This is a genomic window from Sulfitobacter sp. G21635-S1, assembly GCF_027213915.1.
Lineage (GTDB): Bacteria > Pseudomonadota > Alphaproteobacteria > Rhodobacterales > Rhodobacteraceae > Sulfitobacter.
This window is the reverse complement of sequence record NZ_JAPWGV010000018.1, coordinates 55,500-111,702: the sequence shown is the minus strand read 5'-3', so window position 1 is coordinate 111,702 and position 56,203 is coordinate 55,500. Positions and strand designations below refer to the sequence as shown.

Sequence of the window (56,203 nt, the reverse complement as noted above, 5' to 3'; positions counted from 1 at the left end):
CAATCAGCGGCGGCGGGCCTGCTTTGCCCTCCCCCGCGACCGGCGCCGGTCAGCTCGGAGACATGCCCCGCAGCCGCTCGGACCGGCGGCGCAGCAATTCCAGCGTCGTCAGCAGCATGACAGAGATCACAACCAGCAGTGTCGCGACCGCCAGAATGGTCGGGCTGATCTGTTCACGCAGCCCGATGAACATCTGCCAGGGCAGCGTCTTTTGACCCGCTGAGCCGACAAAGAGCACCACCACCACCTCATCGAACGATGTGATAAATGCAAACAGCCCGCCGGAGATCACGCCAGGCAGGATCAGCGGCATCTGCACCTTGAAGAAGGTCCGGATCGGCGAGGCCCCCATGTTGGCGGCGGCCCGCGTCAGCGAACGGTCAAAGCCCACCAGGGTCGCCGTCACGGTGATGATCACGAAGGGAATACCAAGCGCCGCATGGGCCAGTACCACACCGATGTAGGTGCCCTGCAGCCCGATGCGGCTGTAGAAGAAGTACATGCCCGCCGCCGAAATGATCAGCGGCACAATCATCGGAGAGATCAGGATCGCCATGATGGCCCGCCGGAACGGCACATGCGGCTGGCTCAGCCCGATGGCCGCCAGCGTGCCGAAGCCGACCGAAAGCAGCGTCGCGGCCGGTGCGATCATGACCGAGTTGCGCAGCGCGTTCTGCCAGTCGGAACTGTTGAAGAAGGCGCGGTAGTGCTTCAGCGAGTAGCCCGCCGGATCAAAGCGCAGCATCTCGGGCGTGAAGGTGAAAAAGTTCTCGGCATTGAAGCTCAGCGGCATGACGACGAGGATCGGCGTGATCAGGAACACCAGGATCGCCCCGCAGATCACCCGGAAGGCAAAGTGCCACAGCACCTGACCCGGTGTCAGATAGGGCGGCAATTTGCGCCGGTAGCGGCCTTCGTAGAGCCAGAAACTGAACCAGGCAAAGAACCAGCCAAACAGCGCACCAATGACCAGCGCCGGGATACCGCCCAGCAGGAAACCGATGACCGCCAGCAGCACGACACTGCCCCAGATCCCGGGTTTCTCGGCCTTGATGACCTGCGTCAACACGAAAGACAGCGCGCCCATGGCGATTGCGCCGATGATGATGCCCAGCAACCCACTGCCCTGTGCGGTGCCCACAAAGAGCCCGGCCAGGGCCCCCGCAGCAGCCACGACAGAGGCATAGAAGGACACCGGCGTGCGGCTGATCGGCGTGAGTGCAGTCATGGTCCTAGCCCCCCAGTTTCACGTTATCGATGCCGACGATCTTGTCGTAGGCCCAATAGAGCGCCAGCACGACTGCCAGCAGGATCGCCCCAAGTGCGGCAGCGAGGCCCCAGTTGAGCGAGCTGGAAATGTGATAGGCGATCCGGTTCGAGATAAACGTGCCTGTTGTACCGCCCACGATTTCGGGTGTGATGTAATACCCGATGGACAGGATGAAGACGAGGATCGAGCCCGCTCCGATGCCCGGCACCGACTGCGGGAAATAGACCCGCCAGAAGGCCGTCCAGTTGGTTGCGCCAAGGCTTTTGGCGGCGCGCAGAAAGGCGGGCGGAATCGTCGCCATCACCGAATAGAGCGGCAGGATCATGAAGGGCAGCAGGATATGCGTCATCGCGATGATCGTACCGGTCTGGTTGTTGATCAGCGCCAGACGGTTCGCATCGGACACGATCCCGAGCCAGACCAGCGTGTCGTTGATCACACCCTGTTGCTGCAACATCACCTTCCAGGCCGAGGTCCGCACCAGCAGCGAGGTCCAGAAGGGCAGCAGGACCAGGATCATCAGCAGGTTCGCGGTGCGCGCGGGCAGGTTCGCCAGCAGCCAGGCCACCGGATAGCCCAGCAGGATGCAACTGCCAGTGATCATCAGCGACATGAACAGCGTCCGCAGGAACAGCGTGCCATAGATACGCTGGTTTTCGGGGCGCAGTTCGGCGCCGTCCGGGCTCTTTTGCATATCGACCGCATTCAGGAAGTAGCCGTTGGTGAACGGGCCCGAATAGGTCTGGATTGTCTCCCAGATCGGGGTCTCGGCCCAATCCTTGTCGATCTCCGCAAAGGCGGCGGCGTAATCCACGGTTTCGAAACCTGCGGCGGCAGCCGCAGCCGCCTTGATCTGCGCGGCGGCGGGGCCGCCATATGCCGCGATCTGCGGCGCGGTGGGGCCGGTCAGGTCATCATAGAATGAGGAATAGATCAGCGCCCAGGGGTCTTCCTTGTACAGGTTGTCGCCATCCTCATATTGCACGAAGTCGGCAAAAATCTCGTATTTGGCAGCGGTCTGGGGGAACAGCTCTTCCATGCCGTCGCGCATTTCAAAGGCAGGCTGGTCATCGCCCGAGGCCTTGTCCCATGCCTGAATCTCGGCCAGCCATTCGTCGGAGCCGAGGAAGGCGTTCCAGTTCTCGCCCTTCTTCCAGAAATCGTCAAAATCCTCGAACTGGTCCTGATAGACCTCGCCCATGTCACCCACGCCGCGTCCGGATTTGCGGAACAGCGAGGATGCGCCGGTCAGTTCGTAATTGAGCCGCGAACCGAGACGGGTATGCAGCTTGCGCTCCTGCGCGATGAATATGTCTTCGTAGAGCGCCTTGTAGACCGGCGCGCCGGGGGCCTGCCCGGACCCGGCTTCCCAATCGGCCAGTGCTTCGGTCGTGCGCGGCAGGGTCTGTGCGACGATCTGGTTCTCGACCGAGCGGAACAGCATGTCCGCGATCGGGGCGATGAAGGTGACCAGGACAAAGATGAGCAGCGGGGCGATCAGGATCAAGGCGCGCAGCTTCTGACGCCGCAGGGCGCGGTTCAGGCTGCGTTTCAGCGACGTGCCGTCCGCGGCGCGAATCTTTCCGTCAGATTTTTTGCCCCCCTGTTCGGGAGAATCCTGGGGGATCGTCTCGGTCACATCGCTCATCGGGCTGTCCTTCGCGGGGAATTCGGGCAGGCCGGACCAGGGATCCGGCCTGCGAAGGGCGGGCCATCAGCGGCCCGCCCGGGTTCAGTTTATTGCGCGAGCCACGCCTGGAATTTCGCGTCGATGTCGTCGCGATAGTCAGCCCAGAACTCGTAGTTGTAGAGGAAGGTGTTGCCAGCGTTTGCCGGATCGGTCGGCATGTGCTGCTTCATGTCCTCGGGCACCAGCGGTGCGGACGACAGGCGTGCCGGACCATAGGAGATGTACTTGGCCTGATCAGCCAGACGCTGGGTGTCGGTGGCGAACTTGATGAAGTCCTTCACACGGTTCAGGCGCGCTTCGTCCAGGCCTTCGGGGATGATCCAGCCATCCAGGTCAAAGACCTGAGCGTCCCACATCATGCCGACGGGCTGGTTCTGCTCTTCGATGACAGAGAACAGGCGACCGTTGTAGGTGGAGCCCATGAAGACTTCGCCGTCTGCCAGAAGCTGGGGCGTATCCGCACCGGCCGACCACCAGATCACGTTGTCCTTGATGGTGTCGAGCTTGGCCAGCGCCTTCTCCTGACCTTCCGGTGTCGCCAGCACGTCATAGACTTCGTCCTTGGCAACGCCGTCACACAGCAGCGCCCATTCCATGTTGTTGATCGGACGCTTTTCCAGCGCACGCTTGCCGGGATAGGTTTCCAGGTCAAACACCGAGCAGATTTCGCTGGGTGCCGCAGCACCTTCGGGCACCATGTCTGTGCGGTAGCCGAATGTGGTCGAATAGACGATCTGCGGGATGTAGCAGTCGGAGACGATCAGGTCGCCGAAGTCATCTTCTGCGGATGTGCCATCGGCGCCTTCGGCCAGCAGCTCATTGGGTTCGTATTCCATCGCCAGACCTTCGTCGCAGAGGCGAATGGCGTCAGACGCCACCACGTCAACGAGATCCCAGGTGATGTTGCCCGCTTCGTTCATCGCGCGCAGCTTGGCCACGGCTTCATTGGAGCTTTCATCCCATACGACATTCACTTCGGGGTGCAGCGCCTGATAGGGCTCAACATAGGCCTTCAACTGGCTGTTCTGATAAGCCCCGCCCCAGGACACGATGGTCATGTCGTTGGACATTTCCTGTGCCAGGGCAACGCCTGCGACTGCGCTGAGCGCGGTCGAAGTTAGTAGGATTTTGGTGAATTTCATTTGGTATTCTCCCAATTTTCTTCCCGTTTTTTCAAGTAAGGCCAATAACAACGGGTTTAGTTACGGGCTTCGTGTTCATCGCGGGCTTGCGCCCGCGACATGACACGCGCGCCTATGCGTCCAGCGCGCGGCAATCTTCTGCCTGCCAGCCGATCTCGACGGTCTGGCCCGGCTCCAAGCGCACCTGGTCGGGCGCATTGCGTGTCTTGACGATGAAGGAATCGTTCCCCGCGACCCTGAGCCGGGTGCGGAAGATGTCCCCCATGTAGATGAATTCGAGCACCTCGGCCTGCAACGTGTGCGCGCCGGGGTTGAGACGCTCCATGTTGAACTCGACCCTTTCGGGCCGGATCGACAGCTGCGTGCGCTCGCCTGCCTTGTTCACGTTGACGGGCATCGCGTCGATCAGGCTGCCATCGTCCAGCTTGACGACCGCCAGCCCGTTCTTGATCTCCTTGACCTCGCCCTGCAACGTGTTGTTCTCGCCGATGAACTGCGCCACGAAACTGTTGCAGGGTTTCTCATAAAGCTCGTCCGGCGGGGCAAGCTGCTGAATGCGCCCGTCTTCAAAGACCGCAACGCGGTCCGACATGGTCAGCGCCTCGGTCTGGTCGTGGGTCACATAGACCACGGTAATCCCGAGGTTGTCGGCGATGTGCTTGATCTCGAACTGCATATGCTCGCGAAGCTGCTTGTCGAGCGCGCCCAATGGTTCGTCCATCAGCACCAGATCGGGTTCGAAAACCAGCGCCCGGGCCAGCGCCACGCGCTGCTGCTGACCACCGGAAAGCTGCGCGGGGCGACGGCCGCCGAAGCGTTCCATCTGCACCATGCCAAGGGCGCGCGCGACTTTTTCTTCGCGCTCGGACTTGCCCATCTTGCGCACTTCCAGCGGGAAGCTGAGGTTCTCTGCAATTGTCATATGCGGGAACAGCGCGTAGTTCTGGAACACCATGCCGATGCCGCGCTTGTGCGGCGAGATGTTGTTGATCGGCTTGCCATCCAGCAGGATGTCGCCATGGGTCGCCGTCTCGAACCCGGCCAGCATCATCAGGCATGTGGTCTTGCCGGAGCCCGATGGCCCGAGCATTGTCAGGAATTCGCCCTTGCCTATCGACAAGTTCAGGTCTTTGACCACAAGCGTTTCGCCATCGTAACTTTTCTGTACGTGATCGAACACGACGAAATCGCCGCCAGTGGCTTTCTCAGACAAATCGCACCTCCCCAGGTGTTATGTTTGTTCCCGCCAATTCAGCGAGTGTTTCCGCCGTTTCGGCAGGTTGGCTTTTAGACAACCACATGCCTCAGGCCTTTGCAACCGGGCAGGTGTGACAAGATACGCTCTGGGGAAAGTGCGATTATTCTTTATGCGACGCCTATGACCTCAACGACCGCTTGGGTTGTTTTTGCGACAATCTCGTCCGCTTCCGCTTCGGTCAGACAGAAGGGCGGCGCGAAACCGATGATGTCGCTTTGCGGCATCGCCCGCCCGATGACACCTTTTGACAGCAGCGCTGCCGCCACCTGTGGGCCGATTTTCCTGGCCGGATCATAGAACGCCCGGTCGCCCCGATTCTCGACCAGTTCCACGGCACAGAGCATCCCGGCACCCCGGACGTCGCCCACATGCGGGTGGTCGCCAAGCGCCTCCTGCATCTTGCGGTGCAGATAGGGCCCCACGGTGGCGGCATTCTCTACCAGTTTCTGATCCTCGATCACCTGCAGGTTCGCGACCCCGGCCGCCGCCCCGATGGGATGCGCGGAATAGGTCCAGCCGTGGCCGAGCGGGCCGTTTTCATCCGTGCCCTGCTCTAGCACCTTCCAGACCCGGTCGGACACGATGGAACCCGACAGCGGCGCATAGGCCGAGGTGAGGCCCTTCGCGATGGTGATGAAATCGGGTTTCAGCCCGTAATGATCGGAGCCGAACATGGTGCCCAGACGGCCAAAGCCCGTCACGACCTCATCGGCAATCAGCGCGATGTCGTGCTTTTGCAGCACCGCCTGGATGGCATCCCAATAGCCCTCCGGCGGCGGCACGATGCCCCCGGTGCCCAGAACCGGCTCCCCGATGAAAGCCGCGATGGTATCGGCCCCCTCCCGGTCGATGATCGCCTCCAGGTCGGCCACGCAATGGGCCACGAACTCCGCCTCGGTCTGGTCGAGGTTCTCGCGGCGGAAGAAGTCCGGCGCGACCGTATGCAGGACCCCCGCCATCGGCAGATCGAACTTGGCGTGGAACAGCCCCAGCCCGGTCAGCGAGCCGGTCATCAGGCCCGATCCGTGGTAACCGCGCCAGCGGCTGATGATCTTTTTCTTCTGCGGCCGGCCCAGGATGTTGTTGTAGTACCAGAGCAGCTTGATGTTGGTCTCGTTCGCGTCTGATCCGCCAAGCCCGAAATAGACCTTCGACATATGCGCAGGCGCGCGTTCCATCACCATCCGGGCCAGCGTGATCGAGGCTTCGGTCCCGTGGCCGGCGTAGGAATGGTAATAGCTCAGCTCATGTGCCTGAGCGGCGATGGCATCGGTGATCGCGCGCTGGCCATAGCCCGCGTTCACGCAATAGAGCCCGGCGAACCCGTCGAGGAGCCGGTTGCCGTCACGGTCGATGATGTGACTGCCCTCGGCCCCCTTGATGATCCGCGCCGGGCTTTCGCCGCGCGCATGCTGCGCCAGATGTGTGGACGGGTGAAAGAAATTCTCGCGGTCCCATTTGTCCAATACGTCGTTCGTCAGCATGTTGCGCGTCCTTCTATGCGTCGATGATGTTCGCTTCCGGGCCATAGGCGAATTTGGTGATATTCTCGACCCCGTTGCCGCCAACCACAAGGATGTCGTGTTCGCGGTAGCCACCTGCCCCGGCAATGCCCTGCGGCACCCAGATCATCGGCTCCATCGACACCACCATGCCCGGCTCCAGAACGGTATCAATATCCTCACGCAGTTCCAACCCCGCCTCCCGGCCATAGTAATGCGACAGGATGCCGAAGGAATGGCCGTAGCCGAAGGATCGGTATTGCAACAGACCCTGATCCGCGAAGAAGCGGTTGATCTCGTCACAGATCCCCGAACAGGTCGCACCGGGGCGGATCAGCGACAGGCCCAGTTCATGCGCCGCCACATTCGCCTCCCACATCCTGCGGCTGGCCTTGTCCGGTTCGCCCATAAACAAGGTGCGTTCCAAAGCGGTGTAATAGCCCGAGATCATCGGAAAGGTATTGAGGCTGAGGATATCGCCCCGCTCCAGTTTGCGCGTCGTGACCGGGTTATGCGCCCCGTCGGTGTTCAGCCCCGACTGGAACCACACCCAGCTGTCGCGCAATTCGCTGTCGGGATGGGCGCGGGCAATCTCAAGCTCCATCGCGTTGCGCCCGGCCATGGCCACGTCGATCTCCCGCGTGCCAGCCCTGATCGCGGCGCGGATCGCCTCTCCGCCATGGTCGGCAATGCGCGCGCCTTCGCGGATCAGGGCGATTTCCTCCTCGGACTTTATCATCCGCGCGGCCATGGTATCGCCCGCGATATCCACCAGTTCGGGCGCGCCCAGCATCTCGGCCAGCGTGTCGCGCGCGGCGAGGGTCAGGTGATCGGCCTCTATCCCCAATCGCCGCGCGCCACCGATCAACCCCGCCACCGCGCGCCAGTAATTGTTCCGCGCCCAGTCGGTGTAGATGACATTATCGCCATGCGACCGACGCCAGGGCTGTCCCGCGTCGATATTGGCGCTGACGGTGGTGCAGGTATCCTGCGTCACCACGCACCCGTAAGGCCGCCCGAAGCTGCAATAGAGAAACCCAGAGTAATAGGCGATGTTGTGCATCGACGTCAGCAGCACCGCGGGAATGTCCCGCGCCGCCATGATCTTGCGCAGCCCGGACAGCCGCCGGTCATATTCGGCCGCCGAAAAAGGCAGCGGTGCCTTGTCGCCGTTGTGGCTGGTGAAGGTCTGCGGGCGGTTGGAAAGATCAGGCATCGAAGTATCCTCAATTGGATCGGACGCGCAGGGCGCGGCCAGGTCAAAGAAAATATCCGGGCGTACAGGATGGGGAAAATGGCCGGAAACTGCGACGCCATCGCGGGCCATATACAAACTGGCTAATGTATTGTGTGCCGCCCTGTCAACGCGTAGCCTCCGCTGACAACTGCAGGAGGCCCCCTTGACCCTGACCGATCCAACGCCGTTTTCACCACAGGAATATGAGCGCCGCCTGAACCTGACCCGTGCCGCCATGGCGCGCGCAGGGATCGACGTGCTGATTGCCACCGATCCATCGAACCAGGCCTGGCTGACGGGCTATGACGGCTGGTCCTTCTACGTCCATCAGGCCGTGATCCTGCCCATTGACGGCACGCCCTTCTGGTGGGGCCGAAGGCAGGACAGCAACGGCGCCCTGCGCACGGTGAACCGGGCCGTCACGGATGTGGAATTCTACACCGATGATTTTGTGCAATCGACAGAGCGTCACCCGATGCAGGACCTCTCCGCCAAGCTTGCGGCGCGCGGGCTGGCACGGGGGCGGATCGGCGTCGAGATGGACAATTACTACTTCTCCGCCAAGGCCCATACGATACTTGTCACCTCCCTGCCCGACGCGACAATCGTTGATGCCACGGCCCTGGTGAACTGGCAACGCGCCGTCAAGTCGGAGGAAGAGCTGACTTTCATGCGCAGGGCCGCGACGATCACCGAAAAGATCATCCAGCTGGCCATCGACCGCGCCGCACCCGGCCTGCGCAAGAATGAACTCGCGGCAGAGATCATGGCATCGGGCATCACAGGCGTTGGCGAAACCTGGGGCGATTACCCCGCGATTGTGCCGCTGATGCCCTCCGGCACCGACGCCGCCGCCCCGCATCTGACCTGGAACGGCGATGTGATGAAGACGGGCGAGGTGACCTTCTTTGAACTCGCCGGCTGCTACCGCCGCTATCATGTGCCGCTGTCGCGCTCTGTCATGCTCGGCACCCCGCCCGACCACATCAAACGCGGCGAAGAAGCGCTGATCGAGGGGCTGGAGGCCGGGCTGGACAAGGCGCGCGCAGGCAACCGGACCCAGGATGTCGCCAACGCCCTTGGCGCCGCGATGGACAAGGCCGGTATCGAACGCGGCGCGCGCTGTGGCTATTCCATCGGCCTCAGCTATCCGCCCGACTGGGGCGAACGCACCATGTCGCTGCGCCCCGAGGACGAAAGCGTGCTGAAACCCGGCATGACCTTCCATTTCATGCCCGGCCTCTGGATGGACGACTGGGGGCTGGAGATCACGGAAAGCATCCTGATCACCGAGGACGGCCCGGCGCAGCCCTTCTGCGGCATCGAACGCAAGCTCTTCATCAAGGACTGACCATGCGACCTCTAGACTCCACCACGGCAATCCTGTCCGATCTCATCGGCTATCCCACCGTTTCCTCGGACAGCAACCTTGCGATCATCGACGATCTGGCCGCGCGTCTGGAAGACGCAGGCGCGCGGGTGGATGTGTATCACGACGACAGCGGGGCCAAGGCCAACCTATATGCCACCATGGGGCCGGAAGTGCCGGGGGGCATCCTGCTGGCCGGACATACGGATGTGGTGCCGATCACCGATCAGATCTGGGCGAGCAATCCCTTTGCCATGACCGAACGGGACGGCCGCCTGTACGGGCGCGGCACCTGCGACATGAAGGGCTTTATCGCCGCCACTGTCGCCCTTGCCCCCCTGTTTGCGGCGAAAGCCACCCGCCGCCCCGTTCACTTTGCATTCACCTATGACGAGGAAACCGGCTGCCTGGGTGCCAAGGCGCTGGCCGACCAACTGGCAACGCGTGGCGACCGCCCGTCGCTTGCCATCATCGGGGAACCCACCGAAATGCGGGTGATCGAAGGCCACAAGGGCTGCTGCGAATATTCCACGCATTTCACCGGGCGCGAGGGCCACGGCTCCCTGCCGCATCTTGGCGTGAACGCGGTGGAATACGCCGTGCGCTACATCACCCGGCTGATGGAGCTGAACGACGAATTGAAAGCCCGCGCGCCTGCGGGCAGCGCCTTTGACCCGCCGCACAGCACCATCAACGTCGGCTCGCTGCACGGGGGCGTGGCGCATAACGTGATACCGGGGTTTGCATCGGTGGAATGGGACATGCGCCCGGTCCAATCCGCCGATTTCCACCACATCAACAAGACAATGCAGGACTATGCCTCCAGGGTCCTGCTGCCGCGGATGCGCGCGGTCTGGCCAGACGCCGATATCGTCACCGAAGTCATCGGCGAAACCATCGGGCTTGAGGTCATGGCCGAGAACGCCGCCCGTGACCTGGTGATGGCGCTGACCGGCGCGAACGGGACCGATGTGGTGTCTTTCGGGACGGAGGCAGGCATTTTCCAGCAGCTTGGCATGGCCGCCGTTGTCTGCGGGCCGGGGTCCATCGAACAGGCCCACAAACCCGACGAATACGTCGCGATCAGCGAACTCGCGGCCTGCATCGACATGCTGGAAGGGCTGGCAGAGCGTTTGGGATAGTGCGGCATCGGCATCGCCCGACTGTCGGCACAGCGGCATCTTCACCCGTGCCAATGGGCGCATGCATACCACCCTTGCGCTTGTATTCCCGCCCCGGCAGGTTGTAAGTGGCCCGCAATTGCCTATTTCCCTGAGGGTCGCCGAAACGCGGGCCCAGCCACCGTGGCACAAAACAAACCCAATCATGTGTCAGGTGTCGCCTTGATCCATTTCCAGATTCACACCCCGGCCCGCCCCGACGCGGGACATGCGGGAACAGGCCGATGACACGCGTACTTGTCACCGGCACCGCCGGCTTCATCGGCTTTCACCTTGCCCGACGCCTGCTGGCCGAAGGGTTCGAGGTGCAGGGCTATGACGCGCTGACCGATTACTACGACGTCACGCTGAAGGAAAAGCGCCACGAGATGCTGCTGGAGAACCCCCGTTTCTCGGCCACGGTGGGCAAGCTGGAAGACGAGGAACTGCTGTGGTCCGTGGCGGAGGCGTTCCAGCCAGAGATCATCGTGCATCTCGCCGGACAGGCCGGCGTGCGTTATTCGCTGGAAAACCCGCGCGCCTATCTCGACAGCAATGTGATCGGCACGTTCAACGTGATGGAAGCGGCGCGCAAGCTGAAGGTCAAACATCTGCTGATGGCCTCGACCTCTTCGGTCTATGGCGCCAACGAAGAAATGCCCTTTGCCGAGATGGACCGGACCGAAACCCAGCTGACCATCTATGCCGCCACCAAGAAGGCGAATGAGAACATGGGCCATGCCTATGCCCATCTGCATGACCTGCCGACGACGATGTTCCGCTTTTTCACGGTTTACGGCACCTGGGGGCGACCTGACCTTGCGCTGTTCAAATTCGTGGATGCCATTCTGGATGGCCGGCCCATCGACATCTACAACCACGGCGACATGTTCCGCGACTTTACCTTTGTCGACGACCTGGTGCGCGGCATCATGCTGCTGATGGAGGCGGTGCCCCAGCGTCCCGCCAGCAAGGACGACATTCCCGAATGGGACAGCCTGTCGCCGGTGGCGCCTTTCCGGGTGGTGAACATCGGTAATTCGCAAAAGGTGCGCCTGCTGGATTTCATCGACGCGATCGAGGCCGAACTGGGCATCGAGGCCAAGCGCAACTACATGCCGATGCAGACCGGCGACGTGCCCGCGACCTGGGCCAATGCGGAGCTGCTGCGCAACCTCACCGGTTACCAGCCCCGGACAGATGTGCGTGACGGCATCGCGCAGTTCGTGGCATGGTTCCGCGACTATTACGGCAGGTAAGGTGGCCAGGATGGGTGCCGGGGCGGAAAAGATCGCGATCATCGGACTGGGCTATGTCGGCCTGCCGCTTGCCGTGGCCTTTGGCAGGCAGCGCCCCGTGGTCGGCTTTGACATCAGCGCCGAGAGGATCGCGGACCTGCGCGCGGGCCGTGACCGCACGCGCGAGACCTCGGCGGAGGAGCTGGCAGAGGCCCGGCACCTCGGCTTTGCAACCGATCCGGCAGAAATTGCCGATTGCACCATCTACATCGTCACCGTGCCCACCCCCATCGACGCCCACAAGCGCCCCGATCTGGGTCCCCTGCGCGGTGCCGCAGAGACCGTCAGCCGGGTGCTGAAACCCGGCGACCTCGTGATATTCGAAAGCACGGTCTATCCCGGTGCGACCGAAGAAGACTGCGTGCCGATCCTCGAACGTGGCTCCGGCCTGCGGTTCAACGTCGATTTCTTTTGCGGCTACAGCCCCGAGCGGATCAATCCCGGCGACAAGTTGCACCGCCTGCCCGACATCCGCAAGGTCACCGCCGGTTCGACGCCCGAGGCGGCGGACCGCGTTGACGCGCTTTATGCCCAGATCATCACCGCGGGCACCTACAAGGCCGAAAGCATCCGCGTGGCCGAAGCCGCGAAGGTGATCGAGAACACCCAGCGGGACCTGAACATCGCCCTGATGAATGAACTGGCGATCATCTTTGGCCGGATGGGCATCGACACCGACGCGGTATTGCGCGCCGCCGGGACCAAGTGGAATTTCCTGCCCTTCAAGCCCGGTCTGGTGGGCGGACATTGCATCGGGGTCGATCCCTACTACCTGACCCACAAGGCCGAGCAACTGGGCTATGATCCCCAGATCATCCTGGCGGGGCGGCGGCTGAACGACGGGATGGGCGCCTATATGGCGGGCCAGCTGGTCAAGGCAATGATCAAGCGTGACATCGCCATCGGTGGTGCGCGGGTGCTGGTGCTGGGGCTGACCTTCAAGGAAAACTGCCCCGACCTGCGCAATACCCGCGTGATCGACCTGATCCGCGAATTGCGCGACTATGGCGCGGAGGTCGATGTGCATGACCCCTGGGTCGATCCGGCAGAAGCCCAGCGCGAATTCGGCATCGACATGGTGCAAACCCCCGCCGAGGGTGCCTATGATGCGGTTGTCCTCGCCGTTGCCCATGCGGAGTTCAGTGAGGCCGGAGCCGCCGCCCTGCGCGCCCATGGCAAAGCCGCGCAGGTTTTCTACGACATCAAGAGCGTCTTTGGCCCCGGGGACAGCGACCTGCGGGTCTGAACCTGCCGCGCCCCCGCGGGACGCCCCGATATTTCGGATAGCCAATTGACAGATTTCGATTTGCTTAATCTGAAAACTGGACTCATAAGATTATCCGCAAAAACGCCGCGGCTGCATTGACGCGGCACATCCTCCAGATGCACAGATTAACTGCGACTTCTGGCAGGCACCGCCGGGACGCTCTCTGACAGATCGCCAGAGGGCAGCCCTTCCGGACATGCCGTTTTCTGAAAACTGCAAACAGGAATCCCCATGGCCCGTGAATACCTGAAGAGAGCCACGCTGACCGCAAAATCGGATGCCTCCGAAGTGCATGAGACGGTCAAGACGATCCTTGCCGATATAGAGACGGGCGGCGATGCCAAGGCGATGGAATACGCCGCCAGGTTCGACCGCTACGAAGGCAATGTTCTGATGACCCCGGAGGAGATCGAAGCCGCCTGCGCGCTGGTGCCGGAGAAACTGAAAGCAGATATCCGGTTTGCACATGACAACGTGAAACGCTTTGCCGAAAAGCAGAAAAGCACCATGTCGGACATGGAGATCGAGATCGTGCCCGGCCTGATCGCGGGGCAAAAGGCGATTCCGGTGGATGCGGCGGGCTGCTATGTGCCCGGCGGGCGCTACAGCCATATTGCCAGTGCGATCATGACGGTGACCACCGCCAAGGTCGCGGGTTGCCGTCACATCACCGCCTGTTCGCCGCCGCGCCCGGGTGTCGGCGTGGCCCCTGCCATCGTCTATGCCGCCCACATCAGCGGCGCGGACCGGATCATGGCAATGGGCGGTGTGCAGGGCGTGGCCGCGATGACCTTTGGCCTGTTCGGCCTTCCGCCTGCCAATATCCTTGTCGGTCCCGGCAACCAGTTCGTCGCCGAGGCCAAGCGCATCCTGTTTGGTCGCGTGGGCATCGACATGATCGCCGGCCCCACGGACAGCCTCATTCTGGCCGATGCGCAGGCCGATCCGATGGTGGTGGCGACCGACCTCGTGAGCCAGGCGGAACATGGCTACAACTCTCCGGTCTGGCTGGTCACCGATGACCGTGCGCTGGCGGAGAAGGTCATGGATCTGGTGCCGGGGCTGATCGAGGACCTGCCCGAGGTGAACCGCGAAAACGCCTTTGCCGCGTGGCGCGATTATGCAGAGGTGATCCTGTGTTCCGACCGCGCGGAAATGGCCGCCTGTTCCGATGGTTATGCGCCCGAGCACCTGACCGTCCAGGCGGATGATCTGGATTGGTGGCTGGCGCATCTGACCTGCTATGGCTCGTTGTTTCTGGGCGAGGAAACCACCGTGTCTTATGGCGACAAGGCAACCGGGACCAACCACGTGCTGCCGACCTCCGGTGCGGCCAGCTATACCGGCGGGCTTTCGGTCCACAAGTACATGAAAATCGTGACATGGCAGCGCGCCACGCGCGAAGGCTCCAAACCCGTGGCACTGGCCACCGCCCGCATTTCGCGGCTGGAGGGGATGGAGGGACACGCCCGCGCAGCAGACGTGCGTCTGGCGAAGTATTTCCCGGACGAAACCTTTGATCTGACCGCGGATGGCTGATCGCCGCAGCCGCCGCATGTTACAGTGCGTGCCAGACCTCTTCCCGTTAATCGCGCGTCCCGGCGCGCCCACCGAAAGGCAAGACAACCGATGAACATCGACAGGAAGATCGCGGATGATCTTGTTGCCAACGACATCTCCTTTGTCACCACCGTGCCCTGCAAGCAGCTGGCCGGCGTGATCGAGGAGATCGACGCGCGCGACGACATCTTCCACATCCCCGCCAACAAGGAGGACGAGGGCATGGGCCTCTGTGCCGGGGCCTTCATGGGCGGCAAGCGGCCTGCCATCATCATGCAGAACACCGCCATCGGGGTGACGATCAACACGCTCGCCACGCTGATCCAGTATTACCGGATGCCGCTGCCGATGATCATCTCCTACCGGGGCGAATTGCGCGAACCCGTGGCCTGTCAGGTGGAGATGGCGGTGCACACCAAGGCACTGCTGGCGCAGCTGAACATCCCCACCTACCACTTCCACTGGCAGAAGGATGTCGAGGAGTTCGACAACATCCTGAAATACACCTTCATGTGCAACAAACCCGTGGCGATCCTGACCGATGCCAATTTCTGGGGAGGCTATGGCGACCAATGATCCGTTCCGAAATCCTGAAAGAGATCGCACCGATCATCCGTGACCATCTGGTGGTCTGCAACATCGGCATCCCCAGCCAGGAGCTGCATGCCATCGACGACCAGCCCACCAATTTCTACATGCTGGGCACCATGGGGCTGGCCTCGTCCATCGGGCTGGGGCTGGCGCTAGCGCAACCCAAGCCGGTGATCGCCATCGACGGCGACGGTTCCGTCCTGACCAACCTCGGCACCCTGCCCACCATCGCCAATAACGTGGCAGACAATTACATCCTGATGATCATCGACAATGGCTCCTATGGGTCCACCGGGGATCAGCCGACCTATGCGGGCAAGAAGACCAGGCTTGAGAAAGTGGCCGAGGCCTGCGGCTGCGAAAACGTGGTGACCTGTCAGGGCGAAGATACCGGCAAGGTGCTTCAGGCGGCGCTGGCGTCGGGAAAGATGACCGTGATTGTCGTCAAATGCGACAGCGGCAATGCCAGGCATCCGGTGATCACGATGGACCCGGTGGTGATCCGTGACCGCTTCATGAAGGCCGTGCAGGCATAAGGCGCAGCCCTGGGGGACCTGTCAGGCGCATACCACCCTGGCCGCAAGGAGGACTTTCATGCAATTCCATCTGAACGGTTTCCGCCCCGGTGACCCGGCAGTCGCTGACCATACCGCCAGGCCCGCACCGGCCGATACATTGGACGTGCTGATCGTGGGCTGCGGCCCGGCCGGGCTGACGCTGGCCACACAATTGTCCGCCTTCCCAGAGATCACCACCCGCATCCTGGAACGCAAACCCGGCCCGCTGGAGGTTGGTCAGGCCGATGGCATCGCCTGCCGCTCGATGGAGATGTTCGAGGCATTCGGATTTGCCGAGAAGGTGCAAAGGGAAGCCTATTGGGTGAATGAGGTCGCCTTCTGGCGGCCCGGTCCCGATCGCAAGGAGATCACCCGCGCCGACCGCATCCTGGACACGGAGGAAGGCCTGTCGGAGTTCCCCCATACCATCCTCAATCAGGCACGGGTGCATGATTTCTACCTCGATGTCATGCGCAACAGCCCGACCCGACTGGCACCGGATTATAATCGGTCACTGGTGTCCCTGACCCGGACCGATGATGCCGATTACCCGGTCCGGGCCGTCTTTGACTGCCTTGACGCCCCCGGTACGCAGGAAACCCTGCGCGCCCGCTATGTGGTCGGATGCGACGGCGCGCGCAGCACGGTCAGGGCCGGGATGGGCCTTCACCTCAAGGGCGAAGCGACCCGGCAGCTATGGGGGGTGATGGACATACTGGCAGTCACCGATTTCCCCGACATCCGTCTGAAATGCGCCATCCAGTCCGCGGGTCAGGGCAGCATCCTGATCATCCCGCGCGAGGGCGGCTACATGGTGCGGATGTACATCGAAATGGACGTGCTGCATGGCGATGAGCGCGCCGCTGACAAGAACCTGACCGCAGAGGCGCTGATCGCCAGGGCGCAGGCCATCATGGCCCCCTATGCGCTTGACGTGAAACAGGTCGCCTGGTGGTCGGCCTATGAGATCGGGCAACGGGTCTGCGACAGTTTCGACGATGCAGCTGAAGGCGGGCAAGCCCCGCGCATCTTCATCGCGGGTGACGCCTGCCATACCCATAGTCCCAAGGCGGGACAGGGCATGAATGTCTCCATGGCCGATGCCTTCAACCTGGGTTGGAAGCTGGCCGCCGTCTTGCGTGGACAGGCGGATGCCGCGCTGTTGAATACCTATTCAGAAGAACGCCGCGCCAAGGCGAAGGAGCTGATCGACTTTGATCGCGACATGGCCCGGTTGTTCAGCGCCAAACCGGCCTCCCCCGCCGAGGCCGCGCAGTTCCAGCGCTATTTCCGTCAACATGGCCGCTATACGGCAGGGGTCGAGACCCGCTACGACCCGTCGGTCCTGACGGCGGACGGGACGCATCAAGCGCTGGCAACCGGCCTGCCCATCGGGATGCGGTTCCATTCCGCCCCGGTGATCCGGGTGGCCGATGCAAGGCCCATGCAGCTTGCCCACACGATCAAGGCCGATGGGCGCTGGCGGCTCATCGCCTTTTCGGGCCGGAACGATACCGGTGCGCCCGGCGGGCCGATGGCCCAGCTCTGCGCGGGGTTGGCGCTGCGGGTGCCCGACGGTGACCCGGACGCGGTTCTGGATGTCAGGGCCGTATTCCAGCACCCCCACCGCAGCCTGCAGATCGACCGGATGCCTGCCCTGCTCTTGCCCCGCAAGGGGCGGTTTGGTCTGATCGACTATGAGAAAATCTTTGCCGCCGATCCGGCGGCGGGCCGGGATATCTTCGACCTGCGCGGCATCGACCGTGACAGGGGCGCGATGGTGCTGGTGCGGCCCGACCAATATGTCGCGGCGATCCTGCCGCTGGGCGATCTGGCGGGGTTTGATACCTTCCTTGCAGGCACGCCTCTGCGCTGGGGTAGCCCTTAGAGTTCCCGCGCCCAGGGCGGGTTCGCGCCCGCGCGGGAGACGGTCACCGCCGCCACGCGCGCGCCAAAGGTCAGCGCATCAGTCACCGCCTGTGTCGTCAGCCCGCGCAGGGCATCTTTGCTGAGCAACCCCTGCTCGGTAAGGCTGGCCAGAACGCCCGCGTTGAAAGTATCGCCGGCCCCCACGGTATCGACCACCTCGGCCCGCAAGGCGGGCACGGTCACCTCGGTGCCATCGGCCAAATAGGCCGTCGCCCCTTCCCCGCCGCGCGTCACAATGACCAGCGCCGGCCCGTGACCCAGCAGCGCTCTGACCTTGTCCGGCACGGGCATCGGATCAGGGTGAAGCCAGGTCAGATCCTCGTCAGAGACCTTGACGATGTCCGCCTGCCGCAGCATCGCCCCCAGCCGGGTGCGAAAGCGGTTCGCATCGCGGACAAAACCGGGACGGATGTTCGGGTCGATCATCACCGCACGTCCCGCCCCCGCCTGCGCCAGCAGATCCGCATAGGTATCGGCACAGGGCTCGCAGGCCAGGCTGATTCCGCCAAAATAGAGCGCCGTCACATCATCGCCCACCTGCGGCAGTTCCTGCGGCGACAGCATCCGCCCGGCAGAATTCTCATCATAGAACATGTAGCTGGCCTGCCCGCCGTTCAGCTCGACAAAGGCCAGTGTCGTCGGGCGGTCGGCATGGACCACATGGGCGGTGTCCACCCCGTTTGCCGTCAGCGCCGCCGACAGCAGCTTGCCGAAGGAATCGGTCGAAATGCCCGTCAGCATCCCCGCAGGCACGCCAAGACGCCCCAGCGCGATGGCCGTGTTGAAGATCGCCCCGCCCACATGCGGCGCAAACCCGCTGTCGCCCGATGGGCCGGGGATTGGCAACATGTCAATCAGGGCCTCGCCCGCGCACAGGATCATGAACTTTCCCCCCGGAGTACCGCCGCGCCCGCGCGCGGCCTTGCCCCATAGTGGATGAAAGCCTGGCCTCCGGATGTCAAGAATAATAAATCAATCTAGTTTATTAATTCGGCAAATCAGGCAGCGCAGCACCGGTTTTCCGTTGAGGCCCATGGATGTCCGCTCTATTCGGATCAGGTGTGGTGCTGCATCGCGGCACAGGCCGGAACCCTTTCGTGCCGCCGGGTGTTCCCTGACCAGCGTGGTTACGCCGGCCTGCTCAACCGCCCCTTGCACGGGCCGCCAACTTGCTGTCCGATGCGGCCAGGCCAATTCCAGACCGAAGAACAGTTAGATTAAGACAAAAGGTAATTTCATGACGACACTCACCCAGGACTGCACCCCTTTCGAGGGGCAAAAACCCGGCACTTCGGGCCTGCGCAAGAAAACCCGCGTCTTCATGGAGCCGGGCTATGTGGAATGTTTTGTCCAATCCGTTTTCAACGCCATCGAAGGGGTCGAGGGCAAGACCCTTGTCATCGGGGGGGACGGAAGGTTCTTCAACGCCGAGGCGATCCAGACCATTCTGCGGATGGCTGCAGCCAACGGGGCAAAACGCGCCATTGTCGGCAAGGATGGGCTGCTCTCCACGCCGGCGGCATCGCACCTGATCCGCAAGCGCGGTGCCTCCGGCGGGCTGATCCTGTCGGCCAGCCACAATCCCGGCGGGATCGACGCGGATTTCGGCCTGAAATACAATGTCTCCAACGGCGGTCCGGCCCCCGAGAGCGTGACCGCCGCGATCTATGACGAAACCAGGTCCATCAGCAGCTACAAGACGCTGGACACCGACGACATCGACCTGGGCGATCCGGGCGAGACGACACTGGGCGGCATGACGGTCGAAATCGTCGACCCGGTTGCCGCCTATGCCGTGTTGATGGAAAAACTCTTTGACTTCGACGCCATCAAAGGGCTGTTTCAGGCCGGGTTCACCATGCGCTTCGATGCGATGCATGCCGTCACCGGCCCCTATGCCAGGGCGATTCTTGAGGAAAAGCTGGGCGCGCCCGAAGGCACCGTGCTGAACGGCGTGCCCTCTGTCGATTTCGGCAAGGGCCATCCGGACCCGAACCCGATCTGGGCAAAGCCGCTGGTCGACATGGTGATGGCCGAAGACGGCCCCGATTTCGCTGCCGCCTCGGATGGGGACGGGGACCGCAACATGATCCTCGGCCGCGGCGTTTACGTGACCCCCTCTGACAGCCTTGCCGTGCTGGCGGCGAATGCCCATCTGGCGCCGGGCTACAAGGAGGGGATTGCGGGCGTTGCGCGCTCGATGCCCACCAGCCGCGCCTGTGACCGCGTGGCAGAGGCCATGGGCATCGCCTGTTTCGAAACCCCCACGGGGTGGAAGTTCTTCGGCAACCTGCTGGACGCGGGCAAGGTGACGCTCTGCGGCGAGGAAAGCGCCGGCACCGGCAGCAGCCATGTGCGCGAAAAGGATGGGCTCTGGGCGGTGCTGCTCTGGCTCAACATCATCGCGGTGCGCGGCCAGTCGGTGCATCACATCCTCAAGGATCACTGGAAGGAATACGGCCGCAACTATTACTCGCGGCATGATTACGAGGCCGTCGACGCCACTGCCGCAGCCGGGCTGATGAGTGCGCTCGAAGCGGCACTGCCCGATCTGCCCGGCCAGCGCCCTGCCGGGCTGATGATCACGGAGGCTGACCAGTTTTCCTACCACGATCCGGTGGACGGTTCGGTGAGCGAGAACCAGGGCCTGCGGATCAATTTCGAAGGCGGCGCGCGCGGCGTGCTGCGCCTGTCCGGCACCGGGACCGAAGGGGCGACGCTGCGGGTCTATCTGGAACGCTATGAACCCTCCGGGGGCGATCTGGAAATCGAAACGCAAGCAGCCCTGGCCCAGGTCGCGGCGGCGGTGGCGGAACTCAGCGATCTGGAAAAACGCACCGGCAGGACGAAACCCGACGTGATGACCTGAGGGTGGCGGGTGGTGTGACCTGAGGCGTCGCACCCCACCCGTTCAGAACAGGTCTTTCAGCGCCGCGAACAATTCCGCCTGCGAGGAAATGTCGAGCTTTCGGTAGATGTTGCGCCGGTGCACCTTGACCGTTGCGCGCGTGATACCAAGGTCAAGCGCCGCCGACAGGTTCGAATGCCCCTGCAGGATCAGCGCAGCCAGTTGCGCCTCCCGCCGGGTCAGGACCGTGCCGGACAGAGCGGTGACGTGATCGCGGATGATCGTGTCCAGCGGGCTGTGGACCGGCGGCTGGACCCTTTCGCCCAACTGGTCCTGACGATACTCGCAGTACTGGCGCAGCAGCTCCAGCATGACAGGGCTGAAATGGCGCAGGCATTGCAACTCCTTGCGTTTGAAACGCCCCTGCCCGGCTTGCCTGCTCATCGACAGATGGCCCGTGGCACCGCCCTTGAGATCGACCAGCAGACCAACCTCGTCGCAGATTTCGGTCTTGCAGTAGTACTGAAGGTAATATTCCCCGGAAAAGAACCGGTCCGGCGCGATCTCGGACAGCCGGTACATTGCACCGGGCGAAGCCCGCTTGCGCATCTGGAAGAACGGATCAAGCCGATAGGATCCGTCGAGGTAATGGCGCGGATAGGAGGTTTTGAGCGAACAATCCGCCAGCCAGCTGTCCAGCGCCTGCGGCGTGCCGCTGTCGCTGAACCGCAGGATCAGGAAGGTATCAAAGCGCAGTCGCGCGCGCAGTAGCCTGCGAAAATGCTCAAAGAACGATTCGTCCTTGCAATGGGCAAATGCCCGCTGGAGGCGAAGCACATCACCCTCTCTGAGCATCTCTGTCATTTCTAACCCCCAAAAGACCAAACATTAGTCATTTAATACCCCCGTGGGGGTATTTTTTCGCCAGACTATTGCAGCAATCATTCGATTGCATGGTGTTTGCCCAAGTCTCGGGCGACGTTGAGAAGACCATAACAGGGGGAACGCTAAAAGTGGCGACAGCCATCAGTGTACGCAATCTGCGCAAGGTCTATCCGGGACAACCGCCCGTCGTTGCGTTGGCGGATGCCAGCATCGACATCAAGGACAACGAATTTTTCACCCTGCTGGGTCCGTCGGGCTGCGGCAAGACAACCTTGCTGCGGATGATCGCCGGGTTCGAGCACCCGACGGCAGGCAGTCTGACCATGCATGGTGAAAACCTGCTGGAGTTGCCGCCCTACAAGCGGCCGGTGAACACGGTATTCCAGAGCTATGCCCTGTTCCCGCATCTGACCGTGGCCCAGAACATCAGTTTCGGCCTTGAAATGCTGGGCAAACCCAAGGCGGAGATCGGCCGGACCGTCGACGAGATGATGGCGCTGGTCAAGATGACGGAGATGGCAGACCGCCAGACCGGCCAGATCTCCGGCGGCCAGCAGCAGCGCGTGGCACTGGCCCGTGCCCTGGCCCCCAAGCCGCGCGTGCTGTTGCTGGACGAGCCGCTCAGCGCGCTGGATTTCAAGCTGCGCAAGGACATGCAGCTGGAACTCAAACGCCTGCAGATGGAGACCGGGATCACCTTTGTCTTTGTCACCCACGATCAGGAAGAGGCGCTGACCATGTCGGACCGGATCGCGGTGATGAACGCGGGCGAAATCCGGCAGATCGGCAACCCCCGGCAGATCTACGACCAGCCCGCCGAGCGCTTTGTCGCGGATTTCATCGGGGATACCAATTTCCTGCCCGCAGAGCTGATCGAGACTGCCGGGCAAACCGCCACGATACGCCTGTCATCCGGCAAACAGATCGCGGCCCGCGCCGCCGAAAGCGGATCGCAAAAGGGCAAGGTCACGCTCGCCGTGCGGCCCGAACACGCCAGCATCGGCCCCGAGGCCGAGGGCCTGCTGGCCGGCACCCTGGGCGAAGTTGTCTATTTCGGGACCGACACGCATTACCATGTGGCGCTGGAGGACGGGACCGGCTTTGTGGTGCGTCAGCAGAACCGCCCGGATGCGACGTCGCAGTTTTCCTCCGGCGACCGGGTCGGCGTGCATTTTGCACCCGGCATCGGTCAGGTCCTGAAGGATTGACCTGATGGCCGATCTGTCCTCTGCCGCCGAGACTCAGGCCAGCCGCCGCCGCTGGCTGCTGCTGGCACCTGCCCTGTTCATCCTTGTCTTCGCCGCAGCCGGACCTTTGCTGATCACGCTGGTCTATTCCTTCCTGACCCCCGGCGATTACGGCGGTGTCGAATGGCAGGCTTCCTGGCAGGCCTGGTTCAACGTGGTCATGGAACGCGACATCTTCGACGATACGCTGGGCTGGTCCGACGCGCATCTGAGTATCTTCTGGCGCTCGGTGAAACTGTCGCTGATGACCACGGTGCTCTGCCTTTTCTTCGGCTTTCCCACCGCCTATTTCATCGCGACCCGCCCGAAAAAGCAGCGCGATCTGTGGATGCTGCTGATCATCATTCCGTTCTGGACCAACCTGCTGATCCGCACCTTCGCGGTGGTAGAGTTGATCCGGGCGGAAGGCACGGTCAACACGCTGCTGATCTGGCTGGGAATCATCGACACACCGATCCAGATGCTGTTCACCGAATTCTCGATCCTGCTCGGCATGGTCTATGTCTATCTGCCCCTGATGGTGCTGCCGCTCTATGCCTCGATGGAGCGGCTGGATTTCAGCCTGGTCGAGGCCGGATACGACCTTTACGCCACGCGCCTGAAAGTGCTGCGCCGGGTGATCCTGCCGCTGGTCAAACCGGGGGTCATCGCCGGGTCGATCCTGGTCTTCGTGCCTTCGCTGGGCGCCTACGTGACGCCCCGCGTCATGGGCGGCGGCAACCAGCTGATGATCGGCAACCTGATCGAGCTGCAGTTCGGCCAGGGCCGCAACTGGCCGCTGGGGGCGGCGCTGTCGATCACGCTGCTGGCCATCGTGATGGTGGCCCTGATGGCCTACGTCCGCGCCGCCGGGAACCAGGAGCCGCATCGTGTCTAAGGCATTCAACGTCAGCCGGCAAAACGGCTTCACCACCATTGCGATCACCTGTTTCGTACTGCTTTACCTGCCGATCATCCTGCTGGTGGTCTATTCCTTCAACTCCGGCACCTCCGTCGCGATCTGGGAGGGGTTCTCCTGGCGCTGGTATCAATCCGCATGGCAAAACGACCAGGTGCAGGAGGCCACCGTGCGCAGCCTGATCATCGCACTTTGGGCCTCTGCCATCTCGACCACCTGCGCGGTGCTGGCCGCCCTTGCCACAACCCGCACGCGCAAGTTCAAGGGACAGGCGGCGGTCTTTGCCATGATCAACCAGCCCCTGATGGTGCCCGAGATCGTGACCGCGGTGGCGCTGCTGATCTTCTTCGCGATGATAAAGGTCGCGACCGGCTATACCGGGCTGGCCTATCTGATCGTCGCGCATTCCGCCTTTTGCATCCCCTTTGCCTACCTGCCGATCCGGGCGCGGCTGCAAGGCATGGACCTGAGCCTGGAACAGGCCGCCGCCGACCTCTATGCCACCCCTTTCAAGGTGTTCCGCCGGGTCACCCTGCCCCAGCTCTGGCCGGGAATTCTGGCCGGGGCGATGCTGGCCTTCGTGATTTCGCTGGACGATGTGGTGATCACGGAGTTTGTTAAATCCGCAGGACAGGATACGCTGCCGACCTACATGCTCGGCCAGTTGCGGCGGGTGGTCACGCCAGAGGTCAATGCGATCTCGACCGTACTGTTTGGCATCTCGGTGACCTTCGTCATCGCGTTCACCGTGCTGGGCAAAATCAAAAACTAAGCCAACGGGAGTAAGACAATGAAAAAGACACTGACGGCCCTGACACTGGTGCTGGCCACACCTGCCTTTGCCGAAGGGCAGCTGAACATCTACAACTGGGGCAATTACACCAGCCCCGAGATGATCGAGAAGTTCGAGGCAGAAACCGGGATCAAGGTGACGATCACGGATTACGACAGCAATGATACCGCGCTGGCCAAGATCAAGGCTGGCGGTCACGGGTTTGATATCGTGGTCCCCTCGGGCACCTATGTGCCGATCTTCATCGGCGAGGGGCTGCTGATGGAAAGCAAGCCCAACGAGATGGAGAATTTCAAGAACATGGATCCGCAATGGGTCGATGTGGAATTCGACCCGGGCCGGAACTACACCGTGCCATGGCAATGGGGCACCGTGGGGGTGACCGTGAACACCTCGATTTATGACGGCGACATCAATACCGCTGCCATGGTCTTTGACCCGCCCGAAGAGCTCAAGGGCAAGATCAACGTGGTCCCTGAAATGAATGACGTGATGGGCATGGCGATCCATTATGTCGGTGGCGACCAATGCACCGCCGACAAGGAAGTCCTGAAAAAAGTGCGCGATACCCTTGTCGAGGCCAAGAAGAACTGGCTGTCGATGGACTATGGCATGATCGAGAAATTCGCCAAAGGCGATGTCTATGCCGGGGTGAACTGGAACGGCGCCTCCATGCGGTCGCGCAACCAGAACCCGGACATCGCTTTCGGCTATCCGCAGGAAGGCTATCCGGTCTGGATGGACAATGCCGCGATCCTCACAGATGCGCAGAACGTGGAAGAGGCCAAGACCTTCCTCAACTTCATCATGGACCCCGAAAACGCCGCGATGCTCTCGGCATTTGCCCGTTATGCAAACGGGATCGCAGGGTCCGAGGCCTTCATGCCCGACGACATGAAGACCGCGCCGGAAATCGTGGTCCCTGAAGAGCTGAAAGGGGCCGCCTATGTGGCCAAGACCTGCCCGCCGGAAGCAACCAAGATCTACACCGCGATCTGGACCGAACTGCAGAAGTAAACCGAGAGGCAGCCGCGATCCTGCATCGCGGCTGTCGCCTGTCCCGGAGTTTTCAAAAACTCCGGACCGATTTCTTCAAAGAAATCGCCCCCTCCACGGAGCTATTGAATGACCCCCGACATCATCATCCACAACGGCAAGCTGATGACCTTCGACCCCGATCAGCCCGAGGCGCAGGCGCTTGCGATCACGGGCGGGACGCTCACCGCCGTGGGCACCGATGCGGAGGTAACGGCGCTGGCCGGTGACACCACCCGCATGATCGACGCAAAGGGCGGCACCGTGCTGCCGGGCCTGATCGACAGCCATGTGCATCTCTTCGGGGGGTCGGTCGAACTGGAAAGCCTCAGCCTTTACGGCGTTGAAGGGCTGGAGGCGATGGCCGAGATGATCCGCCCCCATGCCGCGGCCAATCCCGGTGATGACCTCGTTTTCTGCGTCATGGCCGATTACGGCATCCTTGGCACCGGCCGGACCCCGACCCGCCATGACCTCGACACCATCCTGCCGGACCGCCCGCTGGCGATGTTTGCGCCGGATCACCACACCGTCTGGGCCAATACCGCCGCACTGGAGGCCGCGGGCCTGTTGCAGGGCGGCGCGGTCGATGCCGGATCGGAGATCGTGATGGGCGACGACGGGCTGGCCAGCGGTGAACTTCTGGAACCCGGCGCCTACAGCCCGGTTCTCGCCCTGACCCGTCACGCGGGGCGCGAGATGATGGGGCTGACCACGGGCAAGGACCCGGTCCCGGCCCCGACGCCCGCGCAACGCGAAATGGACAAGGACGTGATCGCCCGGGGCCTTGCACATTGCGCCGCACAGGGCATCACCGGGCTGCATCTGATGGACGGCAACCTCTACCAGCTGGAACTGCTGACCGAACTTGAGGCCGAGGGCCGCCTGCTCTGTCGCTGCATGGTGCCCTTCCACTTCAAGGGCACCGATCCGATTGACCGCATCGCCGCCGAAGGCGTGCCCATGCGCGACCGCTACCGGGGCGACAAGGTCTGGTGTGGGCATATGAAGATGTTCATCGACGGGGTGATCGAAAGCGGCACCGCGCTGATGCTGCAACCCTATCCCGGTGATCTGGGCAAGGACGGCAACATGGGTGATGAGGTCTTTACCCAAGCGCATTTCGTCGCCGCCGCGCAGGAGGCCGACCGCCACGGGATGCAGATTGCCGTCCATGCCATCGGCGACGCAGGCGTGCGCCGCACGATCGACGCCTATGCCGCCGCCCAGGCCGCCAATGGCAAGCGCGACAGCCGCCACCGGATCGAACACCTTGAGGTCATGCATGTGCAGGATATCCCGCGGCTGGCCGAACTGGGCATCGTCGCTTCGATCCAGCCGGGCCACGCCCCGCGCGGCCATATCTTCCCCCCCGGCGCGGTGGGACAATATCTGCATGCCGACCAGATCGCCGGGGCCTATGCCTGGCAGGACATCCGCAACACCGGCGCGCGGGTCGTGTTTTCCACCGACTGGCCGGTGATCCCGCTGGACGTCATGCCCAATATCAAGGCCGCGATTGCACCGCTGGATCTTGGCCCCGACTGGCGCGACCAGACCCAAAGCCTGCATGACACGCTGGCCAGCTATACCCGCGACAATGCCTGGGTGGAGTTCAACGAGGACCGCAAGGGGCAGATCAAGGCGGGCATGATGGCCGACATCGCAGTGATGAGCCATGATCTGAACACCCTGCCGCCGGCGGAGATCACCCGGGCGCAGGCGCAGGTGACAATCTGCGATGGCAAGGTGACCTTCGAACGGGGCTGACCCCAGGTGGAAACCTGCCTATAAGGTCGCGACGCAAGCCAATCAGACCAGCCGAGGGACCATGCCAGAGAACAGAGTTATCATCGCCGGGGCCGGTATCGGCGGTCTCGCCCTTGGGCTGACGCTGCACCAGATCGGGGTGCCCTTCACCATTTTCGAATCCGTCAGCGCGCTGCGCCCCCTTGGCGTGGGCATCAACCTGCAACCCAATGCGGTGCGCGAATTGTTCGAGATGGGCATCACGGCCGCGGAGCTGGACAAGGCCGGGGTGCCTGCGCGCGAATGGGCGCTGGTGGGCCAGCAAGGCCAGGAAATCTATGCCGAGCCGCGCGGGCTGGAGGCAGGATACAACTGGCCGCAATATGCGATGCACCGGGGGCAGTTGCAGATGCTACTGGCACAGGTCCTGATGGACCGGGCGGGTCAGGATGCGGTGCAACTGGGCTGCCGTGTGGCAGGATACGAAAAGACGCCCGGTGGCGGGGTCAACGCCATCGTGACCTCCGCCGACGGATCGGAACGGCGCGAGGCCGGCGCGCTGCTGATCGGCGCCGACGGCATTCACTCCAAGGTGCGCGCGCAGATGCACCCCGACCAGCCGCCGATCCATTGGGGCGGTGCCGTCATGTGGCGTGGCACCAGCATGGCCAGACCCGTGCGTACCGGATCATCCTTCATCGGGTTGGGCACCCATCGCCAGCGCATGGTGATCTACCCGATCTCGCCCGCCGATCCCGACACCGGTCTGGCACAGGTCAACTGGATCGCCGAAGTCACCATGGACGATCCCGGCGCACGCGATGACATCGGCTGGTTCCGGCAGGTGCAGATCGACGACTTTGCCCATCATTTCGACGATTGGGTTTATGACTGGCTCGATGTGCCTGCCCTGCTGCGCGGCGCGGATGTGGCCTATGAAAACCCGATGATCGACCGCGACCCGGTGGAGACATGGGTTGACGGGCCGGTGGCCCTGATGGGCGATGCCGCCCATGCGATGTATCCCACCGGGTCGAACGGGGCCAGCCAGGCCATCGTCGACGCCCGGGAACTGGGCGCGGCTTTCCTCGCCCATGGGGTGACACCTGCGGCGCTGGCGGCCTTCGATGCGAAACTCTGCGCGCCGATCTCCGCGCTGATCCTGCGCAACCGGGGTGCCGGTCCCTTCGGGCTGCTCAACATGGTGAACGACCGCTGCGGCGGCAGTTTCGACAATATCGACGAGGTGATCCCGGCCGCGGAACGGGCAGAGTTCATGGCAAAGTACAAGGCCGCCGCCGGTTTCGCCATCGAGGCACTGAACAGCGCCGCGCCCACCATCCCCGAAGGCGCGCAGGTGCATCAGCACGCCGCCGAATAGCGCTAATGCGCCCCGCCTTAAACTTGAATCTCCGATACCGGGTGTTTCAGGTTAAAGGCGGGACGCTGTGGCCAGCCAATGCCGCGTAGTCGCTGACCAGCAGGCGGCGGGGGGTCACGTCTTCTTCCACCTTTGAGAACCGGGCGATCGGTTCGCGAAAGACATTGTCAGTCTCATCGTCGTTCACCGTGCTGACCTCACCGATCAGCACATCGCCCCCCTCGCCCCAGAAGGCATGCCAGTCACCGGGCCGCAGGGTCACGCTTTGCCCCGGTGCCAGACGCAGCTTTTCTCCCGGCTGATAGGGGCGCAGCAGACCGTCGCACATGACCTGGCCGCCCCGGTCGGGGGCAAATGCCCCGGTCCCGTCCGAGCCGAAAAGCTCGACCACCAGTGTCGCACCGCCCCGGTTGATGATGTCTTCGGCCTTGATCACATGGGTGTGCATGGGCGACAATTGATCGCGCTTCGAGATCAGCAGTTTTTCGGCATAGCACATGCCGCGCCCCGCGGTGAGATCGCCCGGCAGACCATTGCGCAGGGTGAACAGCACCAGCCCCATCTCATCGAAACGCCCGGCACCGTAGTCGGTCACATCCCAGCCGCAACGCGCGGTGACGACATGGGGCGCGGCGGCGGCGCGTTCCGGGAATTCTTCCGGTGTCCAATCGGCAAAGGGCGGCAGCACAAAGCCGTGACGGCGGATCATTTCATCCGCCTCGGCCAGCAGTTCGTTGATGCGGGAGCGTTTCATCTAGGCTCTGGATCCATTAATTCTATATACTCAGCGGCGATTTCGCAAAATTTCAAAGGTTTGGGGCGTGCAGCCAATAGTGGTTCTATTTGCAAGCGACCCAAGACGTTGAAATGAAGCGAAATCGCCGCCCTTCGGGTTTGACGGATTTTCCCGCAGCCCATTGCCCGGCAGGGCATTGCGCAGCAATGTCCCGAGAGGAGGCGTCACATCTGCTCGAAATAGAACCACTATTCTTGCGCAGATGTTCCTGGCCTGCAAAAAAATCTGTCAAACTGAGCATATAGAATTAATGGGTCCAGAGCCTAGGGTGCCTTTGGTATCGGACGGTCAGTCCACGGAAAAGGAATGGGCCATCAGAAAATACTGGCTGAAGATTGGCGCGCAAGCCGCCCCGATGGCGCGGGCATCCCCGCCGATTCCCCCCGCCTCCAGGCGTGGCAGGATCAGGCCGCGGCTGTCCTCGGTCGCCATGCAGGCGCGGACCTGCTCCACAAGCCTGCTGCGGATGGTCTGGGGGAAGGCACCATCGATGACCACCGCCTCGAAATCAATCACCGCGCAGGCGGACAGGGCCGCGCGCGCGATTTCGGAGGCGATTTCCTCGATCCATTCCGCAACCAGCGGCTCGAAGTCGGACCAATCCTGTGGCTGCACCCATAACGCGCGGGGGTCGATCCCTGCCGCGCTCAGCTTGGTTTCCAGAAGATGAATGGATGCCACATCGACCAATTGCCGCGTGCGCCCGTCCTTGTCACCCACACGCAGCGACCCCAGGGCGCCTGCATTGCCGGAAGCCCCCTCATAGACCGAATGGTTCAGGACAATCCCGCCGCCAATGAAAGTGGAGACAAAGAAATAGGCGAAATCCCGGAACTCCTTGCCCCGGCCATAGACATATTCGGCCCAGCAGGCACTGGTCGCGTCGTTCACCATGAAGACGGGCAGATCGGAAAACTCCGCCACACGCTCTTCGAATACCGTGTCTTTCCACGTCATGAACTGATCGTCCGCATTGCCCCCGGACACGGCCCATTTCCAGATCTCGAAAGGCGCCGCGATGCCGATGCCGCAGAGGCGTTCGGCCTGCGCCGGACCGATTTCCGCGACCGCCGCCTCAAAGGCCTCTTTCATAAAGCCAAAGACCCGGTCCGGGATCGCCATATCGTAAGCGATGCGACGTTCGAACAGGATTTCGCCGGTCAGATTGGTCAGCAGCAGCTCACTGCTTCGTCGTCCCAGCTTGAAGCCGACCGAAAGCGCCCCGGCAGGGTTCACCACCATCGGCACCGAAGGCTTGCCCACCCGCCCCTTGACCGGTTCCCCCTTGAGCACCAGACCGTCGCTTTCCAATTTGCGCAGGATCACCGACACGGTCTGGGCCGACAGATGGGTGTCGCGGGCGATGTCGCTGCCCGGCATCTGACCATGGCGATGCAACAACGACAGGATCAGCCGCTCGTTGTGATTGCGCAGACCTTTCTGGTTCGCACCATTGCTGAGCGGGCGGATCGCGACCGAAGAGTCCATGTCATTTTCTTCCGGGTTCTGCATGGGCCAACCTTGATCTGGATTAATTAGTAAATCAAGTTTATTTATTAATTGACACACGCTATGGTTTTGCTCAGTCTCTACACAGCAGCACTCGATTCGAGGCGCTTGTTGGACATTCTGGGAGGAAACCATGAAAAAACTCATCGCCGGCACCGCATTGGGCCTGATCGCCATGACCGGTGCAGCCTTTGCCGACGCACATGCCGTATCGGCCTGCCTGATCACCAAGACCGATACCAACCCCTTTTTCGTGAAAATGCGCGAAGGGGCCACCGCCAAGGCGGAAGAGCTGGGCATGACCCTGAACACCTATGCCGGCAAGATCGACGGCGACCACGAAACACAGGTCTCCGCCATCGAAACCTGCATCGCCAATGGCGCGAAGGGCATCCTGCTGACCGCCTCCGACACCTCTTCCATCGTGCCTGCGGTCCAGCAGGCGCGCGATGCGGGCATTCTGGTGATCGCGCTGGACACCCCGCTTGACCCGATCGACGCGGCCGACATGACCTTCGCAACCGACAACTTCCTGGCCGGTGAGCTGATCGGGAAATGGGCTGCCGCCACATTGGGTGACGACACCGCCGATGCCAAGATTGCGATGCTGGACCTTGCCGTCAGCCAGCCCACCGTCGGCGTGCTGCGCGACCAGGGGTTCCTGCAGGGTTTCGGCATTGACCTGGCCGACCCCAACCGCAACGGCGATGAGGAAGACCCCCGCATCATCGGCAACGATGTGACCGCCGGCAATGAAGAAGGCGGGCGCAAGGCGATGGAGAACCTGCTGGCGCAGGATCCGATGATCAACGTGGTCTATACCATCAACGAGCCGGCAGCGGCGGGCGCCTATGAGGCGCTGAAAGCCATCGGTCGTGAAAACGACGTGCTGATCGTCTCTGTCGATGGCGGCTGCCCCGGTGTCGCCAACGTCGCCGATGGCGTGATCGGTGCCACCTCGCAGCAATATCCGCTGCTGATGGCCTCCAAGGGCATCGAAGCCATTGCCGCCTTTGCCAAGGACGGCACCAAACCCGCCGCGACAGATGGCAAGGACTTTTTCGACACAGGCGTGGCGCTGGTGACAGACAAGCCCGTGGAGGGCGTTGAGAGCATCAGCGTCGCCGAAGGCAAGGAACTTTGCTGGGGCTGAGCAAGCGCCAGGGCAGCGGATCTTTTGACCTGCCGCCTGTAAATACGTTAATCTCGGGCCAGTAACGACACGCTGGCCGACAACCCAAACGCAGACCGGGGGCGGGCCACGGCCCGCCCTTCTTGCATCCGGCGCCTGACAGGTCGCGGATTTTCAACGGAGAGAGCACATGTCGCAATCCGATAATTTCGAGGCCGCAGCCTCCACCGCCGCGACCGATGTGGCGCGGTTCGAAGAAGACGACAAGGGGCTGTTCGGCCGCTTCCATCACGCCCTTCATACGACACCTTCGCTTGTACCGCTGATCGTGTTGCTGGCATCCATCGTGGTCTTCGGCAGCATCCTGGGCGCCAAGTTCTTTTCGCCCTTCGCGCTGACGCTGATCCTGCAGCAGGTGCAGATCGTGGGCATCGTCGCCGCTGCGCAAAGCCTGGTGATCCTGACGGCAGGCATCGACCTGAGTGTCGGCGCCATCGCGGTGATCTCTTCGGTGATCATGGGGCAATTCACCTTCCGCTACGGGCTGCCGGTCGAGATCGCGGTGGTGTGCGGCCTGGCCTTTGGCACCGCCATCGGGGCGGTCAACGGCTGGCTGGTGGCGGCCATGAAACTGCCCCCCTTCATCGTGACGCTGGGCATGTGGCAGATCGTTCTGGCGGCGAATTTCCTCTATTCCGCCAATGAAACCATCCGCAGCCAGGACATCGCCGAACAGGCACCGCTGTTGCAGATGATGGGGGCCAAGTTCAACATCGGCGGGGCGGTCTTTACCTTCGGCGTGGTTTTCATGCTGCTTCTGGTGCTGGTGCTTGCCTATGTGCTGAAACACACGGCCTGGGGCAGGCATGTCTATGCCGTGGGCGACGATGCGGAGGCCGCCGAACTGTCCGGCGTCAACGTGCGCGGCACGCTGATCTCGGTCTATGCCATCGCCGGGCTGATCTGTGGATTTGCCGGCTGGGCGCTGATCGGACGGATCGGATCGGTTTCGCCCACCTCCGGGCAGCTTTTGAACATCGAGAGCATCACCGCCGTGGTGATCGGGGGCATCTCGCTTTTCGGCGGGCGCGGCTCGATCCTCGGCACCTTCTTCGGCGCATTGATCGTGGGTGTCTTCACCCTTGGTCTGCGGCTGATGGGGGCGGACGCACAATGGACATTCCTGCTGATCGGCCTGCTGATCATCGCAGCGGTGGCCGTCGATCAGTGGATCAGAAAGGTGGCAGCATAATGGAACAGATCAAATTCTCACATCAACCTGTCCCCGACCTCGTGACTGTGGACCAGTGCCCTCTCGGCGATGCAGGCATCGCCTGCCGGGTACGCGGCAAAGCCGCTGAGATCAGAAAGGTGGCAGCATAATGGAACCCATTCTCAAAGCACGCGGATTGGTCAAACGTTACGGCAAGGTGACCGCGCTGGATCACTGCGACTTCGATCTTTATCCAGGTGAGATCCTGGCGGTGATCGGCGACAACGGCGCGGGCAAGTCATCGCTGATCAAGGCGGTGTCGGGTGCAGTCATCCCCGACGCAGGCACCGTGACGCTGGAGGGGCGCGACATCCGCTTCACCTCGCCCATCGACGCACGCAATGCTGGAATCGAGACGGTCTACCAGACCCTGGCCATGTCCCCGGCCCTGTCGATCGCGGACAATATGTTCATGGGCCGCGAGATCCGCAAACCTGGGTTCCGGGGCAAGGTGCTGCGCCAGCTCGACCGCAAGCGGATGGAAGAAATCGCCCGCGAAAAGCTGAGCGAACTTGGCCTGATGACGATCCAGAACATCAACCAGGCGGTTGAAACCCTGTCCGGCGGCCAGCGCCAGGGCGTGGCAGTGGCGCGGGCAGCGGCCTTTGGCTCCAAGGTGATCATCCTGGACGAGCCGACCGCCGCACTTGGCGTCAAGGAAAGCCGCCGGGTGCTGGAACTGATCCAGGACGTGAAAAGCCGGGGCATCCCGATCATCCTGATCAGCCACAACATGCCGCATGTCTTTGAAGTGGCAGACCGCATCCATGTCCACAGGCTGGGCAAACGGCTCTGCGTCATCGACCCGAAAGAACACACGATGTCCGATGCCGTGGCCTTCATGACCGGGGCCAGGGAACCGCAGGCGGCCTGATCCCGTGCTGGAAACGCTGGTCACCCGCGTCAAGGCGGCCCCGATGCGCGGCAAGCGCAGGCTGGTCGCCGTGGCGGGTGCCCCGGCCAGCGGCAAATCCACGCTGGCGGAGGTTCTGGCAGGGGCGGATGCCTCCTTTTGCATGGTGCCGATGGACGGGTTTCACCTGGACAACGGCGTGCTGCGGGACCGCGACCTGCTGCACCGCAAGGGCGCGCCGGAAACCTTCGATGTGGCGGGGCTGCGCCATCTGGTCACCCGGCTGGCGCAGGAGGACGAGGTGATCTATCCCAGCTTCGACCGCAGGCTGGACCGCGCTATTGCAGGCAGCGGGGTGGTCGGGCCGGCCATTGAAACCGTGATCCTGGAAGGAAACTATCTGCTGCTGGATCGCCCCGGATGGCGCGATCTGGCACAGCTCTGGGATCTGTCGATCCGGCTGGATGTCCCGGCGGAGGTTCTGGAAACCCGGCTGATGCAGCGCTGGCTGGATCACGGATATTCACCGCAGGACGCTGCCCGCAAGGTCCATCAGAACGACATGCTGAACGCAAACACCGTGATTGCCGACGCGCTGCCCGCCGATATCACCCTGACGCCCGACGATGTGCAACAGCGCTAGAGCGTTGTGGGACATACATGATTCACGTGTTCGCGACGTCACCTTTCGGTCGAATGCGAAAGGTGATCTGCGACTTCTCAAGTTTATCCCGAAACGCTGTGGTCAGACCGGGTTCAGCGGCTTGCCCTCGTTGAAGAAGGCAACGAGATTGGCCACTGCCATCAGCCCCATGTCCTCGCGCACCTCCTGCGCCGAGGTGCCCAGATGCGGCAGCAGCGTGACATTCTCCATCCTGCGCAGGGCGTCCGGCACCTTCGGTTCGAACTCGTAGACATCGAGCCCCGCCCCGGCAATGCGCCCCTGCTCCAGGGCTTCGATCAGCGCCGCTTCGTCCACCACATCGCCGCGCGCGATGTTGATGAGCACGCTCTCGCGCTTCATCATGCCAAGTGCGGCGGCGTCGATCAGGTGATGGGTCTCGGGCGTGGCAGGCACCGCCAGCACGACCACATCAGCCGCTTGCAGGACATCTTCCAACCCGGCCAGCTGTGTGGCGTCAAAGGGCAGCCCCGCCACGGTGGAGCGGTTGTAGAAAACGATCGTCATGCCAAAGCCCAGCGCCGCCCGCTGCGCAATCGCCTGGCCGATCCGCCCCATGCCGATGACGCCCAGCGTCTTGCCTGTGACATGCATGCCCAAAAGCTGCGTCGGATGCCAACCGGGCCAGTTGCCCGCGCGGACCATCCTTTCGCCCTCGCCCGCACGGCGGCAGGTCATCAGCATCAGGGTCATGGCGATGTCAGCGGTTGCATCGGTCACGGCGCCCGGCGTGTTGCTGACCGCCACCCCGGCGGCGCGGGCGGCTTTTGCGTCAATGTGATTGAACCCCACACCAAAATTGGCAAGGATCCGGCATCGCGGCCTATCCTTGAAGAAGGACGCATCGAATGCATCCCCAAGGGTCGGCAGAACAGCGTCGAATTCAGCCAGCGCGCGCAGCCGTTCGGCTTGGGTCAGGGGCAGGGTTTCCGCCCGGACTTCCACGTCGAAATGCCGCCGCGCCTCGGCGATCACCTTGTCCGGCAGGGGCCGCGTGATCCATAGTTTCTGCATGTTGTCCTCCGGCCGCTCCGCGACCTGTTTAAGCCGGGTGCCTGGCAGAGACCACGGCTTCCGCACGTCTTTTTGCGCAAACACGCCAATGGATGCGCCACAGCGGGACCATGCGCCATCGGCACAGCCCAGCCCGCCCTCAATGATGACATGTCAAAAATGACATGTCATCATTTGCAGTGCCGAAGGTCCCGCACCTGCGGCCCCGCGCGGCGCTTCCCGATTTTCGCAAGACTTCCGCTAGGTTACGCCAGCGCCGCTGCTTCCCGCGCCAGTTCGGTGATGGCACGCCAGTCGCCAGCCTTGACCAGCGCTGCGGGCGCAACCCAGCTGCCGCCGGCGCAGACCACATTCGGCAGGCTCAGATAGGACAGGGCATTCGACGGGCTGATCCCGCCCGTGGGGCAGAAACTGATCTGCGGCAAGGGGCCACCCAGAGATTTCAGCATCCCCGCGCCACCCGCCGATTCCGCAGGAAAGAATTTCAGCATGTCATAGCCCCGCGCCAGCAGGCGCATGGCCTCGCTTGCCGTGGCCGCCCCCGGCAACATCGGCAGATCCGCCGCCTCCGTCGCTGTCAGCAGTGCATCCGTCGCCCCCGGCGACACGCCAAACCGTGCACCGGCCTTGACGGCCGCGGCCACATCCTGCGCGGTGATCAAAGTCCCGGCGCCCACAACCCCGCCTTCGACTTTCGCCATCTCGGCAATCGCCGCCAATGCGGCCTCGGTGCGCAAGGTCACCTCCAGCACCGGCAGCCCGCCCCCGACCAGGGCTTCGGCCAGGGGCCGGGCATGGGCCACATCCTCCACCACGAGCACGGGAATGATGGGGGCCATCTGGCAAAGCGCGCGGGCCTCGCGGCTGCTTTCGGCTGGGGTCATGATAGGTCTCCGATCCTAGATGCTGCTTGCGCCGGTATCGGCAGAGCCGACCAGCGTTCTGAAATGGTTGAACAACTCGCGGCCCTGGCCAAAGCCGTTCGCAGTCAGGTCCGCCGTCACGCAGTCACGCTCCAGCACGCCTTCGGTCATGATATCCAGCCTGCCCTTTGCCGCGTCCACACGCAGGATATCTCCGTCGCGCAGCTTGGCGATGGCACCGCCATCGACAGCTTCGGGACAGACATGGATCGCGCTCAAGACCTTGCCCGAGGCACCGGACATCCGGCCGTCCGTCACCAGCGCGACCTTCAGCCCCCGCGCCTGCAGGTTCGCCAGCACCGGCGTCAGGCTGTGCAGTTCCGGCATGCCATTCGCCTTGGGCCCCTGGAAACGGACCACGACGATCACATCCTCCACGAACTCCCCGGCCTGATAGGCCGCCTTCACGGCCTCCTGATCGTGGAACACCCGCACCGGCGCCTCGATCACGTGATGCTCGGGCTTGACCGCCGACACCTTGGTGACGGCCGCCCCCAGCGCGCCATCCAGCCGCTGCAATCCGCCGGTGGGCTGGAACGGGTCCGTCACCGGGCGCAGGATGCGGTCGTTCAGCGTCTCTGCCGCGCCTGCTTCCCAGGTCAGCGCGCCGTCCTTCAGACGGGGTTCGCGCGTGTAACGGTCCAGCCCAGGGCCCATGATCGTCTTCACGTCCTCATGCAGCAGGCCCGCCGAGAGCAATTGCCCCATCATGAAGCCAAGCCCCCCCGCCGCGTGGAAATGGTTCACATCCGCCAGCCCGTTGGGATAGACCCGCGCCAACAGCGGCGTCACATCGGCGAGATCCGAAAAATCCTGCCAGTCCAGGATGATCCCCCCCGCCCGCGCCATGGCGACCAGGTGGATCAGCAGGTTGGTGGAGCCGCCGGTGGCATGCAGCCCGACGATGCCGTTCACAAAGGCTTTCTCGTCCAGCACCTGGCTGGTCGGGATATATTCATTGCCCAGATGGCTGATCGACAGGGCGCGCCGCGCCCCCGCATCGGTCAGCGCATCGCGCAGCGGCGTGTTCGGGTTGACAAAGCTGGACCCCGGCAGATGCAGCCCCATGAATTCCATCAACATCTGGTTGGTGTTCGCGGTACCGTAAAAGGTACAGGTCCCCGGCCCGTGATAGGCGCCCATCTCGGCCTTCATCAGCGCGGCGCGGTCCACTTCGCCCGCCGCGAATTTCTGGCGCACCTGTGCCTTTTCGTCATTGGAAATGCCCGAGGTCATCGGCCCCGCAGGCAGAAAGACCGCCGGCAGATGGCCAAAGACCTGAGCCGCGATCACCAGCCCCGGCACGATCTTGTCACAGACGCCCAGATAAACCGTTGTGTCGAAGGTGTTGTGGCTGAGCGCCACCCCGGCGGCCAATGCGATCACATCGCGCGAAAACAGGCTCAGCTCCATCCCGGCGGTGCCCTGGGTCACGCCATCGCACATCGCGGGGACCCCGCCCGCCACCTGGGCGGTGCCGCCTGCGGCGCGGGCCGCGGCGCGGATCAGCTCGGGATAGCGCTCAAACGGCTGATGCGCCGAGAGCATGTCGTTATAGGCGGTGACGATCCCGATATTTCCCGCCGACTGCGTCGCCAGCGCCTCCTGGTCCGGGCCTGCCGCCGCATAGGCATGGGCCTGTCCGCTGCAGGACAGATGCGCGCGCGCCGGGCCGTCTTGCGCGGCCCTTGCCATCCGCCCGAGATATTCAGCCCGACCCGCGCTGCTGCGGGCGATGATACGGTCCGTGACGCGGGCAACGGTCTGGTTCAGCATGGGATCCTCCATCGATTCGTATCAGGGCCGCCCATCGCGGGCGCACCGGCCAATCACGTATTGTGCATGTGTTCTTCACGCTTCGTCAGCGCCTTGTTAGCGCTAACAGATCGAAAAGTCCAGCACCTCCACATCATCGCGCAAACCTTCGCCCCCTTGCAACCGGGGCTGCGCACCCGGCGTTACAAAAGTTTCGTCAAACCGACATATCTCTGAAAGCCCGCCCTGACAGATGGTGCCTCAAACCACGGGGGCAACATGCTGAAACTGACCGACCTGACCAAGTCCTTTGGTCCCAATGTCGCGGTACGCGCCGCGAACCTGGACATCGACCGCCCGGCCATGATCGGGATCATCGGCAGGTCGGGTGCCGGCAAATCCACCTTGCTGCGGATGCTGAACCGCCTCACCGACGCAACCTCGGGCGAAATCAATTTCGAAGGCCGCAACATCACCGCGCTCTCCGGCAAGGACAAGCGCGACTGGCAGTCCCGCTGCGCAATGATCTTTCAGCAGTTCAACCTGGTGCCGCGCATGGATGTGGTCTCGAACGTGCTGCACGGCACCCTCAACCGCCGTTCGACCCTTGCCAGCATGTTCAGCATCTACCCGACGGCAGACGTGCACCGGGCCATCGACATCCTCGACCGCCTCGGCATCGCCGAACATGCCACCAAACGGGCAGAGGCGCTGTCGGGCGGCCAGCAACAGCGCGTGGCGATTGCCCGCGCCCTGATGCAGGACCCCCGGATCATCCTCGCGGACGAACCCATCGCATCGCTTGACCCGATGAACGCCCAGGTGGTGATGCAAAGCCTGCGCCGCATCCACGAAGAGGACGGCCGCACCATCATCGCCAACCTGCACACCCTCGATACCGCGCGCCGCTACTGCGACCGCGTGGTGGGGATGCGCGACGGCAAGATCGTCTTTGACGGGCTGCCCGAACAACTGACCACCGCGATGGCGCGCGAAATCTACGGCGCCGACGCCTCCTTTTCAGAAGCTGCAACCTCGACCTCGATCGAGACCCTCGACCATGCGCTTGCCTGAATGCCCAAGCCGCACCGGCAAGACCGGGCGGAACATCCAACCAACCGGAGACAACATATGAACAAGCTTCTCGCAGCGGCACTCGCCACCACCGCCCTGAGCACGGGCGCGCTGGCCCAGACCAACGACATCAGCGAATTCCGCATCGGCATCCTGGGCGGCGAAAACGCCCAGGACCGCATGAACAGCTTTCAGTGCCTGGCCGACTACACGTCCGAGGAACTGGGCGTCGAAACCAAGCTTTTCGCCCCCGCCGACTACAACGGCGTGATCCAGGGCCTGCTGGGCGGCACGCTTGACATGGCATGGATGGGCTCTTCCGGCTACGCCGCCGTCTACCTTCAGGACCCCGAAGCGGTCGAGCCGGTGCTGGTCAAGATCAACCTCGACGGCTCCTACGGCTACCATTCCATCGGTTTTGCCCGCAAGGACAGCGGCATCGCCTCGCTTGCCGACATGAAAGGCAAGGTCTTTGGCTTCGGCGACCCCAACTCCACCTCCGGCTACCTGATCCCCTCCATCGAGATCCCGCAGGCGGGCGAAGGCATCACCATGGACTCCGGTGACTACTTCGGTGAGGTCAAGTTCACCGGCGGTCACGAACAGACCATCGTCGCAGTCGCCAATGGCGAAATCGACGGCGGCGTGACCTGGGCCGACGGCCAGGGCAACTGGGAAGACGGCTATAACTCCGGCGCGCTGCGCAAGGCCGTGGACGCAGGCCTGGTGGACATGAACGACCTGGTGGAAATCTGGCGCTCCAAGCCGATCCCGGAAGGCCCCGTTGTCCTGCGCAAGACCCTCCCCCAGGAGGTCAAGGCCAAGATGACCGCATTGGTCGACAACCTGTATGAGACCGACCCCGATTGCGCCTATGGCGTGGCGTCGGGCGATACTCTGGGGTTCGATCCGATCACACATGACGCCTATGTGTCGATCGTCGAAGCCCGCAAGGCGAAATCGAATTGATCAAAGACATTTAAGTTGAGCTGCAGGTCCCGGTGTCACATCGGGGCCTGCAATTTTTTTGAAAGGGGTGGGGTAATGGCCGAAACGGTCCAGGACATCCGCACGGAATACGTCGCGGCGATGCGACAGAAACGTGTGTTGAACATGCTTTTGCTGGTCATCTTCGTGGCCCTGATGGTGGCGGGTTTCGCCACCGCAGATGCGCGCAATGCCGGTGGCTTCTGGGACGGATGGCGCAATGTCCTCGACTTCCCCGGTGACGTGATCGGCGAGGCGCTGTCCCGCGCCCAGCTGCTGCCCGGCTATTTCCTGAAATACCTGCCGTCGCTGATCGAAACCATCAACATCGCCGCCGCAGCCACGCTGCTGGGCGCTTTGCTGGCGTTTTTCGCGGCCCTGCTGGCCACCCGTGGCCTGGCCCCCCTGCCCTGGATCGTCGCGCCCGTCCGCCGGGTTCTGGACATCCTGCGCGCGGTGCCGGAAATCGTCATCGCCCTGATCCTGATCTTCCTGCTGGGCGGCGGCCCGGTGCCCGCCATGATCGCGATCTGCCTGCATACCATCGGCGCGCTTGGCAAATTGTTCTCCGAAGTGAACGAGAACGCCTCCCTCAAACCGGTCGAAGGACTGGCCTCTGTCGGCGCGTCCTGGCTGCAACGCATGATGCTGGGCGTCGTGCCCCAGGTCGCGCCCAACTACCTCAGCTATGCGCTGCTGCGGTTCGAGATCAACATCCGCGCCTCCGCCATCCTCGGCTTCGTGGGTGCCGGCGGCATCGGCTATGACCTGCGCAACACCATGTCCTGGGGACAGGGCAAGTTCGACGAGGCGGCGGCGATCTTCCTGCTGCTCTTCGGGGCCATCGTGATCGTGGATCAGCTCTCCAGCTACGCCCGCAACCGCCTGACCCATGGCAAGGCCTACAAGGACAAGGGAGCCCTCCTGTGACCACCGCAACCCTCACCCTGCAGGCCGAGCGCCTGATTGCCCGCAAGAAACTTATCGCGCTCGCCGCGCCGGTGCTGATCGCGGCCTATCTGATCTATGTCTTCTTCGCCTTCGACGTGCCGGGCCTGCGCGACCGGGTCAGCCTGGACAACATGAACACGCTTTTGCGCGACACCTACAGCTACAAGACCCATGTCACGCAGGACAACCGCAACGGCGAGGTCAGCATCGCCATCGAGGGCGAGCGCAAGGGGACCTACCCGCAGGGCGACAGCCCGGACTGGGTAAAACTTGGACCTGCCACATCCGTCGATCTGGGCGACGGCCACCTGATCACGCTGGGCGAAACCGTGCGCTACGACATTCCCGGCTATGGCACCGTGACGGCACGGCCGGGCCGCAGCGGCGTCAACGCCGAACTGCCCCCGGGCGCGGTGCCCGACTGGATCAACGCCGCAAGGAACCGTATCGCAATCACCACCGACGCGGGACGACTGACCATCACCCGCAACCGGACCGAGGTGTTCCGCTATTTCACCGGCTGGGAGTTATTCTTCTTCACCCTCGACAGCCCGTTCCATGACCTCAGCCTGACGCAACTCATCGCAAACGGCGACTACGGCGGGATGTGGTCGGATTTCTGGAACAACAAGATGTGGCGCCACGCCGATGTCGCCTGGGCGCTGGTCGAAACCGTGCTGATGGCTTTCCTCGGCACCTTCGGTGCCGCCATCATCGCCCTGCCCATGGGCTTTCTCGCCGCGCGCAACTTCACGCCGCTCGGCGCCGCCCGCTTCGCCGCGCGCCGCATCTTCGACTTCCTGCGCGGGGTCGACGGGCTGATCTGGACCATCGTGCTCAGCCGCGCCTTTGGCCCCGGCCCGCTGACCGGGTCGCTGGCGATCATGCTCACCGACACCGGCACCTTCGGCAAGATCTTTTCCGAGGCGCTGGAGAACGTGGACGACAAGCAGATCGAGGGCCTGACCTCCACGGGCGCCAGGCCGCTGCAACGCTACCGCTTTGGCGTGATCCCCCAGATCACCCCGATATTGCTGAGCCAGGTGCTCTATTACCTTGAATCCAACACCCGCTCTGCCACCATCATCGGCGCGATCACCGGCGGCGGCATCGGGTTGTTGCTGACACAGGCGATCATCACGCAGAAGGACTGGGAAGAAGTGACCTATTACATCGTGCTGATCATCCTGATGGTCATGATCATGGACAGTCTGTCAGGCTGGCTGCGGCGGCGTCTGATCTCCGGGGACGCGTCCTGATGGCACGGCTGAAACCGCACGTTCCCTACCTGCACCCCGATTGCGAGATCACCGACAGCACCTTTGGTGCCTATGTGGAGATCGGCCGCGCCTCGCGCGTGGCGCACAGCCACATCGGGGATTATTCCTATTGCGACCGTTTCGCCGACATCGCCAATGCCGAGATCGGCAAATTCTCCAACATTGCCTCCGCTGTGCGCATCGGCGCGACCGACCACCCGATGGAAAAGGCCAGCCTGCACCATTTCCACTATCGCTCTGCCGATTATTTCGACGATGCGGAACCGGACCACGCATGGTTCGCCCACCGCCGCAGCCGCCGCGCGCAGATCGGGCATGACACCTGGCTGGGCCACGGCGCGCAGGTCCGCCCCGAGGTCTCCATCGGCCATGGTGCCGTGATCGCAGGCGGCGCCATCGTCACCCGCGACGTGCCCCCCTATATGATCGTCGCGGGCATCCCCGCCGTGCACCTGCGCGCCCGGTTTTCCGACAGCATCGCAGAGCGCATGATGGCGCTCGCCTGGTGGGACTGGCCCCATGCCCGCCTGCGCGAGACCTTGCAGGACTTCCGCACATTGCCCGCCGAGGCGTTTTTGGAGAAATACGAAGGCTGAAAACAACTGCGCGTGCCGGGGCCCCAGGGCAACTATTGTGATTGCCTTCGCAAACCCTCTCATGCAAATTCAGCCGATGTTTGGCCAACTTGTCGCATTGCTGATTATCACGTTTGCAAGGCTGATCACGGCAGTGCGCGCGATCTGGCAGGGTGCCGCTCCGCTCCCGGAAAAGCGGGTCTATTTTGCCAACCACGCAAGCAATGGCGATTTCGTCCTGATCTGGACCGTGCTGCCCGGCAAGCTGCGCGAGAAAACCCGCCCCGTCGCCGCTGCGGACTACTGGTTGTCCTCCAAACTGAAGACATTCATCGGCAGATCGGTGTTCAACGCCCTGCTGATTGAACGCAACCCCGAAGAACGCACCGCCGATCCGGTGCAGCAAATGGCGGATGCGCTGGATGCGGGCGACAGCCTGATCCTCTTCCCCGAGGGCACCCGCAACATGACCCAATCGCCCCTGCTCCCCTTCAAGACGGGGCTCTTTCACCTGGCCACAAAAAAGCCCGAGGTCGATCTGGTGCCGGTCTGGATCGAAAACCTGAACCGCGTGATGCCAAAGGGAAAGCTGGTGCCGATCCCGCTGATCTGTACCATCACCTTCGGGCAGCCGCTGCGGCTGAAGCAGGGCGAAACCAAAGCAGACTTTCTGGAACGCGCGCAGGCGGCGCTGCTGGCGCTGTCGATAACCGCAAAGGAACAGGTGAATGGCTGACAGCTTTCTCTTTCTGCTGGGCTGCGTTCTGGCGGTGTTGCTGGTGGCATCGGCCATCGGGCAATTCCTGAAATTCAAGGCCGGGCCTGACGGGCCTGATCTGACAATCGAAAACCTGAATGCCCGCATCAATGCCTGGTGGGTCATGGTCGGCCTGACAGCCCTTGCCTTTTCGGCCGGCAACACCGGCGTTGTGATCCTTTTCGCGCTCTGCTCATTTGCCGCATTGCGCGAATTCCTGACGCTGACCAACACCCGTGTCTCGGACCATTGGGCCATTGCCGCCGCCGCCTTCATCGTCCTGCCGATCCAGTTCATCGCGGTGGGCATGAACTGGTACGGCTTCTACTCGATCTTCATTCCCGTCTACGCCTTCCTGCTGATGCCGATCGTCTCCATGCTCAGCGGCGAAACCGACAATTTCCTGATCCGCATCGCAGAGGCGCAATGGGCGCTGATGATCAGCGTCTTCTGCGTGTCGCATGTGCCTGCGCTGCTCAGCCTGAACATCGCGGATTTTGAAGGGCGCAACCTGTTCCTGATCTTCTTCCTGGTGGTCGTGGTTCAGTCCAGCGACGTGTTTCAATATGTCTGGGGCAAGCTGCTGGGAAAACACAAGATCGCGCCAAAGGTGTCACCATCCAAGACCTGGGAAGGGCTCATCGGCGGTGTCGTCACCTCCAGCCTGCTCGGGGCATCGCTCTATTGGATCACGCCCTTTACCGTGATGCAGGCGGTTGGCATGTCCATCGTGATCACCCTCATGGGCTTTCTGGGCGGGCTGGTCATGTCCGCCATCAAGCGGGATCGCGGGGTGAAGGACTGGGGCCATCTGATCGCCGGACACGGCGGTTTCATAGACCGGCTGGATTCGGTCATCTTCTCCGCCCCGATCTTCTTTCACATCGTGCGCTTCTACTGGGACATTCATTGAAGAACGCCCTGTCAGCAGCGTTGAAAAGCACCCCGCTGCATGTGGCCTTTGCCTTTGTCGCGATGGGGGGCTGGGCCATCTTTGCAAACAGCACCCATGCCATGCCCAAACCCTTGCTGGCCGGTCTTGTGCAGGGCAGCATCTCGGCGGCACTGACATTGTTCCTCAAACGAACGGTGGACTGGATGCGCCCCCGGTTTTCCTATGGGACGGGCCATGTCGCGCCTGCCCTGATCGCCTCTCTGGCCTCTGCCATGCTGCTTGTCACAGCGCATCTGCTGGTCGGCACGCCCGAAGTGGCCAGGACAATTGCAGTGCCGCTGCTGGTATCGGCCTCCTATATTTTCACCTACAATTTTCTCAGCCAGCACAGATCGGAAGACACGACTCATGACTGACCTGAAAAACCGCCGCCCCCTGCAAAGCCGCAAGTCAGGCTGGGCCAACAGGATCACAGCCTTTCTGGCCGGGCGCGCGATCACCCCGAACCAGATCTCGCAGGCGAGCATTGCCGCGGCACTCCTGGCCGGTCTTGCGTTCTGGATGACCGCCTATGCGGACAGCACCAACCTGAAGGGGGCGCTGCTGATCCTGGCCGCCCTGGCCTGCCAATTGCGCCTGCTCTGCAATCTGTTCGACGGAATGGTTGCCATCGAAGCCGGCAAAAGCGCGCCCGACGGGCCGTTCTGGAATGAATTTCCGGACCGTATCGCAGATATCATCATCTTCATCGGCATCGGATTTGGCCTTGGCTCCCCCACCCTCGGTTTTGCCGCAGCCACATGTGCCGTCCTGACCGCCTATACCCGTGAACTGGGCGCCAGCATCGGACTTGCGCCCGACTTTTCCGGCCCGATGGCCAAGCAGCACCGGATGGCAACTGTCACGCTGGCCGCGGTGCTGGCGGTCTTTGAGCAGCATTTCCTGCCGCAAGGCACAATTCTGACCGTCGCGCTTTGGGTTGTGATCATCGGCTCCATCGTCACGGTCGGACGGCGCGCCAATCATATCCGGGCCGGCCTGCTCGGGGGGTGAAATCCCCTACTCCCCTTCCAAGGTCAGCGTGATCCTGTCCCCGGCAAACCAGGTGCTGCCGAACTCCACCGGCGTGCCCTCCGGATCGACATTGACCGAGGTCGAAAGCAGCACCGGCGCGCCCTCCGCAATCTGCAGATGCAAGGCCTGCGTGGCTGTGGCCAGCTTGGCCTTCAGCCGGGTCGAGGCACGGGTATAATCGCGCACGCCCGAGCGGCGCAACGCCTCGGTCACCGAATTCGCCTCTTCCAGATATGCCGGCAAATCGGGGAAACGCGCCGCCGGAAAGACGCTGTTGAAAACCGCAACCGGCATATCATCGGCCAGGGACAGCCCATCGACCACATGCACCTGGGCGCCTTCCTCAAGCGCCAGCAGGCTGCGCTCCGTTTCCGTGGCGCTGCGGGTCTGCATGGTGAGGATCCGCCTGCCCGGAACCCGCCCCGCCGAAGCAAGATTCTGGTGAAACCGCACCCGCTTGCCAAGCGGATATTCCGTCGGCACCTGGGTGACAAAGACCCCGGCACCGCGCCGGGCAAAGACCACCCCCTCGTCGGCCAGCGCCGCCAGCGCATGGCGCACGGTGTGCCGGTTCACCCCGAAACGCGCCGCCAGCACGGCTTCGGTCGGCAGCTTGTCCCCGGGGGCGTACTGCCCGGCGCTGATTTCACCGCTCAGCGTGGTTGCAATGGATCTCCAGATCGGGGTGCGGGCCATGTGTCACCAAAGTTTCACAGTTGCGGGGCTTGTGTCAGAAGGGCGAATCCGTCATGATTTGTCTAGTTGTATAGTATAGTAGACAAATCCACAAGGTGTCTAGATGACCGTCATTCAAGACCAGAACGCAGACCGCAAGCAATGGATGAGCCTGCTGGCCAAATGCGATCCCGCCGAGCTGGATGTTGCCTGGTCCGCCCTGGACCTCAGCTTTGATCACCAAGTGCTGCGCGCGCCCGAGGTTGGCAGTGTCATGGTCCGCGGCCGTGCGGGCGCGGTGGGTGCCGCCTTCAACCTGGGCGAAATCACCGTCACCCGCTGCTCGGTCCGCCTGTCCTCCGGTCAGGACGGCCACGCCTATGTGCAGGGCCGCGACAAGACCAAGGCCCTGCGCGCCGCGCTGCTTGATGCCGGAATGCAGACCGCCGCCGCCACCGAGATCCGCGAGAAGGTGCTGACACCGCTCTCGACGGCAGCAACCCGCCGCCAGACCACCCGCGCCGCCAAGGCCGCCGCGACCAGGGTCGATTTCTTTACCATGGCCCGGGGGGAAGACTGATGCAGACACAGGCCCTCACAGGCGGCTTTGCCGACGCCCCGATCGAGGCGGCCACCGCCTTTCGCGCCATCATGCAGGTCATGGCCCGACCGGGCGAGTTTGCGCCCCTCTCAGGCGCCATGCCACCGGCCCCCCTTTCCGTCGCCGCCGGGACATTGATCCTGACACTCTGCGATCCGGACACGCCGATCTTTCTGGCACCGGGCCATGACACGCCGCAGATAAGGGCCTGGATCACCTTCCACACCGGCGCGCCCTTTACCGGCGCGGCAACTGCCCGCTTTGCCCTGGGCACATGGGACGCGCTGACGCCCTGCGACTTTGCCATCGGCACCCCGGAATACCCCGACCGCTCCGCCACACTGATTGTTGAGGTGACACATCTCGCGCAATCCGGCGCCACCCTGCGCGGCCCCGGCATCAGGGATGTCACGCAGCTCTCGCTGCCAGAGATCAAGCGGTTTCAGGACAATGCCGCCCTGTTCCCCCTGGGTCATGATCATTTCTTCACCACGGGCACACAGATTGCGGCCCTGCCCCGCAGCACAAAGGTGTCCTGATGTATGTCGCAGTAAAAGGTGGCGAGCGCGCCATCGACAACGCCCATGCCTGGCTCGCCGAGGAACGCCGCGGTGACAGCGAGGTGGCGGAACTCTCCGTCGCCCAGATCCGTGAACAGCTGAAACTGGCGGTGAACCGGGTGATGGCCGAAGGGTCCCTTTTCGATCCCGACCTGGCAGCGCTGGCCATCAAACAGGCGCGCGGGGACCTGATCGAAGCCATCTTCCTGATCCGTGCCTATCGCACCACCCTGCCCCGCTTCGGTGCCTCACATCCCATCGACACCGGCGCAATGCGCTGCGACCGCCGTGTCTCGGCCACGTTCAAGGACGCCCCGGGGGGCCAGTTGCTGGGCCCGACCTTCGACTACACGCACCGTCTGCTCGACTTCAAACTGGCCGCCGAAGGTGACGTGCCCGCAGCCCCCGAGATACCCGCCGATCCAGCCCGGACACCCCATATCATGGGGTTCCTGGATCGGGAGAATCTGATCCAGACCGAGGAAGCGGGTGCGGAAACACCCCCCGATCTGACCCGCGAACCGCTCGAATTGCCCGCAGAACGCCCCTTGCGCCTGCAGTCCCTGACCCGCGGCGACGAGGGCTTCATCCTCGGCATGGCCTATTCGACCCAGCGCGGCTATGCCCGCAACCACGCCTTCGTGGCGGAACTGCGCATCGGCACCGTCGCGGTGGAAATGGACGTTCCCGAGCTGGGATTCGCGATCGAGATCGGTGAGATCGAGGTGACCGAATGCGAAACCGTAAACCAGTTCAAGGGCTCCAGAACCGAACCACCGCAATTTACCCGCGGCTATGGCCTGGTTTTCGGCATGTCCGAACGCAAGGCGATCTCGATGGCGCTGGTGGATCGGGCCCTGCGGTGGAAGGAACTCGGAGAAGACAACCTGGGTGCTCCGGCCCAGGACGAGGAATTCGTGCTGAGCCATGCGGACAATATCCAGGCCACCGGGTTCCTGGAACACATCAAATTGCCCCATTACGTGGATTTTCAGTCCGAACTTGAACTGATCCGCAAGTTGCGCCGCGCAGTGTCGGATACAATCAGGGACGCCGCCGAATGACCGTGTTGCCCCCCTCACCCCCAACCCCCTCTCCCCTTGGGGAGAGGGGACGCCGTACCCCATGCAGCGCAGCGCCCGAAGCAACAGGATGTGCTAACGGCGATAGCGTGGCTCCCCTCTCCCCAAGGGGAGAGGGGCCGGGGGTGAGGGGGTCACGGCGCGACAACAAACTTCGACCTGATACTTGTGTTGTTAATCCGTGGTTCACGAATTCAGTGCCACCCTACCCGGATGGCCAGATCCCATCCGCAGATCAGCAAGGCGCGTGCGCAGCGTCGTTGGATGACGGCGCCCGAAGACAAATTATGGCAGGCCCTGCGCAACCGGCAGCTGGCCGGTTTGAAATTTCGCCGCAAGGCGCCCCTGGGACCCTACGTTGTGGATTTCCTGTGCCCTGCGGCGCGGCTGGTGGTGGAAGTCACCGGGCGGGCGCAACATCGTGCCTTGCTTGTCCAGCGGGACATGGCGCTGCAGGCGCTTGGATATGGGGTGATCCGCCTCGCCCGCGAACAGGTCGACAGCGACTTTGCCGACCTGTTGGCAGAGATCGCGGCCATTGCGCATCGCAGGCATTGACGCGGGCGCGCCGCCAGGCCTCCCCCCTCAGTTTCCCGGTCAGACAGGAGCGGCATTTCGCATGAATGTTTCAGCCTATAACTTTGCCTATCTCGATGAGCAGACCAAGCGGATGATCCGCCGTGCCATCCTCAAGGGGCTGGCGATCCCCGGCTATCAGGTGCCTTTTGCGAGCCGCGAGATGCCGATGCCCTATGGCTGGGGCACCGGTGGCGTGCAGGTCTCAGCGGCGGTGCTGGTGCCCGAGGACACCTTCAAGGTCATCGACCAGGGGGCGGATGACACCACCAATGCCGTGTCCATCCGACGCTTTTTCGAGAAAACCGCAGGGGTCGCCGTGACCGAAGACACCGCCAGGGCCAGCGTGATCCAGACCCGTCACCGGATCCCCGAAATGCCGCTCCGGTCGGATCAGATCCTTGTCTATCAGGTTCCCATCCCCGAGCCGCTGCGGTTCCTGGAGCCTTCCGAGGTCGAGACCCGCAAGATGCACAGCCTGGAGGAATACGGGCTGATGCATGTCAAGCTTTACGAAGACATCAGCCAGCACGGGGCGATTGCCACCGCCTATGCCTATCCGGTCAAGGTCGAGGGGCGTTACGTCATGGATCCCTCGCCGATCCCGAAATTCGACAATCCGAAACTGACCATGGATGCCATCCAATTGTTCGGCGCCGGGCGCGAGCAGCGGATCTATGCGCTGCCGCCCCATACCCGGGTCGTCAGCCTTGATTTCGAGGATTTCCCGTTCGAGGCCAGCAAGGCGGATCATGCCTGCGATCTTTGTGGCGCCGGGGACAGCTATCTTGACGAGCTGATCGTCGATGACGCGGGAGGGCGATTGTTCATGTGTTCGGACACCGATTATTGCACAACCCGCCGCGCGGCGGGCCATGTGGGCGCCCAGGCTCTTCCGGTGAAGGAGGATGTGGCATGACGCCCTTGTTGCAGGTTGACGCCGTTTCGAAATTCTATGGTGCGCGGATCGGCTGCGCGGAGGTGTCCTTTGATCTTTATCCGGGAGAGGTCATGGGCATCGTCGGTGAAAGCGGATCGGGCAAGTCGACGCTGCTCAATTGTCTGGCGGGACATTTGCAGCCTGACGCAGGCGCAGTACGTTTCGACACCCGCGCCGGCGGGTTGCGCGATACGATCACCATGTCGGAGCCCGAGCGCCGGATGCTGGGGCGCACCGACTGGGCCTTTGTCCATCAGCACGCCCGCGACGGGCTGCGCATGAACGTGAGTGCCGGCGGCAATGTGGGTGAGCGGCTGATGGCGGTGGGCGCACGCCATTATGGCGATATCCGCAACACCGCGACGGACTGGCTGGGCCGGGTGGAGATTGCCGCCGATCGGATCGACGACCGCCCCAGCGCCTTTTCGGGGGGCATGCAGCAGCGGTTGCAGATTGCGCGCAACCTGGTCACCGGGCCACGGCTGGTGTTCATGGACGAACCGACCGGGGGGCTTGATGTTTCGGTGCAGGCCCGGTTGCTTGATCTGATGCGTGGTCTGGTCCGCGAGATGGGGTTGAGTGCGATCATCGTGACCCATGACCTTGCCGTGGTGCGGTTGCTGGCCGACCGGCTGATGGTGATGAAGGACGGTCATGTGGTCGAGACCGGGTTGACGGACCAGGTGCTGGACGATCCGCAGCATGGCTATACGCAATTGCTGGTCTCATCGGTCCTGCAGGTATGAGACTGGTTTCGCCGCGAAATCTTTCCCCTTATTAACAACAGGTTAATCTGATGATCCAAGTCGAGAAACTCTGCAAGTCCTTCACCCTGCACAATCAGGGTGGCGCGGTGATCCCGGTGATGCAGGATGCGGAATTTGCAGTGGCCCCCGGCGAATGTGTCGGGCTGATCGGGGCCTCCGGCGCCGGAAAGTCCACCCTGATGCGCATGCTCTACGGGAATTACCTCGCGGCCTCTGGCCATATCCGGATTGGCGGGGTCGATGTGGCCCGCGCCGAACCGCGCGAGATCCTGGCACTGCGCCGGGACAGGCTGGGCTATGTCAGCCAGTTCCTGCGGGTGGTCCCGCGGGTGTCGACGCTGGATGTGGTGGCCGAACCGCTGTTGCGCACGGGCTGCGGCGCTGACAGCGCCAGGGCGCGGGCGCAGGAGCTTCTGGAGCGGTTGAACATTCCCCGGCATCTGTGGACGCTCAGCCCGACCACATTCTCGGGGGGCGAACAGCAGCGGGTGAACATTGCGCGCGGCTTTGCCTATGCCTATCCGGCGCTGCTGCTGGATGAACCGACCGCGAGCCTTGATGCGGGCAACCGGGAGGTTGTGCTGGCGCTGATCGAAGAGGCCAAGGCGCGCGGGGCTGCCATTGTCGGGATCTTCCACGATGAGGCGGCGCGGCACAGGGTCTGTGACCGCGAGGTGGATGTGACCCGCTTTACCCCCGGGCTGGCATGAGCGTGGGGCGTTTCATCGCGGTTGTCGGCCCTTCGGGTGTCGGAAAGGATTCCGTCATGGCCGGAATGGTCGCCCGGGCGCGTGATCTGGTGGCGGTCCGCCGGGTCATCACCCGGCCGGCGGCGGCGGGGGGCGAGGATTATGAGGCGGTGAGCGCGGCTGAATTTGCGCGGCGCGTGGCGCAGGGTGCTTTCGTGTTGCACTGGCGGGCGCATGGATTGTGCTATGGCATCCCGGCCGAGGTCGTGGATGTGATGGCGCGGGGGCAGGATGTGCTGGCCAATCTGTCGCGGTCGGTCCTGCCGCTGGCGCAAGCGCGTTTCGACCGCTTTGAGGTGCTGTCGCTGACCGCGACGCCGGAGGTGCTGGAGGCACGTCTGCGCGCGCGCCGGCGCGAGAGTGCGGCAGAGATCGAGACCCGGCTGGCACGGGCGGATTTTGCCCTGCCGGAGGGCATCAGCGCCACGCGGATCGACAACTCCGGCGCGCTGCGCGACACTGTCACTCGCGCGCTGGCCGCGCTTTATCCGGCGAGGGCATAGCGTTGCAGAGCCTCGAACATCCCGTCATGACGCTCTCCCGCCAGGGTCAGGCTGTCGATCAGGAAAGGCTGCGGCAGGACTTCGGCAAAATGGGCGGCCACGGCGGGCAGGATCTGTTTGGGCTGCTTGACACGCCCGCTCAGGGTCATGTGGAAGCGGAAGGCGTCAAGCACATGGGGGTAGCCCCATTCACGCAGGTTCCGCTCCTGCTGCGGAGTCAGATGGCTGGCCCGGCGGCGCGCCAGTTCCTCCGCTGTGGGGGGCGCGCGAAACCGGTCGAGCCGCATCACCGCCTCGCCCGCGAGGTGGTTCAGCTGCTCCTGATCTCCGGTCGGGATCAGGGCGAGGAAGCCGCCCAGTTGCGCCACCTGAAGCCCGTCCAGCGTGACCGGGGCGAATTGGGTGCAGAACCGCGCCAGGGCCTGCGAAAGCCCGGCGACATCGGTGCCCGTCGCAAGGGCGAAAGGCGGTTTGATGGTGGCGTGGAAGCCGTATTTACGCGGTGTCGCGGTGAGGCCGGCAAGGTCGAGCCCGGCAATATTCGGGTGGTCAGCGGCGCAGCCCGATGCGATGTCCCATCCCAGCCATGCGGCCCCCTTGTCCGCCAAGGCGCCCTGGGGCGTGAAATAGACCGCAAACCGTTTGAACATGAACCCTTCCTTTCAACTGGCACGCGCAAGCCGTGCCATTCAGATGTGACGTTGCTATGACACAAGAGACCGTTTTGACAAATGCAAGGATCGTCCTGCCGACAGAGGTGATCGAGGGATCGCTTGTGCTGCGGGACGGGCGGATCGCCGATATCTCGCAGGGGGGCAGCGCTGCAGCCGGGGCGCAGGATTGCGAGGGCGATTACCTTTGCCCCGGGTTGATCGAATTGCACACCGATAACCTGGAGCGGCACATGACGCCGCGCCCCAAGGTGGACTGGCCGCATCGTGCCGCGATCCTGGCGCATGACCGGGAATTGGCGGGCACCGGGATCACCACGGTGTTCGACGCGATCCGGGTCGGGTCCATCGTGTCTTCCAGCAGCAGGCGCTATGGAAAATATGCGCGGCAGATGGCGGATGAAATCCTGGAAATGCGGGAGGCGGGGGTGCTGAAGATCAGCCATCATATCCACCTGCGCGCCGAGATCTGTTCGGAAACGCTGGTGGAGGAGATGGCGGAATTCGGACCGGCGGACAAGATCGGGATCGTGTCGCTGATGGATCATACGCCGGGCCAGCGGCAGTTCCGGGACCTGGGCAAGTTCAAGGATTACGTCTGTGGCAAGCATGGCATGTCCGACGAGGGTTTCGACGAATACCGCGATTTCCTCTATGGGCTGCAGGCCCGGCTGGGGACGGCCCATGAGAGCGCGGCAGTGGCGGCGGCAATGCGGTACGGGGCGACGCTGGCCAGCCATGACGACACCACAGCCGAACAGGTGGACAAGAGCCATTTGCAGGGCGTGCGCATTGCGGAATTCCCCACCACGGTGGAGGCGGCGGAGGCCTGCCACAGGCAGGGGATCGCCACGATCATGGGGGCGCCCAACCTGGTCAGGGGCGGATCGCATTCGGGCAATGTGGCGGCAAGGGAGCTGGCGGAAGGCGACCGGCTGGACATCCTGTCGTCCGACTATGTGCCCGCGGCATTGATGCAGGGGGCGCTGATCCTGAACGAAATATGGGGGGATCTGCCGCGCGCATTGGCCACTGTCACCGCCAATCCGGCACGTCATGTGGGGCTGGAGGATCGCGGCGTGCTGGAGGTCGGCAGGCGCGGCGACCTGATGCGCTTCGCGACGTTGGGGCATCATCCGGTGGTCAAATCCGTCTGGGTCCAGGGCGCGCGGGTGTCCTGATGTCGGGTGCCGCCGCGGCCGGGGGGGTGCGGTGCGTGGTGAGACAGGGGCCCGCCGGACTTGCTGCCTTGAAATCAACACCCGTCACCGGCGACCTGTCAAATAAGACATGTCGAATGTGGCGCAACTCCGGCTCCTGGCGGCGCGTTTGCTGAATCATTTCAGTGGGTCCTGCGCGGCAATTCCGACCCATATGCCAAGCATTTCCGACCCAACCAGACTTTAGACGTGGTATGGGTCAAGGTCTGGTGAGCGGACATCGTTGCCGTTGGCAACGAAACCCCAAGCCGCGCATTGACGGGCCGTGGTGCGGCGATCCGACCAGTCGTGACTGGCACTTTATGGCAGCCAAGCACTTCCAAGCTATCCGTGGAACACGACAGCAGCCAAATCGCCGTGCCAGGGGACGGCCCGGCGATGCGCGGCGGCCTGCGGCCTTGATTCCGCGCGGGGTAACGCAGCATAACACAGCCTAGGGGATGACAACATATCGCATGCCACAACGGCTTTTCCTTGTCCGCCAGACGCGTTTCCCACCGGCGGGATATTTCCGAGTGTTTCGATAAGTATTCTTGCATCCCAAGTTCAGTCTGGTATCTGATCAAAAAAGTAAGGATTGGAAACCGGAGATCCCCATGCCCCTAAACACACGTTTTACCCCCCTTGCCCTGACCGCCGTTCTGGTGGCTGGCAGCGCTGCCGCCGAGGGGGATGTGAACCTGTATTCCTCACGCCATTATGACACGGACGAGCGGCTCTATTCCGACTTTACCGAACAGACCGGCATCACCGTCAACCGGATCGAAGGCAATGCGGACGAGCTGATCGCGCGGATGCAGGCGGAAGGCGCGAATTCACCCGCAGACGTGCTGCTGACGGTCGATACCTCGCGCCTGCAGCGGGCCAAGGATGCCGGTGTGCTGCAATCGGTTGACAGCGACATCCTGGAAGAGCGCATTCCCGCCAACCTGCAGGACAGCGACAACCAGTGGTTCGGCTTCTCCCAGCGGGCGCGGATCATCTTTTACGACAAGAACGATGTGACCGAGCCGCCGATGGATTACCTTTCGCTGGCAGATCCCAAGTACAAGGGCATGGTGTGCCACCGCTCTTCCACCAATGTCTACAGCCAGACCTTGCTTGCCTCGGTGATCGAGAACCATGGCGCGGAAGCGGCGCGTGACTGGGCCGCCGGTGTGGTCGCCAACTTTGCCCGCGACCCCGAAGGCGGGGACACCGACCAGCTGCGCGGGCTGGTGTCGGGACAATGCGAAATTTCCATCGCCAACAGCTATTACTTTGCCCGCGCCCTGCGCACCGACGTGGATGGCGTGACCGCCGAGGTGGACCGGATCGGCTGGATCTTCCCGGCGCAGGATGCCGAAGGTGCGCATATGAACCTTTCGGGCGGCGGTGTGGCAGCCCATGCGCCGAACCGCGAGAATGCGGTGAAGTTCCTGGAATATCTCGCGTCGGATCAGGCGCAGGTCTATTTCTCTGCCGGGAACGATGAATTCCCGACAGTCGCGGGCGTGCCGCTGAGCGAGAGCGTGGCGAAGCTGGGCGCGTTCAAGGCGGATGAGGTGAACCTCTCGGCCGTGGCCCAGAACCTGCCGGAAGCGCAGAAGATCTTTAACGAAGTCGGCTGGAAGTAAGCCCGGCATCGCAACAATGGGGCCGCAGCGATGCGGCCCTTTTTGCA

54 protein-coding genes are annotated in these 56,203 nt (G+C 63.0%); 39 read left to right on the top strand and 15 right to left on the bottom strand.

Features of this window, described 5'->3' with window-relative positions; genetic code table 11:
- Positions 1 to 49 precede the first annotated feature (49 nt).
- The 6 genes from O4H53_RS17285 to O4H53_RS17260 all read right to left on the bottom strand — a co-directional run bounded on the left by O4H53_RS17285 (position 50) and on the right by O4H53_RS17260 (position 8,078).
- On the bottom strand, positions 50 to 1,228 hold the full coding sequence (locus O4H53_RS17285) for an ABC transporter permease (protein ID WP_269365767.1): 1,179 nt from the start codon (positions 1,226 to 1,228) through the stop codon (positions 50 to 52).
- Between the two features lie 4 nt (positions 1,229 to 1,232).
- Positions 1,233 to 2,918: an ABC transporter permease gene (locus O4H53_RS17280; RefSeq protein WP_269365766.1), complete on the bottom strand. Its 1,686-nt coding sequence runs from the start codon at positions 2,916 to 2,918 to the stop codon at positions 1,233 to 1,235.
- An 89-nt stretch (positions 2,919 to 3,007) separates the two neighbouring features.
- The gene (locus O4H53_RS17275) at positions 3,008 to 4,102 is read right to left on the bottom strand and encodes an extracellular solute-binding protein (RefSeq protein ID WP_269365764.1); all 1,095 of its coding nucleotides are present in this window, start codon (positions 4,100 to 4,102) and stop codon (positions 3,008 to 3,010) included.
- A 112-nt stretch (positions 4,103 to 4,214) separates the two neighbouring features.
- Positions 4,215 to 5,315 carry an ABC transporter ATP-binding protein gene (locus O4H53_RS17270; protein WP_269365762.1) on the bottom strand — a complete coding sequence of 367 codons (1,101 nt, stop codon included), beginning with the start codon at positions 5,313 to 5,315 and terminating at the stop codon, positions 4,215 to 4,217.
- A 152-nt stretch (positions 5,316 to 5,467) separates the two neighbouring features.
- Complete coding sequence (locus tag O4H53_RS17265; RefSeq protein WP_269365760.1) at positions 5,468 to 6,844, bottom strand: aspartate aminotransferase family protein; 1,377 nt, start codon at positions 6,842 to 6,844, stop codon at positions 5,468 to 5,470.
- A gap of 13 nt (positions 6,845 to 6,857) precedes the next feature.
- Positions 6,858 to 8,078 (bottom strand): aminopeptidase P family protein, encoded by a 1,221-nt coding sequence (locus O4H53_RS17260; protein WP_269365758.1) that lies wholly within the window; start codon positions 8,076 to 8,078, stop codon positions 6,858 to 6,860.
- 190 nt (positions 8,079 to 8,268) lie between these two features.
- Here O4H53_RS17260 and O4H53_RS17255 point away from each other — a divergent pair, with 190 nt between their 5' ends.
- The 8 genes from O4H53_RS17255 (at position 8,269) to O4H53_RS17220 (ending at position 17,789) form a co-directional block, all read left to right on the top strand.
- Complete coding sequence (locus O4H53_RS17255; protein WP_269365781.1) at positions 8,269 to 9,450, top strand: M24 family metallopeptidase; 1,182 nt, start codon at positions 8,269 to 8,271, stop codon at positions 9,448 to 9,450.
- Positions 9,451 to 9,452: 2 nt separating this feature from the next.
- A complete protein-coding gene (gene argE, locus O4H53_RS17250) occupies positions 9,453 to 10,610 on the top strand; it encodes an acetylornithine deacetylase (RefSeq protein WP_269365756.1) in 1,158 nt (385 codons plus the stop codon).
- Positions 10,611 to 10,873: 263 nt separating this feature from the next.
- Complete coding sequence (locus O4H53_RS17245) at positions 10,874 to 11,887, top strand: NAD-dependent epimerase/dehydratase family protein (protein WP_269365754.1); 1,014 nt, start codon at positions 10,874 to 10,876, stop codon at positions 11,885 to 11,887.
- Positions 11,888 to 11,897: 10 nt separating this feature from the next.
- Positions 11,898 to 13,172 (top strand): Vi polysaccharide biosynthesis UDP-N-acetylglucosamine C-6 dehydrogenase TviB, encoded by a 1,275-nt coding sequence (tviB, locus tag O4H53_RS17240; RefSeq protein ID WP_269365752.1) that lies wholly within the window; start codon positions 11,898 to 11,900, stop codon positions 13,170 to 13,172.
- 252 nt (positions 13,173 to 13,424) lie between these two features.
- The gene (hisD, locus tag O4H53_RS17235; RefSeq protein WP_269365751.1) at positions 13,425 to 14,732 is read left to right on the top strand and encodes a histidinol dehydrogenase; all 1,308 of its coding nucleotides are present in this window, start codon (positions 13,425 to 13,427) and stop codon (positions 14,730 to 14,732) included.
- A 90-nt stretch (positions 14,733 to 14,822) separates the two neighbouring features.
- The gene (comD, locus tag O4H53_RS17230; protein ID WP_269365749.1) at positions 14,823 to 15,329 is read left to right on the top strand and encodes a sulfopyruvate decarboxylase subunit alpha; all 507 of its coding nucleotides are present in this window, start codon (positions 14,823 to 14,825) and stop codon (positions 15,327 to 15,329) included.
- A complete protein-coding gene (gene comE / locus O4H53_RS17225) occupies positions 15,326 to 15,880 on the top strand; it encodes a sulfopyruvate decarboxylase subunit beta (protein WP_269365747.1) in 555 nt (184 codons plus the stop codon). Before comD ends, comE begins: the two co-directional genes overlap by 4 nt.
- A gap of 58 nt (positions 15,881 to 15,938) precedes the next feature.
- A complete protein-coding gene (locus O4H53_RS17220) occupies positions 15,939 to 17,789 on the top strand; it encodes an FAD-dependent monooxygenase (RefSeq protein WP_269365746.1) in 1,851 nt (616 codons plus the stop codon).
- On the opposite strand, the gene O4H53_RS17215 is transcribed toward O4H53_RS17220, so the two are convergent.
- A complete protein-coding gene (locus tag O4H53_RS17215) occupies positions 17,786 to 18,712 on the bottom strand; it encodes a carbohydrate kinase family protein (protein ID WP_269365744.1) in 927 nt (308 codons plus the stop codon). The two genes, O4H53_RS17220 and O4H53_RS17215, sit on opposite strands and share 4 nt — an antisense overlap.
- A 355-nt stretch (positions 18,713 to 19,067) precedes the next feature.
- Between O4H53_RS17215 and O4H53_RS17210 the strand changes: the two genes are divergently transcribed.
- A complete protein-coding gene (locus tag O4H53_RS17210) occupies positions 19,068 to 20,699 on the top strand; it encodes an alpha-D-glucose phosphate-specific phosphoglucomutase (protein WP_269365742.1) in 1,632 nt (543 codons plus the stop codon).
- 42 nt (positions 20,700 to 20,741) lie between these two features.
- On the opposite strand, the gene O4H53_RS17205 is transcribed toward O4H53_RS17210, so the two are convergent.
- Positions 20,742 to 21,542, bottom strand: a complete 801-nt coding sequence (locus O4H53_RS17205; protein WP_269365740.1) for a helix-turn-helix domain-containing protein — start codon at positions 21,540 to 21,542, stop codon at positions 20,742 to 20,744.
- Positions 21,543 to 21,691: 149 nt separating this feature from the next.
- Between O4H53_RS17205 and O4H53_RS17200 the strand changes: the two genes are divergently transcribed.
- From O4H53_RS17200 to O4H53_RS17175, 6 genes are all read left to right on the top strand, one after another.
- The gene (locus tag O4H53_RS17200) at positions 21,692 to 22,771 is read left to right on the top strand and encodes an ABC transporter ATP-binding protein (RefSeq protein WP_443069613.1); all 1,080 of its coding nucleotides are present in this window, start codon (positions 21,692 to 21,694) and stop codon (positions 22,769 to 22,771) included.
- Between the two features lie 4 nt (positions 22,772 to 22,775).
- A complete protein-coding gene (locus O4H53_RS17195) occupies positions 22,776 to 23,687 on the top strand; it encodes an ABC transporter permease (RefSeq protein WP_269365738.1) in 912 nt (303 codons plus the stop codon).
- A complete protein-coding gene (locus O4H53_RS17190) occupies positions 23,680 to 24,480 on the top strand; it encodes an ABC transporter permease (RefSeq protein WP_269365736.1) in 801 nt (266 codons plus the stop codon). Before O4H53_RS17195 ends, O4H53_RS17190 begins: the two co-directional genes overlap by 8 nt.
- Positions 24,481 to 24,498: 18 nt before the next feature.
- A complete protein-coding gene (locus O4H53_RS17185; RefSeq protein ID WP_269365735.1) occupies positions 24,499 to 25,518 on the top strand; it encodes an ABC transporter substrate-binding protein in 1,020 nt (339 codons plus the stop codon).
- 108 nt (positions 25,519 to 25,626) lie between these two features.
- Positions 25,627 to 27,306: an amidohydrolase gene (locus tag O4H53_RS17180; protein WP_269365734.1), complete on the top strand. Its 1,680-nt coding sequence runs from the start codon at positions 25,627 to 25,629 to the stop codon at positions 27,304 to 27,306.
- Positions 27,307 to 27,367: 61 nt separating this feature from the next.
- Positions 27,368 to 28,666 (top strand): flavin-dependent oxidoreductase, encoded by a 1,299-nt coding sequence (locus tag O4H53_RS17175; RefSeq protein WP_269365733.1) that lies wholly within the window; start codon positions 27,368 to 27,370, stop codon positions 28,664 to 28,666.
- Positions 28,667 to 28,712: 46 nt separating this feature from the next.
- Here the strand turns inward: O4H53_RS17175 and O4H53_RS17170 are convergent, their stop codons facing one another.
- Positions 28,713 to 29,420 carry a D-lyxose/D-mannose family sugar isomerase gene (locus O4H53_RS17170; protein WP_269365732.1) on the bottom strand — a complete coding sequence of 236 codons (708 nt, stop codon included), beginning with the start codon at positions 29,418 to 29,420 and terminating at the stop codon, positions 28,713 to 28,715.
- A gap of 330 nt (positions 29,421 to 29,750) precedes the next feature.
- Positions 29,751 to 30,974 (bottom strand): ROK family transcriptional regulator, encoded by a 1,224-nt coding sequence (locus tag O4H53_RS17165; RefSeq protein WP_269365731.1) that lies wholly within the window; start codon positions 30,972 to 30,974, stop codon positions 29,751 to 29,753.
- Between the two features lie 130 nt (positions 30,975 to 31,104).
- Here O4H53_RS17165 and O4H53_RS17160 point away from each other — a divergent pair, with 130 nt between their 5' ends.
- The 5 genes from O4H53_RS17160 to O4H53_RS17140 all read left to right on the top strand — a co-directional run bounded on the left by O4H53_RS17160 (position 31,105) and on the right by O4H53_RS17140 (position 34,872).
- Positions 31,105 to 32,124: a sugar ABC transporter substrate-binding protein gene (locus O4H53_RS17160; RefSeq protein ID WP_269365729.1), complete on the top strand. Its 1,020-nt coding sequence runs from the start codon at positions 31,105 to 31,107 to the stop codon at positions 32,122 to 32,124.
- A 169-nt stretch (positions 32,125 to 32,293) separates the two neighbouring features.
- Positions 32,294 to 33,355, top strand: a complete 1,062-nt coding sequence (locus tag O4H53_RS17155; RefSeq protein ID WP_269365728.1) for an ABC transporter permease — start codon at positions 32,294 to 32,296, stop codon at positions 33,353 to 33,355.
- Positions 33,355 to 33,486: a hypothetical protein gene (locus tag O4H53_RS17150; RefSeq protein WP_269365726.1), complete on the top strand. Its 132-nt coding sequence runs from the start codon at positions 33,355 to 33,357 to the stop codon at positions 33,484 to 33,486. The genes O4H53_RS17155 and O4H53_RS17150 overlap by 1 nt, the downstream gene beginning before the upstream one ends.
- Positions 33,486 to 34,250 (top strand): ATP-binding cassette domain-containing protein, encoded by a 765-nt coding sequence (locus O4H53_RS17145; RefSeq protein ID WP_269365725.1) that lies wholly within the window; start codon positions 33,486 to 33,488, stop codon positions 34,248 to 34,250. The genes O4H53_RS17150 and O4H53_RS17145 overlap by 1 nt, the downstream gene beginning before the upstream one ends.
- A gap of 43 nt (positions 34,251 to 34,293) precedes the next feature.
- Positions 34,294 to 34,872: a nucleoside/nucleotide kinase family protein gene (locus O4H53_RS17140; protein WP_269365777.1), complete on the top strand. Its 579-nt coding sequence runs from the start codon at positions 34,294 to 34,296 to the stop codon at positions 34,870 to 34,872.
- Positions 34,873 to 34,974: 102 nt separating this feature from the next.
- Here O4H53_RS17140 and O4H53_RS17135 read toward each other — a convergent pair whose 3' ends face one another.
- The 3 genes from O4H53_RS17135 to edd all read right to left on the bottom strand — a co-directional run bounded on the left by O4H53_RS17135 (position 34,975) and on the right by edd (position 38,624).
- Entirely contained in the window at positions 34,975 to 35,925 is a 951-nt protein-coding gene (locus tag O4H53_RS17135; RefSeq protein WP_269365723.1) for a 2-hydroxyacid dehydrogenase, read from the bottom strand.
- Positions 35,926 to 36,170: 245 nt separating this feature from the next.
- Positions 36,171 to 36,809, bottom strand: a complete 639-nt coding sequence (gene eda, locus O4H53_RS17130) for a bifunctional 4-hydroxy-2-oxoglutarate aldolase/2-dehydro-3-deoxy-phosphogluconate aldolase (RefSeq protein ID WP_269365721.1) — start codon at positions 36,807 to 36,809, stop codon at positions 36,171 to 36,173.
- 15 nt (positions 36,810 to 36,824) lie between these two features.
- The gene (gene edd / locus O4H53_RS17125) at positions 36,825 to 38,624 is read right to left on the bottom strand and encodes a phosphogluconate dehydratase (RefSeq protein ID WP_269365720.1); all 1,800 of its coding nucleotides are present in this window, start codon (positions 38,622 to 38,624) and stop codon (positions 36,825 to 36,827) included.
- Positions 38,625 to 38,882: 258 nt separating this feature from the next.
- Between edd and phnC the strand changes: the two genes are divergently transcribed.
- From phnC to O4H53_RS17080, 9 genes are all read left to right on the top strand, one after another.
- Positions 38,883 to 39,677: a phosphonate ABC transporter ATP-binding protein gene (gene phnC / locus O4H53_RS17120; RefSeq protein ID WP_114274978.1), complete on the top strand. Its 795-nt coding sequence runs from the start codon at positions 38,883 to 38,885 to the stop codon at positions 39,675 to 39,677.
- Between the two features lie 57 nt (positions 39,678 to 39,734).
- Complete coding sequence (gene phnD, locus O4H53_RS17115; protein WP_269365718.1) at positions 39,735 to 40,646, top strand: phosphonate ABC transporter substrate-binding protein; 912 nt, start codon at positions 39,735 to 39,737, stop codon at positions 40,644 to 40,646.
- A gap of 120 nt (positions 40,647 to 40,766) precedes the next feature.
- A complete protein-coding gene (gene phnE / locus O4H53_RS17110) occupies positions 40,767 to 41,594 on the top strand; it encodes a phosphonate ABC transporter, permease protein PhnE (RefSeq protein ID WP_443069614.1) in 828 nt (275 codons plus the stop codon).
- Positions 41,591 to 42,874 carry a phosphonate ABC transporter, permease protein PhnE gene (gene phnE, locus O4H53_RS17105; protein ID WP_269365714.1) on the top strand — a complete coding sequence of 428 codons (1,284 nt, stop codon included), beginning with the start codon at positions 41,591 to 41,593 and terminating at the stop codon, positions 42,872 to 42,874. The genes phnE (O4H53_RS17110) and phnE (O4H53_RS17105) overlap by 4 nt, the downstream gene beginning before the upstream one ends.
- Complete coding sequence (locus O4H53_RS17100; protein WP_269365712.1) at positions 42,874 to 43,491, top strand: chloramphenicol acetyltransferase; 618 nt, start codon at positions 42,874 to 42,876, stop codon at positions 43,489 to 43,491. Before phnE (O4H53_RS17105) ends, O4H53_RS17100 begins: the two co-directional genes overlap by 1 nt.
- A gap of 76 nt (positions 43,492 to 43,567) precedes the next feature.
- Complete coding sequence (locus O4H53_RS17095) at positions 43,568 to 44,206, top strand: lysophospholipid acyltransferase family protein (RefSeq protein ID WP_269365711.1); 639 nt, start codon at positions 43,568 to 43,570, stop codon at positions 44,204 to 44,206.
- Complete coding sequence (locus O4H53_RS17090; RefSeq protein WP_269365709.1) at positions 44,199 to 45,140, top strand: phosphatidate cytidylyltransferase; 942 nt, start codon at positions 44,199 to 44,201, stop codon at positions 45,138 to 45,140. Before O4H53_RS17095 ends, O4H53_RS17090 begins: the two co-directional genes overlap by 8 nt.
- A gap of 20 nt (positions 45,141 to 45,160) precedes the next feature.
- Positions 45,161 to 45,538 (top strand): hypothetical protein, encoded by a 378-nt coding sequence (locus O4H53_RS17085; protein WP_269365707.1) that lies wholly within the window; start codon positions 45,161 to 45,163, stop codon positions 45,536 to 45,538.
- Complete coding sequence (locus O4H53_RS17080) at positions 45,531 to 46,175, top strand: CDP-alcohol phosphatidyltransferase family protein (RefSeq protein ID WP_269365705.1); 645 nt, start codon at positions 45,531 to 45,533, stop codon at positions 46,173 to 46,175. Before O4H53_RS17085 ends, O4H53_RS17080 begins: the two co-directional genes overlap by 8 nt.
- Positions 46,176 to 46,181: 6 nt before the next feature.
- On the opposite strand, the gene phnF is transcribed toward O4H53_RS17080, so the two are convergent.
- A complete protein-coding gene (gene phnF, locus O4H53_RS17075) occupies positions 46,182 to 46,892 on the bottom strand; it encodes a phosphonate metabolism transcriptional regulator PhnF (protein WP_269365703.1) in 711 nt (236 codons plus the stop codon).
- Between the two features lie 103 nt (positions 46,893 to 46,995).
- Between phnF and phnG the strand changes: the two genes are divergently transcribed.
- From phnG to phnN, 8 genes are all read left to right on the top strand, one after another.
- Positions 46,996 to 47,451, top strand: a complete 456-nt coding sequence (gene phnG / locus O4H53_RS17070; protein WP_269365701.1) for a phosphonate C-P lyase system protein PhnG — start codon at positions 46,996 to 46,998, stop codon at positions 47,449 to 47,451.
- Positions 47,451 to 48,011 carry a phosphonate C-P lyase system protein PhnH gene (gene phnH / locus O4H53_RS17065; RefSeq protein ID WP_269365699.1) on the top strand — a complete coding sequence of 187 codons (561 nt, stop codon included), beginning with the start codon at positions 47,451 to 47,453 and terminating at the stop codon, positions 48,009 to 48,011. The genes phnG and phnH overlap by 1 nt, the downstream gene beginning before the upstream one ends.
- On the top strand, positions 48,011 to 49,096 hold the full coding sequence (locus O4H53_RS17060) for a carbon-phosphorus lyase complex subunit PhnI (protein ID WP_269365697.1): 1,086 nt from the start codon (positions 48,011 to 48,013) through the stop codon (positions 49,094 to 49,096). Before phnH ends, O4H53_RS17060 begins: the two co-directional genes overlap by 1 nt.
- A 231-nt stretch (positions 49,097 to 49,327) precedes the next feature.
- Positions 49,328 to 49,672 (top strand): endonuclease domain-containing protein, encoded by a 345-nt coding sequence (locus tag O4H53_RS17055; protein ID WP_269365695.1) that lies wholly within the window; start codon positions 49,328 to 49,330, stop codon positions 49,670 to 49,672.
- 61 nt (positions 49,673 to 49,733) lie between these two features.
- Positions 49,734 to 50,609 (top strand): alpha-D-ribose 1-methylphosphonate 5-phosphate C-P-lyase PhnJ, encoded by an 876-nt coding sequence (locus tag O4H53_RS17050; protein ID WP_269365694.1) that lies wholly within the window; start codon positions 49,734 to 49,736, stop codon positions 50,607 to 50,609.
- Positions 50,606 to 51,376 (top strand): phosphonate C-P lyase system protein PhnK, encoded by a 771-nt coding sequence (phnK, locus tag O4H53_RS17045; RefSeq protein WP_269365693.1) that lies wholly within the window; start codon positions 50,606 to 50,608, stop codon positions 51,374 to 51,376. Before O4H53_RS17050 ends, phnK begins: the two co-directional genes overlap by 4 nt.
- A gap of 50 nt (positions 51,377 to 51,426) precedes the next feature.
- Positions 51,427 to 52,107: a phosphonate C-P lyase system protein PhnL gene (gene phnL / locus O4H53_RS17040; protein ID WP_269365691.1), complete on the top strand. Its 681-nt coding sequence runs from the start codon at positions 51,427 to 51,429 to the stop codon at positions 52,105 to 52,107.
- Complete coding sequence (gene phnN, locus O4H53_RS17035) at positions 52,104 to 52,649, top strand: phosphonate metabolism protein/1,5-bisphosphokinase (PRPP-forming) PhnN (protein WP_269365690.1); 546 nt, start codon at positions 52,104 to 52,106, stop codon at positions 52,647 to 52,649. Before phnL ends, phnN begins: the two co-directional genes overlap by 4 nt.
- On the opposite strand, the gene O4H53_RS17030 is transcribed toward phnN, so the two are convergent.
- Positions 52,631 to 53,299, bottom strand: a complete 669-nt coding sequence (locus tag O4H53_RS17030) for a DUF1045 domain-containing protein (RefSeq protein ID WP_269365689.1) — start codon at positions 53,297 to 53,299, stop codon at positions 52,631 to 52,633. The two genes, phnN and O4H53_RS17030, sit on opposite strands and share 19 nt — an antisense overlap.
- A 56-nt stretch (positions 53,300 to 53,355) precedes the next feature.
- Here O4H53_RS17030 and O4H53_RS17025 point away from each other — a divergent pair, with 56 nt between their 5' ends.
- Both O4H53_RS17025 and O4H53_RS17020 read left to right on the top strand, forming a co-directional pair.
- Complete coding sequence (locus O4H53_RS17025; protein ID WP_269365688.1) at positions 53,356 to 54,501, top strand: alpha-D-ribose 1-methylphosphonate 5-triphosphate diphosphatase; 1,146 nt, start codon at positions 53,356 to 53,358, stop codon at positions 54,499 to 54,501.
- Between the two features lie 635 nt (positions 54,502 to 55,136).
- The gene (locus O4H53_RS17020) at positions 55,137 to 56,156 is read left to right on the top strand and encodes a Fe(3+) ABC transporter substrate-binding protein (protein ID WP_269365687.1); all 1,020 of its coding nucleotides are present in this window, start codon (positions 55,137 to 55,139) and stop codon (positions 56,154 to 56,156) included.
- Positions 56,157 to 56,203 lie beyond the last annotated feature (47 nt).

What these genes read in the sequence shown, in the direction of transcription:
- O4H53_RS17030 (WP_269365689.1), bottom strand. Translation starts at nt 53,299, where the DNA reads ATGTTCAAACGGTTTGCGGTCTATTTCACGCCCCAGGGCGCCTTGGCG.
- O4H53_RS17165 (WP_269365731.1), bottom strand. Translation starts at nt 30,974, where the DNA reads ATGCAGAACCCGGAAGAAAATGACATGGACTCTTCGGTCGCGATCCGC.
- O4H53_RS17055 (WP_269365695.1), top strand. Translation starts at nt 49,328, where the DNA reads ATGGCCAGATCCCATCCGCAGATCAGCAAGGCGCGTGCGCAGCGTCGT.
- O4H53_RS17145 (WP_269365725.1), top strand. Translation starts at nt 33,486, where the DNA reads ATGGAACCCATTCTCAAAGCACGCGGATTGGTCAAACGTTACGGCAAG.
- O4H53_RS17170 (WP_269365732.1), bottom strand. Translation starts at nt 29,420, where the DNA reads ATGAAACGCTCCCGCATCAACGAACTGCTGGCCGAGGCGGATGAAATG.
- O4H53_RS17285 (WP_269365767.1), bottom strand. Translation starts at nt 1,228, where the DNA reads ATGACTGCACTCACGCCGATCAGCCGCACGCCGGTGTCCTTCTATGCC.
- O4H53_RS17175 (WP_269365733.1), top strand. Translation starts at nt 27,368, where the DNA reads ATGCCAGAGAACAGAGTTATCATCGCCGGGGCCGGTATCGGCGGTCTC.
- O4H53_RS17095 (WP_269365711.1), top strand. Translation starts at nt 43,568, where the DNA reads ATGTTTGGCCAACTTGTCGCATTGCTGATTATCACGTTTGCAAGGCTG.
- O4H53_RS17260 (WP_269365758.1), bottom strand. Translation starts at nt 8,078, where the DNA reads ATGCCTGATCTTTCCAACCGCCCGCAGACCTTCACCAGCCACAACGGC.
- O4H53_RS17160 (WP_269365729.1), top strand. Translation starts at nt 31,105, where the DNA reads ATGAAAAAACTCATCGCCGGCACCGCATTGGGCCTGATCGCCATGACC.
- O4H53_RS17265 (WP_269365760.1), bottom strand. Translation starts at nt 6,844, where the DNA reads ATGCTGACGAACGACGTATTGGACAAATGGGACCGCGAGAATTTCTTT.
- O4H53_RS17155 (WP_269365728.1), top strand. Translation starts at nt 32,294, where the DNA reads ATGTCGCAATCCGATAATTTCGAGGCCGCAGCCTCCACCGCCGCGACC.
- O4H53_RS17020 (WP_269365687.1), top strand. Translation starts at nt 55,137, where the DNA reads ATGCCCCTAAACACACGTTTTACCCCCCTTGCCCTGACCGCCGTTCTG.
- O4H53_RS17025 (WP_269365688.1), top strand. Translation starts at nt 53,356, where the DNA reads ATGACACAAGAGACCGTTTTGACAAATGCAAGGATCGTCCTGCCGACA.
- comE (WP_269365747.1), top strand. Translation starts at nt 15,326, where the DNA reads ATGATCCGTTCCGAAATCCTGAAAGAGATCGCACCGATCATCCGTGAC.
- phnE (WP_443069614.1), top strand. Translation starts at nt 40,767, where the DNA reads ATGCGACAGAAACGTGTGTTGAACATGCTTTTGCTGGTCATCTTCGTG.
- comD (WP_269365749.1), top strand. Translation starts at nt 14,823, where the DNA reads ATGAACATCGACAGGAAGATCGCGGATGATCTTGTTGCCAACGACATC.
- O4H53_RS17275 (WP_269365764.1), bottom strand. Translation starts at nt 4,102, where the DNA reads ATGAAATTCACCAAAATCCTACTAACTTCGACCGCGCTCAGCGCAGTC.
- O4H53_RS17220 (WP_269365746.1), top strand. Translation starts at nt 15,939, where the DNA reads ATGCAATTCCATCTGAACGGTTTCCGCCCCGGTGACCCGGCAGTCGCT.
- edd (WP_269365720.1), bottom strand. Translation starts at nt 38,624, where the DNA reads ATGCTGAACCAGACCGTTGCCCGCGTCACGGACCGTATCATCGCCCGC.
- phnC (WP_114274978.1), top strand. Translation starts at nt 38,883, where the DNA reads ATGCTGAAACTGACCGACCTGACCAAGTCCTTTGGTCCCAATGTCGCG.
- argE (WP_269365756.1), top strand. Translation starts at nt 9,453, where the DNA reads ATGCGACCTCTAGACTCCACCACGGCAATCCTGTCCGATCTCATCGGC.
- O4H53_RS17090 (WP_269365709.1), top strand. Translation starts at nt 44,199, where the DNA reads ATGGCTGACAGCTTTCTCTTTCTGCTGGGCTGCGTTCTGGCGGTGTTG.
- O4H53_RS17215 (WP_269365744.1), bottom strand. Translation starts at nt 18,712, where the DNA reads ATGATCCTGTGCGCGGGCGAGGCCCTGATTGACATGTTGCCAATCCCC.
- O4H53_RS17150 (WP_269365726.1), top strand. Translation starts at nt 33,355, where the DNA reads ATGGAACAGATCAAATTCTCACATCAACCTGTCCCCGACCTCGTGACT.
- phnN (WP_269365690.1), top strand. Translation starts at nt 52,104, where the DNA reads ATGAGCGTGGGGCGTTTCATCGCGGTTGTCGGCCCTTCGGGTGTCGGA.
- O4H53_RS17185 (WP_269365735.1), top strand. Translation starts at nt 24,499, where the DNA reads ATGAAAAAGACACTGACGGCCCTGACACTGGTGCTGGCCACACCTGCC.
- O4H53_RS17280 (WP_269365766.1), bottom strand. Translation starts at nt 2,918, where the DNA reads ATGAGCGATGTGACCGAGACGATCCCCCAGGATTCTCCCGAACAGGGG.
- hisD (WP_269365751.1), top strand. Translation starts at nt 13,425, where the DNA reads ATGGCCCGTGAATACCTGAAGAGAGCCACGCTGACCGCAAAATCGGAT.
- phnK (WP_269365693.1), top strand. Translation starts at nt 50,606, where the DNA reads ATGACGCCCTTGTTGCAGGTTGACGCCGTTTCGAAATTCTATGGTGCG.
- phnH (WP_269365699.1), top strand. Translation starts at nt 47,451, where the DNA reads ATGCAGACACAGGCCCTCACAGGCGGCTTTGCCGACGCCCCGATCGAG.
- O4H53_RS17210 (WP_269365742.1), top strand. Translation starts at nt 19,068, where the DNA reads ATGACGACACTCACCCAGGACTGCACCCCTTTCGAGGGGCAAAAACCC.
- phnG (WP_269365701.1), top strand. Translation starts at nt 46,996, where the DNA reads ATGACCGTCATTCAAGACCAGAACGCAGACCGCAAGCAATGGATGAGC.
- tviB (WP_269365752.1), top strand. Translation starts at nt 11,898, where the DNA reads ATGGGTGCCGGGGCGGAAAAGATCGCGATCATCGGACTGGGCTATGTC.
- phnD (WP_269365718.1), top strand. Translation starts at nt 39,735, where the DNA reads ATGAACAAGCTTCTCGCAGCGGCACTCGCCACCACCGCCCTGAGCACG.
- O4H53_RS17135 (WP_269365723.1), bottom strand. Translation starts at nt 35,925, where the DNA reads ATGCAGAAACTATGGATCACGCGGCCCCTGCCGGACAAGGTGATCGCC.
- phnL (WP_269365691.1), top strand. Translation starts at nt 51,427, where the DNA reads ATGATCCAAGTCGAGAAACTCTGCAAGTCCTTCACCCTGCACAATCAG.
- O4H53_RS17180 (WP_269365734.1), top strand. Translation starts at nt 25,627, where the DNA reads ATGACCCCCGACATCATCATCCACAACGGCAAGCTGATGACCTTCGAC.
- O4H53_RS17140 (WP_269365777.1), top strand. Translation starts at nt 34,294, where the DNA reads ATGCGCGGCAAGCGCAGGCTGGTCGCCGTGGCGGGTGCCCCGGCCAGC.
- O4H53_RS17205 (WP_269365740.1), bottom strand. Translation starts at nt 21,542, where the DNA reads ATGACAGAGATGCTCAGAGAGGGTGATGTGCTTCGCCTCCAGCGGGCA.
- O4H53_RS17050 (WP_269365694.1), top strand. Translation starts at nt 49,734, where the DNA reads ATGAATGTTTCAGCCTATAACTTTGCCTATCTCGATGAGCAGACCAAG.
- eda (WP_269365721.1), bottom strand. Translation starts at nt 36,809, where the DNA reads ATGACCCCAGCCGAAAGCAGCCGCGAGGCCCGCGCGCTTTGCCAGATG.
- O4H53_RS17100 (WP_269365712.1), top strand. Translation starts at nt 42,874, where the DNA reads ATGGCACGGCTGAAACCGCACGTTCCCTACCTGCACCCCGATTGCGAG.
- O4H53_RS17245 (WP_269365754.1), top strand. Translation starts at nt 10,874, where the DNA reads ATGACACGCGTACTTGTCACCGGCACCGCCGGCTTCATCGGCTTTCAC.
- O4H53_RS17060 (WP_269365697.1), top strand. Translation starts at nt 48,011, where the DNA reads ATGTATGTCGCAGTAAAAGGTGGCGAGCGCGCCATCGACAACGCCCAT.
- phnF (WP_269365703.1), bottom strand. Translation starts at nt 46,892, where the DNA reads ATGGCCCGCACCCCGATCTGGAGATCCATTGCAACCACGCTGAGCGGT.
- O4H53_RS17080 (WP_269365705.1), top strand. Translation starts at nt 45,531, where the DNA reads ATGACTGACCTGAAAAACCGCCGCCCCCTGCAAAGCCGCAAGTCAGGC.
- O4H53_RS17195 (WP_269365738.1), top strand. Translation starts at nt 22,776, where the DNA reads ATGGCCGATCTGTCCTCTGCCGCCGAGACTCAGGCCAGCCGCCGCCGC.